The sequence below is a fragment of the Stenotrophomonas sp. PFBMAA-4 genome (assembly GCF_030053215.1).
Classification (GTDB): domain Bacteria; phylum Pseudomonadota; class Gammaproteobacteria; order Xanthomonadales; family Xanthomonadaceae; genus Stenotrophomonas.
In genome coordinates, this window is the sequence record NZ_JASGBW010000023.1 from 1 (window position 1) to 56,667 (window position 56,667).

The window sequence follows — 56,667 nt, forward strand, 5'->3', positions numbered from 1 at the left end:
TATCGATATCTGACGGATTTCATCCACGCATGGCGTGGATCTACTGGAACGGCGTTCTGCTTGGGTGGGTGCCGACCGTTGGTCGGCACGGGGGCGGATCCAATTTTGAATATCGATATCTGACGGATTTCATCCACGCATGGCGTGGATCTACTGGAACGGCGTTCTGCTTGGGTGGGTGCCGACCGTTGGTCGGCACGGGGGCGGATCCAATTTTGATTATCGATATCTGACGGATTTCATCCACGCATGGCGTGGATCTACTGGAACGGCGTTCTGCTTGGGTGGGGGCCGACGGTTGGTCGGCATGGGGGCGGATCCAATTTTGAATATCGATATCTGACGGATTTCATCCACGCATGGCGTGGATCTACTGGAACGGCGTTCTGCTTTGGTGGGTGCCGACCGTTGATCGGCACGGGGTCGGATCCCGTTGCTGCGCAACGGGCTCTGACCCCAATCTGGAATTCGATATCTGACAGATGTGCCGACCAACGGTCGGCACCCACCAACAGCCGCCGGCCAACTGTCGAAGGCGGGGCACTGTGGGTTTGCGGGGTGTGAGCCGCATGGATGCGGCGACCAACGGCGTCCCCGCTAACCCACAGTGCCCCGCCATCCCACGGAATGCCGCTCTTGATCTTGCTTCGGCTTCTGCAGGTGCAGGGCGCAGCCCTGCCGAAAAAAACTACTCCGCGACCGACTCGACCTGCCGCGGTTCCGGCCGGGTATCCGGCAACTGCCAGAAAATCATCGTCGAAGTCAGCGTGATCGCCCCCACGCAGATGAACGTCGCATGCAGTGCCGCCGTCGCGCCATGGCCCTCCAGGTGCGTGCCGAACGCGGCCAGCAGGCTGCCGGCCGCCGCCGCACCAAAACCGGCGGCCAGCATCATCACCATCGACAGCAGGCTGTTGCCGGAACTGGCGAATTCGCGGTCCAGGTCACGCAGCGTCACGGTGTTCATCACCGTGAACTGCAGCGAATTGACCGCACCGAAGAACGCCAGCTGCACCAGGCGCCAGGCCAGGTGCTGGCCCGGGGTCATCAGGATGAAGCTGGCCATCGCCAGGCCCACCAGCACCGTGTTGATCATCAGCACGCGGCGGTAACCGTACTGCTCCACCAGCCTCACCGCCAGCTTTTTCGACACCATGCCCGCCGCCGCCACCGGCACCATCATCAGGCCTGCATGCATCGGCCCCAGGCCGAGGCCGACCTGCAGCAGCAGCGGGATCAGCATCGGCATGGCACTGCTGCCGATGCGCGAGAACAGGTTGCCGAGGATGCCGATGCGGTAGCTGGGCACGCGGAACAGCGCCAGCGAGAACAACGGTGCGGTGGAATTGGCTGCGTGCAGCCAGTAGCCGACCAGCGCGGCCAGGCCGCCCACGGTCATCAGCATGATCAGCGCATGCGGCGTGCCCAGGCCGGAAATGCCGTCCAGCGCCAGTGACAGCACCACCATCGCGAAGGCCAGCATGATGTAGCCGCGCAGGTCGAAGCGGGTGCGGTGGCTGGCGTAGTGGTCGGGCATGATCTTCATCGCGGCGATGAACCCGATCACGCCGATCGGCAGGTTGATCAGGAACACCCAGTGCCACGAGGCGATCTCCACCAGCCAGCCGCCCAGCGTCGGGCCGATCAGCGGGCCGATCAGTGCGGGAATGGCGATGAAGCTCATCGCACGCAGGAAGTCCTCGCGCGGTACCGAGCGCATCACGGCCAGGCGGCCGACCGGCAGCAGCATCGCGCCGCCGATGCCCTGCAGTACGCGGGCGCCGACCAGCTGGTGCAGGTGCTGCGCCAGCGCACAGGCCAGCGAGCCGAGGGTGAACAGGATGATCGCGACCAGGAAGGTACGGCGGGTGCCGTAGCGGTCAGCGATCCAACCGGAGGCCGGGATGAAGGTGGCCACCGCCAGGGCGTAACTGAACACCACCGACTGCATCTGCAGCGGGCTTTCGCCCAGGCTCCTGGCCATCGCCGGCAGTGCCGTGTTGACGATGGTCGAATCGAGCATCTGCATGAAGATGGCCAGCGAAACCAGCCACAGCAGGGGGCGGAAACGGGCGTACTCGGCGGGCGATGCGGAGGTGTCGGGTGCGGGCGCGCCTGCGGGCGACGGTTCGGACATGGCGTGGGGGCCGGTGCAGCGTGGGGCCGCCATGATCGCGCAATGCAGGTCACGGCGCGATCAATGCCGCGCCGTGGCCTGTGCCGGGGTTCAGCGCTGGCTGTGCGCGTGCACCGCGTCGACCAGCACCTGCACGTGCGCCGGGTCCATGTCCGGCGACATGCCGTGGCCCAGGTTGAACACGTGGCCCTCGCGCGAACCACCGTTGCCGGCGGCATAGGTATCCAGCACGCGCGCGGCGGCGGCGGCGATGGCGTCGGGCGAGGCATACAGCGTGGTCGGGTCGAGGTTGCCCTGCAGGGCAACACGGCCACCGGTGCGGCGCAGCGCCTCGTCCAGGTCCAGCGTCCAGTCCAGGCCCAGCGCATCGGCGCCGGTCTGCGACAGCGCTTCCAGGTGCAGGCCGGTGCCCTTGCCGAACAGGATCAGCGGCGTGCGCTCGCTGCCTTCGCCGCGCTCCAGGCCTTCGGCAATGCGCTGCAGGTAACGCAGCGAGAACTCGCGGTACATCGCCGGCGACAGCACGCCGCCCCAGGTGTCGAACACCTGCAGGGCCTGCGCGCCGGCGGCACGCTGTGCGCCGAGGTAGGCGATGACCGCCTCGGTGGTGACGTCCAGCAGGCGGTGCAGGGCCTGCGGGTGGTTCAGCGCCATTGCCTTGATGCGCGCGAAATCCTTGCTGCCACCGCCTTCCACCATGTAGCAGGCCAGCGTCCACGGGCTGCCGGAGAAGCCGATCAGCGGCACCTGGCCATCCAGTTCGCGGCGGATCAGGCGCACCGCGTCCATCACATAGCCCAGGTCCTGTTCCATGTCCGGCACCGCCAGCCTGGCGATCGCGGCTTCATCGCGCACCGGGTGGCGGAACTTCGGGCCTTCGCCTTCGACGAAGTACAGCTCCAGGCCCATCGCATCGGGAATGGTGAGGATGTCCGAGAACAGGATGGCCGCATCCAGCGGGAAGCGGCGCAGCGGCTGCAGGGTGACTTCGCAGGCGATCTCGGGGTTCTTGGCCATGGCCAGGAAGCTGCCGGCCTTGGCCCGGGTCGCGCGGTATTCCGGCAGGTAGCGGCCGGCCTGGCGCATCAGCCAGACGGGGGTGCAGTCCACCGGTTCGCGGCGCAGGGCGCGCAGCAGGCGATCGTTGCGGAGAGGGCTGGTCACGATGGGCATTCCTTGGGCGAAAGTTGGCAGCGGCGTCAGTCGCCGTGCGAAAGAATCTGGAAGCCCCGATGCAGTTCGGCATCACGGGCCTTCTCGAAGGCATGGCGGGCTTCGTCGGCCTGCAGGAACAGCTCGCGCCGCAGCTGCGAGCGGGCACCGACGCGGCCGCTCTCGCGCAGCAGCTCCCAACCGCCGAACAGGTCCGGCTGCAGGCTCAGGCGCAGGAAGCGCGGTGCCTGCGCACCGGCATCGGGATGTTGCAGGTAGACGTGCATGGGCCCGATTGTATCGCCCCGGGGGCGACACGGGCCTGTAGCGCCGAGCCCATGCTCGGCTGCGCTTCATGCCGCGAAGGACCGGTAGCGCCGGGCCATGCCCGGCGGACGTGCGCGGTGTCAGGCCGCGCCGAGCACCTTCAGCACCGCCGCTTCATCCACGTCCGGCACCACTTCAGCCCGGCCCATGCCACGCCACAACACCAGGCGCAGGCGGCCGGCGACGTTCTTCTTGTCCAGCCGCATCCGCCCCAGCAGGGCCTGAGGGTCCAGCCCGGCGGGGATCGCCACCGGCAGCTGCAGCCGTTCCAGCAGGGCCTGCAGGCGCACGCGGTCGGCATCGTCGGCCAGGCCCAGCGCGGTGGACAGCCTGGCGGCCAGCACCATGCCAACCGCCACGGCCTCGCCATGGTTCAGTGCATCGCGGCCCGGGGCCGAATAGCCCTGCTCGGTCTCGATGGCGTGGCCGAAGGTGTGGCCCAGGTTGAGCAGGGCGCGCTCGCCCTTCTCGAACGGGTCGCGCTCGACGATGGCGGCCTTGTGCCGGCAGCTGCGCGCGATGGCCTCGGCCAGTGCGGCATCCTCACCGGCCAGCAGCGCATCAGCGTGCTGCTGCAGCCATTCGAAGAACACCGCATCGCCCAGCGCGCCGTACTTCACCACTTCAGCCAGGCCGGCACGCAGTTCGCGCGGCGGCAGGGTGGCCAGCACGCGGGTATCGGCGATGACCGCGCGCGGCGGATGGAAGGCGCCGACCAGGTTCTTGCCGGCCGGGATGTCCACGGCGGTCTTGCCGCCGACCGAGGAGTCGACCATCGCCAGCAGGGTGGTCGGCAGCTGCACGCAGTCCACGCCGCGCATCCAGCAGGCCGCCGCGAAACCGGCCAGATCGCCGACCACGCCGCCGCCGAGGGCGAACACGCAGGCATCGCGGGTGGCACCCAGCGCGGCCAATGCCTCGATGGCGCGGCCGAACTCGGCCAGGGTCTTGGAGGCTTCGCCGGCCTGCAGGACGTGTTCGCCAACGATCAGGTCCGGGCGCGCGGCCAGCAGCGTCTGCCTGACGGCTGCCAGATAAAGCGGGGCGACCTCGCTGTCGCTCAGCAGCAGCACGTGGCGGCCACGCACGTGCGAGGCCAGCGCGGCGCCGTCGGCCTGGGCGCCGGCGCCGATGGTGATGGAGTAGGGGCGGTCGCCGCCAACGGCGACCTGCAGCTGAGCGGGGGAAGTCATGCGTTCAGGTCCTGGCGCTGCCATTGCATGGCCAGCTTGACGACAAGCTGGGCGGTGGCATCGGCAGCGGTAAACGGGTCGGTATCGAGGGTGAGGTCGGCCAGCTCGCGGTACAGCGGGTCACGCAGCGCGGCCAGATCGTGCAGCACCTGCTCGCGGTCGGGGCGCTGCAGCAGCGGCCGGCCCTTGTCGCGCGCCAGGCGCTCCAGCTGCGCGGCCACGCTTACCCGCAGGTAGACCACGAAGCCGCGCTGGGCGATGAGCGTACGGTTGCCAGCTTCCAGCACGGCGCCGCCGCCGGTCGAGACCAGCTGGCCCCGGCCTTCCAGCACGCGGGCGAGGGCCTCGCGTTCATGGCTGCGGAAGCCGGCTTCGCCGGAATGTTCGAAGATCGTGGGAATGCTGGCCCCGGCCGCATCGACGATGGCCTGGTCGACATCGACGAAGTCCAGCGTGAAGCGCTCGGCCAGGCGGCGGCCGATGCAGGTTTTGCCGGCGCCCATCGGGCCGATCAGGATCAGGTTCGGAGCAGGATTCATGCCCTCTGATCCTACCACTTCCGCACCCCTGGCCTGGCACGATGGTTGCTGTTGGAAGCATCCGCCGCGGCGCAGCGGTGGGGGTCAGCGCACCGCCTGCACCTGCCGCTGGCCATCCAGCACCACCACGTGGTCGGCGTGGTCGGGCAGGGCGCGCAGGGCCTGCCGGCTGACCCGCTCGTAGTACTGCACGAAGCGCTCCAGCTGGGGGCGGCTCATGCCGTGGCGTCCCGGCTGGGCAGCCTGCAGGTTCTGTTCCTGCTGCCAGCGCCAGCGCGGCACCACCGAGAAATCCGGCGGCTGCAGGAACCACAGGCGGTCACAGCGCTGCCACAGTGCCGGATAGTCGCGGGCCAGCGCCTGGTTGCACCAGCGCCGCCAGCGGCCATCGGCATCGGCCTCGCGTTCCAGCGCGTTCAAGGGGCTGTCCAGCTCGGCATCGTCCTGTGCGGGCGTGCCGAGGAACCAGCCTTCGAACACCAGCAGATCCAGCGGCGCTTCCAGCGCCACCCACTGTGCTTCGGGCAGCCGCTCATCGGCCAGCTTGTCGAAGCGCGGCAGTGCCAGTGGCCGGCGTGCGGCCACGGCGTCGAGCACGGCATGGGCCAGGGGCAGGTCGTGGGTGCCGGGCGGGCCGCGGGTGATCAGCAGCGGGTGGACCTGGCGGGCGAGGCGCTGCCGCTGCGCGCGGGTCAGGTAGACATCATCGATGGACAGTGCCGCCGCGTTCAGTCCGCGCGCCCGTGCACGGGCGACCACCTGTGCGGCCAGCGTCGATTTGCCGCTGCCCTGCACGCCGCTGATGGCCAATACTGGCACCGTGGCGCCGCTGGCCAGTGCATCGTCCAGCGCCTGCTCGGCGAGCGCTTCGGGGAATCCTTTCACCTGGGGCATGTACGCAGCAGCAACCATGCCGCCACAATAGCCCAATCCGTGCACGAAGAAGCGAACCATGACCGACCTTTACGCCGAAGCCCTGTCCACCTTTGCCGCCCTGTTCGACGAGGCGAAGCAGAGCCGCGAGGTCGAGCCCAACGCGATGACCGTGGCCACCGCCGATACGCAGGGCCGCCCGTCGGCGCGTACCGTGCTGCTGAAGGCGTTCGATGAGCGCGGCTTCGTGTTCTACACCCACCTGGACAGCCACAAGGGCCGCGAACTGCAGGCCAATCCGCAGGCAGCGCTGCTGTTCCTGTGGCGCAGCCTGCGCGAGGCCGGCATCCAGGTGCGCATCGAAGGGCGCGTGGAGCAGGTGGCCGATGCCGAGGCTGATGCGTACTTCGCCAGCCGTCCGCGGATGAGCCAGATCGGTGCCTGGGCATCGCTGCAGTCGAAGACGCTGGCGACGCGCGAGGAATTCGATGAACGCGTGGCCGAGGTCGAGGCCCGTTTCGAAGGCAAGGACGTGCCGCGCCCGGATGGCTGGAGCGGCCTGCGCGTGGTGCCCGACCGCATCGAGTTCTGGTACGGCGCACAGTTCCGCCTGCACGAACGCTGGTGCTACGAAGCCGGTGCCGAAGGGCGCTGGAGCAAGCGGTTGCTGTACCCGTGAGGCCGCAGGAAACATACAGGCAGCGGCGGTAGGCGTGCTTTTGTTGCAGCCATGCCCCTGCTCGGCCGTGTGGAGCAGGGGGGGGGCTGTCAGGCATCGGGGCTGCGATCCATGATGGATGCTGCCGAAAACCAGTCATCCATGCGATCGGCAACGGGGTTGTAGCTGTCGACGAAATCACCGCTCACTGTGGCCATCCAGGCATTGATGGCATCACAGGCGCCACGCGCGGTCGCAGTGGCGTGCTCCAGATCGAGCTGATGGGCGCTGTTGCGCGACTTGCCCTTGCGCAGGTGCAGGCTGAGCTCGTAGGGGCATGCGGCTGCCGGAGCATAGTGCACATGCAGCGATGCCTGCACGCGCTCACCGTGGCGCAAGGCGAAATCTCCATTGGCGTAGAACACCATGCCGCTGAAGTAAAGGTCGCGCAGCAGGAAGGCGACATCCGGGTCTGCCACGTCCTCGAGTACCGCCGGTGTTGCATCCAGCAGATTGTTTTTGGCAAAACACCAGCCCCACGGCGCCAGGAAGTACGGCAAGGGGTGCTGCTGCCGCAGCCGTCGGTCCTGCTGGATGAACGTGTCGATGTGGCGTCTCCTGTGCCGGGGTGGGGCGGCGGGTGCATGCACTATCTGGCCAACGCCCTGTTCCGGGCAACCTGCGGTTCCCTGGGAGAGCGAAGAGATCGGCCCGTCGCGGCGAACGCGTGTCGCATCCAGGCCTGTCCGCTTCATGCGCGAGCAGGGGGCTGGCGGGCACACTGCCTTGAATTCCCTCGATTTCCGGAGTCGCCATGCTCTTCTGGCGTTGCCTGTTTGCCGTACCGCCGCCGCGCCGCGGCGTGGAAGCACTCCTGCTGCTGCTCGCCCGCATCGTGGCCGGGGTGATGTTCTGCGTATCGGGCTGGAACAAGGTGTTCACCGCGGCCGGCCGCGAGCGCATGGTGCATACGCTGGTCGAGGCGGGCATCCCGTTCCCGGTGTTCAGTGCACCGGTGCTGGGCGCGATTGAATGGATTGCCGGTGGGCTGCTGGTGCTGGGCCTGCTCAGCCGGCCCTCGGCCCTGCTGCTGGCGGGCATCTGCGCGGTGGCCGCATTGACCGATGGCATCGCGCGCATTCCGGCAGGGTTGAGCGTGCCGGACTGGCTGAGCTGGTTCTTCTACCTGAGCGAAGTGCCGCTGGGGGTGTTGCTGCTGTGGATAGCGGCGGTGGGCAGCGGCCGGTTCGCCGTTGAGGCGCGCTGGGCGCGCTGACGGCACGCATCCTGTAGAGCCGAGCCCATGCTCGGCTGATGTTCCCGCAGAAGCAGCCGAGCATGGGCTCGGCTCTACAAACCCTCCGCGCGCAACCAGCGCCACAGCGTGGTGCGTGACACGCCCAGCGCCTGCGCCATGCCCTCGCGGTCATTGCGGTGCTCCTGCAGCAGCGCTTCCAGCTGCACGCGTGGCGGGCGCCTGCCGTTGCTTTCCAGTGGCAGTGCCGTCGTGCCTTCGTTCACCAGCTCAGGCGCCAGCTGCAGCAGGCGCGCGGCATCAATGAGCCCTTCGCCTGGCTGCCAGTGGATGCGCAGGCGATCCACCAGGTTGCGCAGTTCGCGCACGTTGCCGGGCCATTCGGCAGCGGCCAGCACCGCCAGTGCCTCGTCATCCAGCGGCGCGTCGATGCCGCGCAGCTGACGGAAGAAATGCTGGGCCAGCAGCGCGATGTCGCTGCGTCGCGCGCGCAGCGGCGGCAGTGCGATGCGCAGCGCCGCCAGCCGGTAATACAGGTCGCGACGGAAGCTGCCCGCTGCCGCGCGCTGGTCCAGTGATTGCAGCGTGGCGGCGACCACGCGCAGGTCGACCGGGGTCGGTTCGGTGGCACCCACGCGCAGCACTTCGCGTTCCTCCAGCACCCGCAGCAGCCGGGTCTGCAGCGGCAGCGGCAGTTCGCCGATCTCATCCAGGAACAGGGTGCCACCGTCGGCCGCTTCGACCAGGCCAACGCGGCCACCCCGTCGTGCACCGGTAAAGGCACCATCGCTGTAGCCGAACAGCTCGGCTTCCAGCAGCGATTCGCTGATTGCGCCGCAGTTCAGCGCCACGAAGCGGCCACGACGGCCGCTGGCCGCGTGCAGCTGGCGCGCCACCAGCTCCTTGCCGGTGCCGGTTTCGCCGGTGACCAGCACAGTGCTGTCATGTGGTGCATAGAGCGCGATCTGTGCGCGTACCTGCGCCATCGCATCGCTGTCGCCGAGCAGGGCATGTGCATCATTGCGTGGGGCGGCACGCCGGCGCGCGGCCGGCCGGCTGCCACCGGAGCGGGCCAGCGCCTGGGTCAGTTCCAGTGCGTGTTCGAAGGCATGGCGCACCGAATCGGCCGAATACAGCAGCACGCCAGGCAGGCCCATCTGTTCGGCATGGTCGATGGCCATGCCGGTGCCGACGATCACCTCGATGCCGTTGGCGCGCAGGTCGGCGATGCAGTCACGGGCATCTTCGCGGGTGACGAAGCGGCGGTGCTCGATGTCCAGGCCGAAACTCTGCTGGAAGTTGCTGAACACCGGTACGTCGCTGGCGTGGGTAACCAGGCCGATGCGCGGGGCGATGCGGCGCGCGCGAGCCAGGGCTTCCATCAGGTCGAAGCCATTGGCCTGGATCGGCACCAGTGGCAGCTCAAGCCGGCCGCGCAGCCACGCGGCATTGGAGCCGCCGGCGATCACCACGTCGCAGTGCTCGCGGCGCAGGCGCTGGCCGATTACGTCCACCGCCTCCTCGAAGCCCAGGTTGATCTGCTCGATGCGTGCGCGGCGGTCGAACTCGGGGATGACATCGCCGAGCAGGCCGGTCAGGCGCGAGACGCTGACGGTCCAGATGACCGGGCGTCCGGGGTCGGCATCGGCATGGCGCAGGGGCGAGCGGGGCAGGTACATGGCAGCAGCAACGGGTAGCGATGTTTCATGATACATCCGTTTCACTGTTTCATTTGTTTCATCGTTGCAATGCGGTCATGCCTTTGAAATCAACCGCTTGCAGCTTGGCATGGTGCTTGCGCCTTCTCTCCCGTTCCCAACCTGGATTGCCGCATGACCGCTTCCACTCCTTCTTCCGCCGGTGCCCGCTTCCGTGAGGCGCTGGCTGCCGAATCGCCGCTGCAGGTGATCGGCGCGATCAACGCCAACCACGCCCTGCTGGCCAAGCGCGCCGGCTTCCGCGCCATCTACCTGTCCGGCGGCGGTGTCGCTGCAGGTTCGCTGGGCCTGCCGGACCTGGGCATCAACACCCTGGAAGACGTGCTGATCGACGTGCGCCGCATCACCGATGTCTGCGACCTGCCGCTGATGGTCGACATCGATACCGGCTTCGGCCCGAGCGCGTTCAACATCGCCCGTACCGTGAAGTCGCTGATCAAGGCCGGCGCGGCCGCCTGCCACATCGAGGACCAGGTCGGCGCCAAGCGCTGCGGTCACCGCCCGGGAAAGGAGATCGTCTCGCAGGGTGAAATGGTCGACCGCGTGAAGGCTGCCGCCGATGCCAAGACCGATCCGGACTTCTTCCTGATCGCCCGCACCGACGCCATCCAGGTGGACGGCGTGGACAAGGCCATCGAGCGCGCCATCGCCTGCGTCGAGGCCGGTGCCGACGGCATCTTCGCCGAGGCCGCCTACGACCTGGACACCTACCGCCGCTTCGTCGATGCGGTGAAGGTACCGGTGCTGGCCAACATCACTGAATTCGGTGCCACCCCGCTGTTCAGCCGCGACGAACTGGCTTCGGCCGGCGTGGCGATCCAGCTGTTCCCGCTGTCGGCCTTCCGCGCTGCCAACAAGGCGGCCGAGAACGTCTACCAGTCGGTGCGCCGCGACGGCCACCAGCGCAACGTGGTCGACGCCATGCAGACGCGTGAAGAACTGTATGACCGCATCGGCTACCACGCCTTCGAACAGCAGCTTGACGCCCTGTTCGCCGCCAAGAAATAAGCAGTACCCTGCACCATCAGTTTTCGGAGGGAAAACATGAACGATACGACCGCAACCCCGACCTTCAAGCCGAAGAAATCCGTCGCCCTGTCCGGCACCGCTGCCGGCAACACCGCGCTGTGCAGCGTCGGCCGCAGTGGCAACGACCTGCATTACCGCGGCTACGACATCCTGGACCTGGCCAACACCAGCGAGTTCGAGGAAATCGCCTACCTGCTGGTGCACGGCAAGCTGCCGACCCGCGCCGAGCTGGTTTCGTACAAGGCCAAGCTGAAGTCGCTGCGTGGCATTCCGGCTGCGGTGAAGGCTGCCCTGGAAGAACTGCCGCCGTCGGCACACCCGATGGACGTGATGCGCACCGGCGTCTCCGTGCTCGGTTGCGTCGCCCCGGAAAAGGACGACCACAACCATCCCGGCGCGCGTGACATCGCCGACAAGCTGATGGCCTGCCTCGGCTCGATGCTGCTGTACTGGTACCACTGGAGCCACAACGGCCGCGCCATCGACGTGGAAACCGATGACGATTCCATCGGCGGCCACTTCCTGCACCTGCTGCACGGCGACAAGCCGCAGGATTCGTGGGTGAAGGCGATGCACACCTCGCTGATCCTGTACGCCGAGCACGAGTTCAACGCCTCGACCTTCGCCTGCCGCGTCATCGCCGGCACCGGCAGCGACATGTACAGCGCGATCTGTGGTGGCATCGGTGCGCTGCGCGGGCCCAAGCACGGCGGCGCCAACGAAGTGGCGTTCGAAGTGCAGAAGCGCTACGACAATCCCGATGAGGCCGAGGAAGACATCAAGGCCCGCGTCGAGCGCAAGGAAGTGGTGATCGGCTTCGGCCACCCGGTCTACACCGTGTCCGACCCGCGCAACAAGGTGATCAAGGACGTGGCCCGCGAGCTGTCCGAAGAACAGTCCAGCATGAAGATGTACGACATCGCCGAGCGCCTGGAAACGGTGATGTGGGACATCAAGAAGATGTTCCCGAACCTCGACTGGTTCAGCGCCGTCAGCTACCACATGATGGGCGTGCCGACCGCGATGTTCACGCCGCTGTTCGTGATCGCCCGTACCGCCGGCTGGAGCGCGCACATCGTCGAGCAGCGCATCGATGGCAAGATCATCCGCCCGAGCGCCAACTACATCGGCCCGGAAGATCGCGAGTTCGTCGCCATCGACAAGCGCGCCTGATCCACCTGCTGTACCCATCCGGCCGGCCGCGCGCCGGCCGGATGCCTTCGTTGCCGCTTCGACGGCACCCGGCCCGCCCCAAGTACTCCGCCAGCCCATGAATACCGATTACCGCAAGAACCTCCCCGGCAGCACGCTGGATTATTTCGATGCGCGTGCCGCCGTCGATGCGATCCAGCCGGGCGCCTACGCCACCCTGCCGTACACCTCGCGCGTGCTGGCCGAGAACCTGGTGCGCCGCTGCGACCCGGCCACGCTCAGCGATTCGCTGGCGCAGCTGATCGAGCGCCGTCGTGACCTCGATTTCCCGTGGTTCCCGGCACGCGTGGTGTGCCATGACATCCTCGGCCAGACCGCGCTGGTGGATCTTGCCGGCCTGCGTGATGCGATCGCCGACAAGGGCGGCGACCCGGCCAAGGTCAACCCGGTGGTGCCGGTGCAGCTGATCGTCGATCACTCGCTGGCGGTGGAGTGCGGTGGTTTCGACCCGCAGGCGTTCGAGAAGAACCGCGCCATCGAGGATCGCCGCAACGAAGACCGTTTCCACTTCATCGACTGGACCAAACTGGCGTTCGAGAACGTCGACGTGATCCCGCCGGGCAACGGCATCATGCACCAGATCAACCTGGAGAAGATGTCGCCGGTGGTCTACGTGCAGGACGGCGTGGCCTTCCCCGATACCTGCGTGGGCACCGACAGCCACACCCCGCATGTGGATGCGCTGGGCGTGATCGCCATTGGTGTTGGCGGCCTGGAAGCGGAGAACGTGATGCTGGGCCGCGCGTCGTGGATGCGCCTGCCCGACACCGTGGGTGTCGAACTGAGCGGCCGCCCGCAGCCGGGCATCACCGCCACCGACGTGGTGCTGGCGCTGACCGAGTTCCTGCGCAAGGAACGCGTGGTCGGCGCCTGGCTTGAATTCTTCGGCGAGGGTGCAGCGGCGCTGACCATCGGTGACCGCGCCACCATCTCCAACATGTGCCCTGAGTACGGCGCGACCGCCGCGATGTTCTACATCGACGGGCAGACCATCGATTACCTGCGCCTGACCGGCCGCGAGGAATCGCAGGTGGCGCTGGTGGAGAACTACGCGCGCACCACCGGCCTGTGGGCCGATGACCTCGCCACCGCGCAGTACGAGCGCGTGCTGCGCTTCGACCTGTCCAGCGTGGTACGCAACATGGCCGGCCCGTCCAACCCGCACAAGCGCGTGGCCACCGCCGAGCTGGCCGAGCGCGGCATCGCCGACGAAGCCAAGCTGGAAGCGGGCAAGGCCGAGCAGGCGCAGGGCCTGATGCCCGATGGCGCGGTGATCATCGCCGCCATCACCAGCTGCACCAACACCTCCAACCCGCGCAACGTGATCGCCGCCGCACTGCTGGCGCGCAACGCCAACGCGCGTGGCCTGCAGCGCAAGCCGTGGGTGAAGTCCTCGCTGGCGCCGGGCTCCAAGGCCGTGCAGCTGTATCTGGAAGAATCCGGCCTGCTGCCGGACCTGGAGCAGCTCGGCTTCGGCATCGTCGCCTTCGCCTGCACCACCTGCAACGGCATGAGCGGTGTGCTGGACCCGAAGATCCAGCAGGAAATCATCGACCGTGACCTGTACGCCACGGCCGTGCTGTCGGGCAACCGCAACTTCGATGGCCGCATCCATCCGTATGCCAAGCAGGCCTTCCTGGCGTCGCCGCCGCTGGTGATCGCCTACGCCATCGCCGGCACCGTCCGCTTCGATATCGAGAAGGACGTGCTGGGCGTGGACGCCGACGGCAACGAGGTGCGCCTGAAGGACATCTGGCCGAGCGACGCCGAGATCGATGCGGTGGTGAAGGCCTCGGTGAAGCCCGAGCAGTTCCGCAAGGTCTACAACCCGATGTTCAACGTGCGCGTGGAGCATGGCGCCGCGGTCAGCCCGCTGTACGACTGGCGCCCGCAGAGCACCTACATCCGCCGCCCGCCGTACTGGGAGGGTGCACTGGCCGGTGAGCGCACGCTGGCCGGCATGCGCGCGCTGGCGGTGCTGCCGGACAACATCACCACCGACCACCTGTCGCCGTCCAACGCGATCATGGCCTCCAGCGCCGCCGGCGAATACCTGGCGAAGATGGGCCTGCCGGAAGAAGACTTCAATTCCTACGCCACCCACCGCGGCGACCACCTGACCGCGCAGCGCGCCACGTTCGCCAACCCGAAGCTGTTCAACGAGATGGTGCGCAACGACGACGGCAGCGTGAAGCAGGGCTCGCTGGCGCGCGTGGAGCCGGAAGGCAAGGTGATGCGCATGTGGGAAGCGATCGAAACCTACATGGACCGCAAGCAGCCGCTGATCATCATCGCCGGCGCCGATTACGGCCAGGGCAGCTCGCGCGACTGGGCCGCCAAGGGCGTGCGCCTGGCCGGCGTGGAAGCGATCGTGGCCGAAGGCTTTGAACGCATCCACCGCACCAACCTGATCGGCATGGGCGTGCTGCCGCTGGAGTTCAAGCCGGGCACCACCCGCCTGACCCTGGGCATCGACGGCACCGAGACCTTCGACGTGGTCGGCGAGCGCACCCCGCGCGCCGAGCTGACCCTGGTCATCCACCGCCGCGACGGCCAGGACGTGATCGTGCCAGTCACCTGCCGCCTGGACAGCGACGAGGAAGTGGCCATCTACGAGGCCGGCGGCGTGCTGCAGCGCTTCGCCCAGGACTTCCTGGAAGGGGCCAAGGTGGCGTAAGGCAGCAGGTAGCTGCCTTGTGTCGAGTTGCCGCCATGCTGGCTCCGGCCCGCATGGCGGTAGTCACGGAGGAGAGGGGCGTAGCCCCATCTGCATGGGAACGGCGTTCTACAACATCGCAGGCACGGTCAACACCGCTTTCATCCTGCTGAGCCTGTTGGGTGTGGGCGCGCAGCTGCGGCTGGTGCGCCGCCGCCGGGAACGTGCGGGCGCGTCTGACAGCGCCACTGCGGTGCTTTCGCTGAACCAGTTCACGGTCAGCTTCCTGGCCTACCTGTCCTTCTTCGTCTATGGCTACAGCATCACGCCGTTCAATCACTTCATTGTCTGGCCGCGCTTGCTCGCGTCGGTGCTGGTCATGGCCATCCTGGTGGAAATATGGCGCGATCGCCGGAGCCGCTCCGCTACGACCAGCGTGCTGACAGCCGCCCTGCTGTTGCTCTGCGCACTGGCCGGGCTGGCCTGGGGTGACCGGCATGTGGATGAGGGCAGAGTAGTTGCCAGCGCGATGATCGTGGTCATCACCGCCTTGCTGGCGCAGGGCTACGCGCACCAGATCCTGCTGATCCTGCGCAATGGCCACACCGGTGCCGTGTCGCTGCGGATGAGTCAACTGATCCTGCTGATGGACCTGTCCACGATCGTATTTGCCTTCGCCATGGGCATCCGGATGGGATGGCCGTTGCTGTTGCTGGCCGTGGTGAGTGGAAGTACCAAACTGGCCATCCTGTATCTGTTCCATTGGCAGCAAGGGACGTCAGCGCGGGTGCGGCGAAGTCATGCTGAGGCGCCTGCGTGATGGCGAAGACTTCATTTATGCAAAGGCTGGCGCTTTCTGCCCTTGTCGTTGCCTTTGGTGCCTCGCAGACTATCGCGTGACAGTTCTGCTGCAGAGATCTATATGGTCAATATCAGGGTAGTGCTGACTGATGAGCTCAAACAGTTCGTGGATGAGGACATTCGTGAAGGCGGCTACGCCAGTGCTTCCGAGTATGTTCGCGACCTTGTCCGTCAGCGAAGGCGTATCAAGGCTGAAGACCTGCTACGCCAGTTGACCTCGGAGGGCCTCGATTCGGGGCACTTCCAGGAACTGCTTGAGCGCGCACCGAATCGAAAATAAAGCCAGTACATCCGGCCCACCCCAGGGCGGTGCATGGCTCCCCAGGAATTGTCTCACTGCACACAGGAACCCGATCCATGACCTTCCTCCCGCAACTCCGTATTCCCGCCACCTACATGCGCGGCGGCACCAGCAAGGGCGTGTTCTTCCGCCTGCAGGACCTGCCCGAAGCCGCGCAGGTGCCCGGCCCCGCGCGCGATGCACTGCTGATGCGCGTGATCGGTTCGCCCGATCCGTATGGCAAGCACACCGACGGCATGGGCGGCGCCACCTCCAGCACCAGCAAGTGCGTGATCATTTCCACCGCCTCGGTGCCCGACCACGATGTGGATTATCTGTACGGCCAGGTGTCGATCGATACCGCCTTCGTCGACTGGAGCGGCAACTGCGGCAACCTCAGCACCGCCGTCGGCCCGTTCGCGATTGCCAACGGCCTGGTGGATCCGGCCCGGGTGCCGCGCGATGGCCTGTGCACCGTGCGTATCTGGCAGGCCAACATCGGCAAGACCATCATCGCCCACGTGCCGATGCGCGACGGCGAAGTGCAGGAGACCGGTGATTTCGAGCTGGACGGCGTGACCTTCCCGGCCGCCGAGATCCAGCTGGAGTTCATCGATCCGTCCGACGACGGCGATGCCGGTGCGATGTTCCCCACCGGCAACCTGGTCGACACGCTGGACGTGCCGGGCGTGGGCAGCTTCGAAGTGACCATGATCACCGCAGGCATCCCGACCATCTTCCTCAACGCCGCCGATCTGGGCTACACCGGCACCGAGCTGCAGCCGGCCATCAACGAGGACAAGGCGGCGCTGCAGAAGTTCGAGACCATCCGCGCCCACGGCGCGCTGCGCATGGGGCTGATCTCGAAGCTGGAGGATGCGGCTACCCGCCAGCACACGCCGAAGGTGGCGTTCGTTGCGCCGGCGCAGGATTACGTGTCGTCCAGTGGCAAGGCCATTCCGGCGTCGGCCATCGACCTGCACGCACGGGCGCTGTCGATGGGCAAGCTGCACCACGCAATGATGGGTACCGCAGCCGTCGCGATCGGTACCGCCGCAGCCATTCCGGGCACGCTGGTCAATCGCGCGGCCGGCGGTGGCGAACGCGAGGCGGTGACCTTCGGCCATCCATCCGGCACGCTGCGCGTGGGTGCGCAGGCCGGGCAGGTTGACGGCCAGTGGACGGTGACCAAGGCCATCATGAGCCGCAGTGCCCGCGTGTTGATGGAAGGCAAGGTGCGGGTGCCCGCCGACACCTTGTAACGTGGGGCCATCGCGGTAGCGCCGGGCCATGCCCGGCGAGCGCAGCAGGGCCCGCCCATGAACCGCCGGGCGTGGCCCGGCGCTACCGGAGTCCAGATGATGTCCAGCAGCCACACCCCCTCCAACGAGCGTGCAGCGTGGGATGCGCTGCTGGTGGACATCGTCGATTACGTACGCGACGCCCGCATCGACTCGCCCGTCGCGTTCCAGACCGCGCACCACTGCCTGCTCGATACCCTGGGCTGTGGCCTGGAAGCGCTGTCCTTCCCGGCCTGCAGCAAGTTGCTGGGCCCCCTGGTGCCAGGCATCCATGTGGTGAATGGCGCGCGGGTGCCGGGCACCCACTACGAGCTCGACCCGGTGCAGGCGGCCTTCAACATCGGCGCGATGGTGCGCTGGCTCGATTTCAACGACACCTGGCTGGCAGCCGAATGGGGCCATCCTTCGGACAACCTCGGCGGCATCCTCGCCGTCTGCGACTGGCTGGGGCGCAACGCGCTGGCCCTGCGGCGGCCACCGCCGACCGTGCATGTCGTGCTGCAGGCGATGATCAAGGCGCACGAGATCCAGGGCGTGCTGGCGCTGCAGAATTCCTTCAACCGGGTCGGGCTGGACCATGTGGTGCTGGTCAAGGTGGCCACCACGGCGGTGGTCGCGCACCTGCTCGGGCTGGACCGTGAGCGCATGCTCAATGCGCTGTCGCTGGCCTGGGTGGATGGCCAGGCGCTGCGCACCTACCGGCATGCGCCCAACACCGGCTCGCGCAAAAGCTGGGCGGCCGGCGATGCCACCAGCCGTGGCGTGCGCCTGGCGCTGATGGCAGCCAGCGGCGAAATGGGCTACCCCAGCGCGCTCAGCGCACCGGTCTGGGGTTTTGAGGCGGTATCCATGCACGGCCAGGCACTGACGCTGGGGCGACCGCTGGGCAGCTATGTGATGGAGAATGTGCTGTTCAAGATCAGCTACCCGGCCGAGTTCCACGGCCAGACGGCCGTGGAGGCGGCGATCACGCTGCACCAGCAGCTGCGTGCAGCGGGGCGGCGGGTCGAGGACATCGCGCACATCGACATCCGCACCCAGGAAGCCTGCATCCGCATCATCGACAAGCAGGGGCCGCTGCATAACCCGGCCGACCGCGATCACTGCGTGCAGTACATGGTGGCCATCGCGCTGCTGCACGGGCGGCTGGTGGCCGAGGATTACGAGGACGACATGGCCGCCGACCCGCGCATCGACGCGCTGCGGGCGAAGATGGCCTGCCGGGAAGACCCGCAGCTCAGCGCGGACTATCTGGACCCCGGCAAGCGCAGCATCGCCAACGGGCTGAGCGTGCGCTTCACCGATGGTAACGAACTGCCGGAGGTACTGGTGGAGTACCCGCTCGGCCACGCGCGGCGCCGGCAGGAGGGCATCCCGCTGCTGATGGACAAGTTCCGCCGGCACCTCGCGCACCGCTTCCCGACCGCCCAGCAGCAGCGCATCCTGGCGGCCTCGCTGGACCCGGTGGCGCTGGCCGCGATGCCGGTGACGGACTACGTGGACCTGTACCTGCCGGGGTAGGCGACGCCGATCCCGCCGGGCATGGCCCGGCGCTACCCTTGGCCCCCGCTGTCCGACCGCCGGGGCGTCAACACCTTGACGCGGCGCGCCTATAATGTCCGCCTCGATCAAGGAGTGACGACATGAGCGGTCCGGCACGGCGGAAGCGGTGGGGTTGGGCGGCGGCTGTACTGGCAGGAGGCCTGTTGCTGGGTCTGGCCGGCTGTCGCAATGACAACGGGCAGCTGCCCAAGGCCAGCGGCGAAGCCATCGCCACCAAGGCCGAGCAGGTGAAGGACTTCACCCTGCTGCGCGCCTACCCGGACCAGAAGAGTGAGGGCCTGTCGCTGGCGCTGGAGTTCTCGCGCCCGCTGGTCGGCACCCAGGACTTCGACAAACTGGTGCGCTTCGAAGAGAAAGTCGGCAACGACGACAGCAGCTGGACCCTGTCCGACGACGGCCTGACCCTTCGCTACCCCTTCGTTGAAGCCGGCAAGGAATACAGCCTGGTCGTCTCCGAAGACCTGCTGGCCGCCGACGGCAGCCGCCTGGGCAAGGAACTGAAGCAGAAGGTGTTCAGCGGTGAGCTGAAGCCGGTGGTCGGTTTCGCTTCGCAGGGCAGCGTGCTGCCGGCCAAGGACAGCCGCGGCCTGCCGGTGGTGTCGGTGAACGTGCCGGAGGTCGACGTCGAGTTCCTGCGCGTGCGCGAGAAGGACCTGCCGACCTTCTTCAGCCAGTACCAGCGCGGCGGCCGCCGCGGCAGCTGGGAACTGAGCAGCGACTACGAGCGCAGCCCGATCAACCAGCTGGCCGAGCCGGTCTACGTCAACCGCTTCATCCTCGGTGGCAAGCAGAACGAGCGGGTGCTGACCTACCTGCCGACCCAGGACATCAAGGAGCTGCAGGAGCCGGGCCTGTACTTCGCCCTGCTCAAGCGCACCGGTGATTACGAAGGCGAGTTCGATACCGCGTTCTTCTCGGTCAGCGACATCGGCCTGCATACCCGCGCCTACAAGGACAAGCTGTTCGTCCACACCGCCGCACTGAAGGACGGTGCGGCGCTGAAGAACGTCGAGCTGCGCGTGCTCGACGCCAAGGGCGAGGTGGTGCTGAAGGGCAGCACCGACGGCAACGGCAATGCGCTGCTGAACTACACCCTGGATGCCACCCACGTGCTGGTCGCCAGCAGCGGCAAGGACACCAGCTTCCTGCCGTTCAACCAGCCGGCGCTGGACCTGAGCGAATTCGCCGTGGCCGGCCGTGACAACGCCTGGTTCGACGTCTACGCCTGGTCGGGCCGCGACCTGTACCGCCCGGGCGAAACCGTGCGCCTGTCGGCCCTGCTGCGTGACAACGACGGCAAGCCGGTCGGCGGGCCTGGTAAAAGCGTCCAACCGCTGTTCCTGCGCCTGAAGCAGCCCGACGGCAAGACCTTCCGCGAGACCCGCCTGCAGCCCGGTGACCAGGGCTACATCAACTTCGAGCAGACCATCCCCGCCGAGGCGCCGACCGGGCGCTGGCAGGTCGAGTTCCGCACCGATCCGGCCAGCAAGGAAGCGATCCAGGGCATGACCCTGCGCATCGAGGAGTTCCTGCCCGAGCGCATGAAGCTGGACCTGGACAGCGTGCAGAAGACGCTGAAGCCGGGCGAGGACCTGCGGCTGCAGGCCAACGGTGCGTACCTGTATGGCGCGCCGGCCGATGGCAACCGCTTCACCGCACGCATGGCGGTGGCCGCCGAGCAGAAGCCGGTGGAAGGCCTGCCGGGCTATTTCTTCGGTGACCCGACGCTGCAGCTGCCGCGCGAAGCCAAGGATGTGGTCGATACCACGCTGCCGGCCAATGGCCAGCTGCGCGAAGACGTGGCCCTGCCGGAAGAGGCGGCCAAGGCCAAGGCCCCGATTGCCGTGGTGCTGTCGGGCAGCCTGTATGAAACCGGTGGCCGCACCGTCACCCGCACCTTGAAGCGGGTGATGTGGCCGGCCAATGCACTGGTCGGCGTGCGCCCGTTGTTCAACCCGGACGACGGCGCCGATGCCAACGGCACTGCGCGCTTCGAGCTGATGCGCGTGGATGCCGCCGGCAAGCCGCAGCCGGCCAAGGGCCTGAAGGTGACCCTGGTGCGCGAGCTGCGCGACTACCACTGGACCTTCAACGACAACCGCTGGGACTACGATTTCACCCGCCGCTTCGAGAACAAGGACACGCGCACCGTCGATGCCGGCAGCAGTGCGGTCGCCTTCGATTTCCCGGTGGAGTGGGGCGAGTACCGGGTGGACGTGTTCGATCCGTCCACCGGCCTGACCAGCCGCTATCCGTTCCGCGCCGGCTGGAGCTGGGGCGATGACAACCGCGGCCTGGATGCACGCCCGGACAAGGTCAAGCTGGGCCTGGACAAGACCGGCTACAAGGCCGGCGATACCCTGCAGGTGACGGTGACCCCGCCGCACGCCGGCAAGGGCGTGCTGATGGTCGAGACCGACCGCATGCTGTACGTGCAGGAGATCGACGCCAAGCCGGGTGCCACCTACAAGATCCCGGTCACCGCCGACTGGGAGCGCCACGACGTCTACATCACCGCGCTGGTGTTCCGCGGTGGCAGTGCGCCCAGCAAGATCACCCCGGCCCGCGCCGTGGGCGTGGTGCACGTGCCGATGGACCGCAAGGCACGCACCGTGGCCGTGGGCCTGGTCGCACCGAAGCAGATGCGCCCGGAACAGGACCTGCCGGTGACGGTGAGCGCACCGCAGCTGGCCGGCAAGACTGCGCACGTCACCGTTTCGGCGGTGGACGTGGGCATCCTCAACATCACCCGCTTCCCGGTGCCCGATGCCGGCGCACACTTCTTCGCCCAGCGTCGCCTCGGCATCGATGCCTACGACATCTACAGCCGGGTGATCGAGAGCTTCGACGGCAGCAGCGGCAAGCTGAAGTTCGGCGGCGACATGGCCCTGCAGGCGCTGCCGCAGGCCAAGCGGCCAACCGCACGCGTGCAGACCGTGGACCTGTTCTCCGGCCCGGTGCAGCTTGATGCCAAGGGCAATGCGCGCATCCGCCTGAAGGTGCCGGACTTCAATGGCACGCTGCGCGTGTCGGCACTGGTCTACAGCGATGACCAGTACGGCAAGCGCGATGTGGAAACCATCGTGCGCGCGCCGATCCTGGCCGAGGCCAGCATGCCGCGCGTGCTCGCCCCGGGTGACCGCAGCACCGTCACCCTGGACGTGCAGAACTTCACCGGCAAGCCCGGCCAGTTCAACGTGCAGGTGGACACCGAAGGTCCGCTGAGCCTGGGCGAGGGCAGCCGCAACGTGCAGCTCAACGCAGATGCCAAGACCACGCTGAGCTTCCCGTTGTCGGCCCGCGAGGGCAACAGCGTGGCCAAGGTGCGGGTGCGCGTGGATGGCAACGGCTTCAAGGCCGACCGCCGATACGAGCTGCCGGTGCGTGCGGCGTGGCCGCAGGTGATCCGTTCGCAGGTGCGCACGCTCGATCCGCTGGCTGCGGTCAGCCTGGACGGCGGCCTGGCCGATGGCCTGATGGCCGAGTCGGTCAATGCCCGCCTGCTGGTCAGCCCGCTGCCGCCGATCCCGTTCGCCAGCGCCCTGCAGGGCGCGCTGAACTATCCCTACGGCTGTGCCGAGCAGACCACCAGCAAGGGCTACGCCGCGCTGATCCTGGACCAGGCCACTTCGTCGATGCTCGGCACCGACGGACTGGACGCCAAGACCCGGCGCGAGCGCATGGAAGGCGCGTTCGGTCGCCTGGCGTCGATGCAGGTGGCCAACGGCAACTTCTCCATGTGGGGCGACGATGGCTACGTGAACCCGTGGCTGACCCCGTACATCACCGAGTTCCTGCTCGATGCCAAGGACGGCGGTTTCGCCGTGCCGGACAACGTGCTGCAGAAGGCGCTCAACCGCCTCAGCGAGGACCTGCTGTCCGGTGGCAACCAGTTCTACGGGCAGGATGACCGCGAAAAGCTGAAGTTCGCCAACCAGGCGTATTCCGGCTACGTGCTGGCCCGCGTCAACCGTGCCCCGCTGGGTACGCTGCGCACGCTGTATGACAACGAGCGCAGCAAGGCGGTCGGCGGCCTGTCGCTGGTCCACCTGGGCGTGGCGCTGTCCCTGCAGGGCGACGCCAAGCGCGGCCAGGCGGCGATTGCTGCCGGCTTCGCCAAGTCCAGCAGCGAGCGCCCGTCGTACTTCGGCGATTACGGCAGTGCCATCCGTGACGACGCGCTGATGATCGCGCTGACCCACGAAAACAAGCTGGCCAAGCCGGCCTGGGATGCGCGTGCGGTCGATCTGGGCCGTGGCCTCGATGCCCGCCGCAATGCCGGCTGGATGTGGCTGAGCACCCAGGAGCAGGTGGCCATCGCCCGCCTCGGCAAGGCCCTGGCCGCCAACCAGAAGGCACTGGTGGCCGGTGAACTGGTGATCGGTGGCAACAGCGAGGCCATCGGCGAGCGCAAGCTGTTCGGTCGCAACTTCACCGGCAGCGAGCTGGCCAGTGGCGTGCGCTTCACCCCGCAGGGCGAGCCGCCAATGTTTGCCAGCATCGACGTCGCCGGCATCCCGCGCACCGCGCCGGCACCGGACAACAGCGTGCTGGGTGTCGAGCGCAGCTACTTCGGTACCGATGGCAAGCCGTGGACGCCGCGACCGCTGAAGGAAGGCGAAGCCCTGATCGTGCGCATCACCATCAGTGCCGATACGCAGATGCCCGATGCACTGCTGACCGACCTGCTGCCGGCCGGCCTGGAGATCGAGAACTTCAACCTGGGCGATGCCAAGCAGTGGGCCGACGTGGTGGTCGATGGCATCACCATCAGCGACCGCAGCTCGGCTGCCGACACCAAGCACGAGGAATTCCGCGACGACCGCTACGTGGCCGCGCTGAAACTGTCGCGCGGTGGCAAGGCGAACGTCTTCTACCTGGTGCGTGCGGTGACCCCGGGTACCTACTCGGTGCCGCCGCCGCTGGTGGAAGACATGTACCGCCCGCAGCTGCGCGGCGTGGGCCGCAGCAACCCGACCACGATCACGGTGGTCCAGCCGTGACCGCGCGGACGGGCCGCGACGGCGCGGCCCGTCCCACCGGCAAGCGCCCATCCGGCACGCTGCAATGAAGATCGAGTGGACGACCCGGCGGGCGGCCCTGCGCCGCCGGCTGCAACCACTGTGGCCCTGGCTGCGCTGGGGCACGGCAGGGCTGCTGGTACTGCTGCTGGTCCTGGATTTCGTTTTCCCGCCGCCGCTGCCCAGGCAGCGCGACACCAGCACCCTGGTGGTGGCCGCCGACGGCAGCCCGCTGCGCGCCTTTGCCGATGGCGATGGTGTGTGGCGCTACCCGGCCTCGGCCGACAGCGTTTCGCCGTTGTACCTGCAGGCACTGCTGACCTACGAAGACCGCTGGTTCTGGAAACACCCGGGCATCAACCCGCTGGCGATCCTGCGTGCCAGCGGCCAGCTGCTGCGTGGCGGCCGCATCGTGTCGGGCGGTTCAACGCTCACCATGCAGGTCGCGCGCATCCTCGATCCGCACTCGCGCACGCCGTGGGGCAAGCTCAAGCAGATGCTGCGCGCGGTGCAGCTGGAAGCACACCTGAGCAAGGCGCAGATCCTCGCGCTGTACCTGGAACGCGCGCCGTACGGCGGCACCATCGAGGGCGTGGAAGCGGCCAGCTGGGCGTACCTGGGCAAGCCGGCCACGCAACTGTCGCACGCCGAGGCCGCGCTGCTGACGGTACTGCCGCAGGCGCCCAGCCGGCTGCGCCCGGACCGCCACCCGGAAGCGGCGCAGAAGGCGCGCGACAAGGTGCTGGCGCGCATGGCCGAACTGGGCGTGTGGACGCCGGAAGAAGTAGACGATGCACGCATCGAGAATGTGGTCGCGCGGTCGCTGCGGCCGCCGATGCATGCGGCGCTGCTGGCGCAGCGGCTGCATTCGGCACACCCGGGCCAGGCGCGCATCCAGAGCAGCATCGACCTGGACCTGCAGCGCACGCTGGAAGAGCGCGTGGCCAGCTATTTCTCCACGCTGCCCGAGCGCACCTCGGCTGCGCTGCTGGTGGTCGACAACCAGACCCTGCAGGCCCGTGCGTATGTCGGCACGCTGGCCTTCGGTGACCGCCAGCGCCTGGGCCACGTCGACATGGTGCAGGCCTGGCGCTCGCCGGGCTCCACGCTCAAGCCCTTCCTGTACGCCATGGCGCTGGATGATGGCCTGATCCATTCGGAAAGCCTGCTGGTGGATGCGCCGCAGAGCTTCGGCAGCTATCGGCCGGGCAACTTCGACGAGGCATTCAACGGTCCCGTCAGTGCATCCAGCGCGCTGCGCCTGTCGCTCAACGTGCCCGCGGTGGACCTGCTGCAGCGGGTGGGCTCGGCGCGCTTCGCCGCGCGCCTCTCGCACGCGGGCATCCAGCTGCGCTTCCCGCCGGGCAGCTCGCCCAACCTGTCGCTCATCCTCGGCGGCACCGGTGCGCGGCTTGAGGATCTGGTTGGCGCCTTCGCCGCGCTCAACCGCAACGGCATTGCCGGGCGCGTGCGCTACAGCGATGACGATCCGATGATCGAGCGGCGCCTGTCCTCGCCCGGGGCCAGCTGGATCGTGCGCGAGATGCTCGAGTCCAACCCGCGCCCGGGTTATGGGGTGGGCACGTTCGATGTCGGTGGACGCCCGCGCGTGGCCTGGAAGACCGGCACCAGCTATGGCTACCGCGATGCCTGGGCGATCGGCAGCACCCGCCACTACACGGTGGGCGTGTGGGTGGGCCGGCCCGATGGCACGCCGCTGCCGGGCCAGTACGGCGCGGTGACGGCGTTGCCGCTGATGTTCGAGGTGGTCGACAGCCTGCCGCGCCAGCCCGGCGATGCCGCTGCTGCACCGATGCCGGCCAGCGTCAGCCGCGCCGACGTGTGCTGGCCCACCGGCGAGCTGGCCGGGTCATTGCCGGCCACGCTGTGCCAGCGGCGCATGACGGCCTGGCTGCTGGACGGTGGCGTGCCGCCGACCTTCCCCGAACGTGAGGCGCGGCGCTGGCAGCCGGGCCGACAGCGCTACATCGCCGATGCGCGGACGGGCCAGCGGCTGTCCGCCGACTGCAGTGCGCCGCACCAGGAAGTGGAACGCGAGATCGCGCGCTGGCCGGCGTTGTTGTCGCCGTGGTTGCCCAAGGCCACGCGCGATGCATCGCAGTTGCCGCCACTGGCCGCCGACTGCCGCGACGATGGCCGTGAAGCGAGCGTGGCCCTGCACGTGGATGGCCTCAACGATGGCGCCGCGCTGGCGCGCGCACCCAATGCCCAGCACGGCGTGCGCCTGCAGCTGCGCGCGCTGGGCAGTGAACAGGCGGTGGACTGGCTGCTGGATGGCCGCTGGATCGCCCGCACCCAGGGGGCGCAGCTGATGCAGCGCGAGTTCGCCGAGCCGGGCGCGCATACGCTGACCGCGCTGGCGACCGATGGCGCGTGGACGCAGGTGAGGTTCACCGTTCTCCGCTGATGTCTGCTTCGCTGCTGTAGAGCCGAGCCCATGCTCGGCTGCATCTGTGGCGGACGTGCAACCGTCAGCCGAGCATGGGCTCGGCTCTACAGAGTGCACGGTGCCGCTATTCCCCGATCCACCCGTCCAGCAGGTCGGCAAACTCGTCGGCGTGTTCCTCCTCCTGCGCCAGGATTTCCTCCAGGATGCGCTTGGTGGTGGTATCGCGGTCGCCGATGAAGTTGATCATCTCGCGGTAGCTGTCGATGGCGATGCGCTCGGCCACCAGGTTCTCGCGCACCATGTCGCGCAGGTCGCTGCCTTCCTTGTACTCGGCATGCGAGCGCGCGGTCAGGGTGTCAGGGTTGAAATCCGGCTCGCCGCCGAGCTGCACGATGCGCTCGGCCAGCTTGCCGGCATGGGCCTGTTCCTGCTGCGCGTGTTCGAGGAACTCGGCCTTGACCGCATCGGCCAGCATGCCCTTGGCCATGAAGTAGTGCCGGTAATAGCGCAGCACGCACACGTACTCGGTGGCGAGGGCATCGTTGAGCAGCTTGATCGCCACCTTGCGATCGGCGCTGTAGCTGTCGGTGATCGCACCGTCCTCGATGTTGCGCCGGGCGCGTTCGCGCAGGGTGTCACGATCGGTGATGCCATGGGGCGTTGCGGATTGCGGCTTGTTGGCTGGCTTTTTGGACATGGCTGGCCGGTTCCTCTTTTCTGTGGGGGCAAATGCGGGGTGTCAGGTGGGAAGGTGCTCCAGCACGTAGTCGGCCGAAGACACCTCGAACTGGCCGGGTTCCTCGATCCAGGCGGCGCGGACCACGCCGTCATCGACGTACAGGGCGTAGCGGCGCGAACGGATGCCCATGCCCGAGGCGCTGGCATCCAGCTCCAGGCCCAGCGCACGGGTCAGTTCGGCGTTGCCGTCGGAGAGCATCAACAGGCCCTCGGGCACGTGCTGATCTGCGGCCCACGCCTTCATCACGAACGGGTCGTTGACCGCCAGGCAGTACACATCGATACCACGCTGGCGGAACGCCGCGAACCTCTCGACGAAGCCGGGCAGGTGACGGGCCGAACAGGTGGGAGTGAAGGCCCCGGGCACGGCGAACAGGACGACCTTGCGTCCTTCGAACAGCGCCTGGGTGTCCAGCGTTTCGATGCCCTCGCGGATACGCTTGAGTGTCACTTCCGGGATGCGGTCGCCAACGTGGATCGTCATGGGAACTCCTTGCTGGTGGGCAGGCTAGTCGGGCGGGTGGGAGGAACGCGTCAAGACATTGGAAAACCGGTGTGCACGCCCCATCCTGGGGCCTGGGCGGCGGCAGGTGCATTGCGCCGGATCAAACGGCCTCACCGGCGCCGCACGGGCAGCGGCGTAGCATGCCGGCGCGTAGAATGAACCCGGGGCGGCGCCACCGGCGCGGCCGAAGCAGATCGAGGTAGCTGGATGGAATTCAAGGATTACTACGCCACCCTGGGGGTGGAACCGAGTGCGGGCGAGGCCGAGATCAAGACCGCCTACCGCCGGCTGGCGCGCAAGTACCACCCGGACGTGAGCAAGGAGGCCGGCGCCGAGGACAAGTTCAAGGCGGTCAACGAGGCCTACGAGGCGCTGCGCGATCCGGAAAAGCGCGCGGCCTATGACCAGCTGCGCGCGCAGGGCTATCGCCCGGGCGAGGAGTTCAACGTGCCGCCGAACTACGGCGGTGCGGGCGGCTTCAACTTCGAGGAAGTGTTCGGCGGCGGCGGTGCCGGCGGCGGCTTCAGCGATTTCTTCGAAAGCCTGTTCGCGCGCCAGCGCGGCGGGCAGGGTGCAGGCCCCGGCCCGGGCTTCAGCAGCCACGGCCAGGCGCCCAACCGCGATACCCGGGCCAAGCTGTCGGTGCCGCTGGAAGCGGCGTACAGCGGTGACAGCCTGCGCATCACCGTCAACGGCAAGCAGCTGGACGTGCGCGTGCCGAAGGGCATCCGCCCGGGCCAGGTGATCCGCCTGTCAGGGCAGGGCACCCACGGTGGCAACCTGCTGCTGGAAGTGGAATATGCCGCCCATCCGCAGTTCGAGGTGGATGGCCGCAACATTCTCTACACGTTGCCGGTGACGCCGTGGCAGGCAGCGCTGGGCACCAGCATCAGCGTGCCGACGCTGGGCGGCGCGGTGGAGTTGAAGATCCCGGCCGATTCCGATGCCGGCCGCAAACTGCGCCTGCGTGGCCGCGGCCTGCCGGGCAGCCCGGATGGCGACCAGATCGTTGAGCTGGAGATCGTGGCGCCGGCGGCGACCGACGACGCGCAGAAGAAGGCCTACCGGAACCTGGCAAAGGCCTTTGGCGAAACGATCTGAAGGTAGCGCCGGGCCATGCCCGGCGGTTTCAAACGCGTGCCAACCAACGGTTGGCACCTACCGGGAACGGTTCAGCCCTGGCCGGCGAACACCCGTTCCAGCACCTCGGACAGCTCGTCTTCCGAGAACGGCTTGGTGATGTAGGCCTTCGCGCCCTGGCGCATGCCCCACATGCGGTCGGTGTCCTGGTCCTTGGTGGTCACCAGGATTACCGGGATATGCCGGGTCGCCTCGTCGCGGGCCAGCGTGCGCGTGGCCTGGAACCCGTTGAGGTTCGGCATCACCACGTCCATCAATACCAGGTCGGGCAGTTCGGCCTTGGCCGTTTCCACCCCGGCCGCGCCATCGGTGGCGGTCAGGATCTGGTGCCCGAGTTTCTCGACGATGCGCTGTATCCCCAACAGCTGCGACGGTGAATCGTCGACGATCAGAATGCGTGCCATGTTGTTCCCCGTGTCATGCCCGCAGTGTAGTGCGGGCACATTGCTGGTGGGAGTAGGGTAGCTGCCGTCCGTCGCCTGCCTGCGACGTTCAGTCGATCCGCACCACCGTGCGGCCCAGCGAACCACCGGCCAGCATCCGCTCGAACACGCCCGGCAGGTCCGACAGGCCCACTTCCGCGGTGCAGATGCGCTCCAGGTGCTGCGGCTTCCATTCCCCGCCCAGGCGTGCCCACACCTGCTCGCGCAGGTCACGCGGCGCACTGGCCGAGGACACGCCGAGCAGCGAGACGCCACGCAGGATGCATGGCATGACCGTCATCTCCAGCGTCGCGCTCGCGGCCAGGCCGGCACTGACCACGCTGCCATAGGGCACCGTCTGCGCCAGCAGGCTGGCCAGCATCGATCCGCCGGCATTGTCCAGGCCGCCGCCGAAGCGGGCCGACTGCAGGGGCGCGGTATCGGCCAGCGCCTCGCGCGGCAGCACCTCGCTCGCGCCGATGTCGCGCAGGAAGGCGGCCTGCTCCGGCTTGCCACTGATCGCATGCACCTCGTAACCGGCGCGGCTGAAGATGTCGACGGCCAGCGCGCCGACGCCGCCGGTGGCGCCGGTCACGGCCAGCGGCCCGTGCCCCGGAGTCTGCCGGTTGTCCTGCAGGCGCAGCAGGGCCAGGGCTGCGGTGAAGCCGGCGGTGCCCAGCACCATCGCCTCGCGCGGGCTCAGCCCGGCCGGCTGGGCGATGACGGCGCGCGATTCCAGCCGTACGTACTGGCTGTAGCCTCCGTCACGGGTTTCGCTGAGGCCGCAGCCGGTCGCCAGCACCGCATCGCCCTCGCGCCAGGCCGGATCGCTGGAGGCGACCACCGTGCCGGCCACGTCGATGCCGCCCACCAGCGGGAAGCGGCGCAGGATCTTCCCTTTGCCAGTGCCGGCCAGGGCGTCCTTGTAGTTGACCGAGGACCAGTGGGCGCGGACCAGCACCTGGCCGGGGCTGAGGTCATCCACGCCCAGCTGGACCAGGCCGCTGCGGTAGCCGGCATCGTCGTTTTCGATCCGGAAGGCGGTGAACGGGGTGGTGGGGGCCATCGGCGCTGCCTGACTTCGAGGAAAACGCCACATTACCCGGTCAGGGCCCTTTCAAACCTGCCAGTCCGCCCCATCTTGTATGATCGGTGAAGATTCACGGCTGGCGCCGCGGGAAGGGCCCGCGCCGCAGCCCACATATTGATGGAGCGTGCATGGCCTGGAATACACCCGGCGGCAACAAGGGCGGACAAGGCCCCGAGGACAATCGACGCGGGCCGTTCGGGTCGCGCGGTGGTGGCAATGGTGGTGGCTGGGGCGGTCTGCCCGGGCCGCTGAAGGACCTGTTCGATGGCGGCATCCTGCGTTGGGTGGCGGCGGCGGTGGTGTTGCTGGTGCTGTTCTCCAGCTTCCAGCTGATCGGCGAACAGCAGCGTGGCGTGGTGCTGCGCTTCGGCCAGTTCTCGCGGATCCTGACCCCGGGCCCGAACTTCAAGCTGCCCTGGCCGATCGAATCGGTCACCAAGGTCAATGCCACCGAGATCAAGACCTTCTCGATCCAGGTGCCGGTGCTGACCCGCGACGAGAACATCGTCAACGTCTCGCTCAACGTGCAGTACCGCATCGATGACCCGCAGCAGTACCTGTTCGGTACCGTCGATGCCGACCAGGTGCTGGAACAGTCCGCGCAGAGCGCGGTGCGCGAGGAAGTCGGTCGTGCCGACCTCAATTCGGTGCTGAACAACCGTGGCCCGCTGGCCGTGGCCGCCGAGGAGCGCCTGCAGGCGCTGCTGGGTGCGTTCAAGACCGGCCTGACCGTGACCGGCCTGACCCTGCAGGACGCCCGTCCGCCGGAGGAGGTCAAGCCGGCCTTCGACGAGGTCAACGGTGCCCAGCAGGTCAAGGAACGCCTGATCAACGAAGCCCAGGCCTACGCCGCCAAGGTCGTGCCGGAAGCCCGAGGCCAGGCCTCGCGTGCCCGTACCACCGCCGAGGGCTACAAGCAGGCCGTGGTGTCCAAGGCCGAGGGTGACGCACAGCGCTTCAGCCTGCTGCAGGCCCAGTACAAGGACGCCCCGGACGTCACCCGCAAGCGCCTGTGGCTGGAAACCGTGCAGCAGGTGCTGAGCGAGAACCGCAAGGTGATCGGTGGCGATGGTCGCCAGCTGATCTACGTGCCGATGACCGGCGACACCCGTCCCAGCGCCTCGGCGCCGGCCGCGGTGCCGAACCCGGACGTGGTGATGCCGTCGCTGCCGGGTACCGCAACCGAAGTTTCCCGTGATCCGGGCCGGGCCGTGACCCGCCCGACCGGGCGTCCGAGCGGCCGTGAGGAGGGCAGCCGATGAGAAGTTCTATCTGGATTGCCGTCGCCGTGGCGGCCCTGCTGGCCCTGCTGGGTTCGGTCTACGTGGTCCGCGAGGACCAGACCGCCATGGTCCTGAACCTGGGCAAGGTGGTGCGTTCGGACATCAAGCCGGGCCTGCACTTCAAGGTGCCGGTGGTGGAAACCGTGCGCGTGTTCGACCGCCGCTTCCAGGTGCTGGACACGGCGCCGGCGCGTTACTTCACCGCCGAGCAGAAGGACGTCAGCGTCGACTTCTTCGCCGTCGGCTACATCTCCAACGTGGGCGACTACTTCCGTGCCACCGGTGGTGACCCGCGCGTGGCCAACGCGCGCCTGCAGCCGATCATCACCGATTCGCTGCGCAACCAGATCAACTCGCGCACCCTGCAGCAGCTGGTGTCGGGCGACCGCAGCGAGCTGATCGCCGCGCAGCTCAAGGACATCAACGAAGCGGTGTCCGGGCTGGGCATGCAGATGATCGACCTGCGCATCAAGCAGGTCGACCTGCCCACCGACAGCCAGGTGATCAACGACGTGTACGAGCGCATGCGCGCACAGCGCAAGCAGGAAGCCGCCAAGCTGCGCGCCGAGGGCGAGGAGCAGTCGCTGACCATCCGTGCCCAGGCCGACCGTGACAGCACCGTGCTGATCGCCGAAGCCGAGCGCGATGCCCAGCGCCTGCGCGGTGAAGGCGATGCCGACGCGGCCCGCATCTACGGCAAGGCCGGTTCGGCTGACCCGTCGTTCTACGCGTTCTACCGCAGCCTGGAGGCCTACCGCGGCTCCATGACCGACGGCAACGGCATTATCGTGCTGGACAAGAACGACCCGTTCCTGCAGTACCTCAAGAGCGACCGCTGAGTCGTTCGGCAAGATCCCACGGGGCCCGGCCAGATGCCGGGCCCCGTGTTTTTTCCGGAGTGCCCACATGAAAGATCTGTTCGCGGCCGTCTGCCTGGTGGCCGTGCTCGAAGGCCTGCTGCTGTTCGTGGCCCCGCTGGCCTGGAAGCGCATGGCCGAGCGCCTGCTGGACCTGCCCAGCCCGGCCCTGCGCAGCTTCGGCGGGCTGGTGCTGCTGGCCGGCCTGAGCCTGCTGTGGTGGGCGCGGCACTGAACCCCGTCCTGTGCCGTCCACGCCACGCAGCCGAGCATGGGCTCGGCTCTACCGGGGCGGTCGGGTGTAGCGCCCGAGCCTACGCTCGGGCGGCGCCGCGCAGCTGCGGGAAGGCAGCCGAGCGTGGGCTCGGCTCTACTGGGGCGGTCGGGTGTAGCGCCCGAGCCCATGCTCGGGCGGCGCCGCGCAGCGGCGGGAAGGCAGCCGAGCGTGGGCTCGGCTCTACTGGGGCGGTCGGGTGTAGCGCCCGAGCCCACGCTCGGGCGGCGCCGCGCAGCGGCGGGAAGGCAGCCGAGCGTGGCCTCGGCTCTACCGGGCGGTCGGGTGTAGCGTCCGAGCCCATGCTCGGGCGGCGCCGCGCAGCGGCGGACGGAGAGCCGGGCGCCTGACCGGCCGGTGAAGCCGTCCGTCGGAAAGGTGGCACCCGACCCCGGAAACCCGGATAATGCACAAAAGCCGGACGGGCCTCCCCGTTCGGCTTTTTCCGTGTCTGGGCCTTCCATCGCCGGCCGCTCCCCGTTTGGAGCCGCCTTCCAGGTGCTGGCCAGCCCCGCCACGGTTTACCCGTCCGCGGCCCCGATGGCCGCAACAAATCGAGGAGCCCGTCATGGGTCAGTCTGTCGTAGTGTTGGGTGCCCAGTGGGGCGATGAAGGCAAGGGCAAGATCGTCGATCTGCTCACCGAGGAAATCGGCGCCGTGGTGCGCTTCCAGGGCGGCCACAATGCCGGCCACACCCTGGTCATCAATGGCAAGAAGACCGTCCTGCACCTGATCCCGTCGGGCATCCTGCGTGACGATGCGCTGTGCCTGATCGGCAACGGCGTGGTGATCTCGCCGGCCGCGCTGCAGAAGGAAATCGCCGAGCTGGAAGCCTCCGGCGTCGAAGTGCGTTCGCGCCTGAAGATCTCCCCGGCCGCCCCGCTGATCATGCCGTACCACATCGCCCTGGACCAGGCGCGCGAACGCGCTGCCGGCGGCAAGGCGATCGGCACCACCGGCCGTGGCATCGGCCCGGCCTACGAAGACAAGGTGGCGCGCCGCGGCATCCGCATCGCAGACCTGCATTACCCCAAGCAGCTGGAAGAACTGCTGCGCACCGCGCTGGATTACCACAACTTCGTGCTGACCAAGTATCTGAACACCGATGCGGTCGATTTCCAGAAGACCTTCGACGAAGCACTGGCCTTCGGCGAATACGTGCAGCCGATGAAGTCCGACGTGGCCGGCATCCTGCACGACCTGCGCAAGCAGGGTAAGCGCGTGCTGTTCGAAGGTGCGCAGGGCGCCCTGCTGGACATCGACCACGGCACCTACCCGTACGTCACCAGCTCCAACACCACCGTCGGTGGTGCGCTGGCCGGTGCCGGCGTCGGCGCCGATGCGATCGACTACGTGCTGGGCATCGCCAAGGCCTACGCCACCCGCGTCGGCGGTGGCCCGTTCCCGACCGAACTGGACGATGAAATCGGCCAGGGCATTCGTGACCGCGGCGCCGAGTACGGTGCCTCGACCGGCCGCCCGCGTCGTTGCGGCTGGATGGACATCGTCGCGCTGAAGCGCGCCGTGGCCATCAACGGCATCAGCGGCCTGTGCATCACCAAGCTGGACGTGCTGGACGGCATGGAAAAGCTGAAGGTCTGCATCGCCTACGAATACAACGGCAAGCGCACCGAGTACGCGCCGCTGGACGCGCAGGGCTGGGAAGACTGCACCCCGGTCTACCTGGAGTTCCCGGGCTGGAGCGAGAACACCCACGGCATCACCAACTGGGACGAGCTGCCGCCGGCCGCACGTGCCTACCTGCGTTCGCTGGAAGAGCTGGCCGGTTGCCCGATCAGCATCGTCTCCACCGGCCCGGACCGCGACCACACCATGGTCCTGCAGGATCCGTTCGCCTGAGTGGGCGGTAGCGCCGGGCCATGCCCGGCGTGGTGGTAACGCTGTGCAACTGAAAAAGAGCGCCGCGACTCCCTGAGGGTCGCGGCGCTTCTTTTTTGGCCAGAGCAGTCTCCGTCGCATGGCCAGGTGCTGAATCGCTGCCAGCAAATTGCGACGACTCAACTCGACCCAATTCAACGAAATTTCCGGAAATTTACATCCCAGGCTGCACCGCTTCCATCATGGATCCAACCGAAATGGCATCCCATTTGGGAAACTCGATTGAATCAAACACTGCATGTTTCGCAATGGCCTTCAATTTGTCATCAAGATCGGAAACTTGAATCGCAATCTCTGGCTCTGCAACAAGCACGTATTTACTACCATTCCAGTCGTACACGTAAAGCCCGCGACAGGCCATGTCCAAAAAGTCGTCGGGCCGTGCAACACTCACGCGTAAATTGACATCTCCCGTTACCGGAAGATCCATCAGAAGAGTTTCGATATTGCGCAGATCAACGTTGGCTTGCATCAACAGCGCTGTTGGAATTTCACCTTCGCCGGAAGTAACAAAGGCCGCAACCGTTCCAAGTTGATCCATTCCCAACCATGTGCAGTCGATGCCATCGGGATATGCCTGTATTGTGATCATTTCGACAATTCATCTCTTTGGAATTTGGCTTCCTTTGGGAAAGCCCCCCTGCCGTACTCTGCCTCACAGCTTGCGCAGACAGGAACTTCCGCGCCCGTTCTCGGTCGGACCGCTTCAGTAAACCGGATGTCGGCCTTGTTGCCACCCAATGCCTTCGCGACATGCCCTTCGGCACATGTCCCTCCACCACAGGCGCGAGCTGCAACTTTACCCGTTTTTACATTGTAACCAGCAGTCACCGTTGCTGGCGCCCGGCCCTTGAGCGGTGCCAGCTCTCCCGCAAGGGCATCGCGCGCTGCACGCGCCTCTGCCAGCCCTTCAGCCCCTGCACGACGACCTGATGCTCCCGCTCCGGCTGCTCCACCAGACAGGACATCCATTGCAGTAGTCAGTGCGTTGGCAGCGCCTCTGCCGAGAGCGTAGTCAGCGTTCCCTTCGTTTCCGCCCAGTCCTCCAAATGGTTGTGGCGCCCAATCGATCTGTTGTTGTTGTGCAAGGCTCGGGGTCGCAAGAAAGTTGCTTGACATGCCGTCTACAAACCCGCGTGCAGCGTCCAAGGCATCACGCCCATCTGGATCCGTGAACCTGTATGGATTCCCGTTCGCATAGCGGTATCGATTGAACTGCCCCAAAGGGTGCTCATACGCCGTAACCGGGTCTACGGACAGAAACACTCCCAGCTGCGGATCCATGTAGCGCTGCTGCATGTAGCTTAGCCCTGTTGCCGAGTCGCTCACATGCCCGGTGTACCCCGGGCCATCGTCAATCTGACCGCCGACGAGCGACCCATAAGGCTCATAGTCATAGCGTTTGATCACATTGCCATTGGCATCGCTCTCGGCCACGACTGAGCCCAGAGCATCAGTATGGATGTACGTCACCGTGGTTTGGCCTACGGCGGATGGAGAAAGGCCAAGGCCAATCAGCAGCACACAGATCAACCATTGACCAAGTAGACCGAGCTTCCGGATCCGCTTTTCATGCCCTCGGAGGCGGAGTGTCACATGGTCCATACTCTGGTAAACGTCAGCCATCTCTCCAATCCCTGAAAGACCTTAAAGCAAGGCGCTGCATTCATAGCATGGAAATTGCGGACGTGCTGGGGAAGTTGCGGTAGCAGGGTCAGAGATGGCAGCTCGGCTCGGATTAAACTCATTTCGCCAAGTCTGAGAGAGGGTGAAAGGGGCGTTGGAGAAAGCCAAGAGGTTCCGTAATCCCGAAGCGCCAGACACGGGATGCTGGAGGTGATCGCCCCGCCTATGCCACCGGCCATAACACAGCGCTGCGAAGGAGAAGAAATGCTGGGCAGGCTGTTCTATTTCACAACCCGCTTCAGTGATAAGGAACATGTCGCGATCTGATTGAACGAAGCTGGGTTGCTTCTCACATGGACACTGCCACGGGCAAGTACAGTTCTGCGTTATCTTCTGGGAGGCTGATTTTTCTGCCGGTGGCCCGGTCGAGGCCGCAATAGTAGTGCCAGCCCATGGCTGGCAGAACCTAAGCCACCAGCATGTCGCTTCCGGCACTCTAAATCGGCCATCCACGTCAGATTCCCCAAGCCGCGCGCCACTCGCACTTCCCGCACGACCTCCGCATACAACTTCTGGTAAGCGATAAACGTCACGCGCCACTCTGGAGCGCGGGTTGTTTGCGTCACTGCGCGTCGCTTTGGGCCGCGCAACAGCAGAGCCGCGTCTATTCCTGTCGCATCCACCACTCCCCGTGCATGCAACACTTCCCACCGGACGTTCGATTCCCTCCGGACCTTTCGGATTTTTCTCATTGAATCGATCGTGCAGGCGTAGACACCATGGCGCGCCACCGAAAAAGGGTGGCCGGGCATGCAAACCCGTTGCACATGAAGTAAGCGCTTGCCAGCCGGCACCGTCCTGAAGCGGTGCCGGCTGGCAATCCGTCGGCCTTTATGGCGGGCGGTGCGTGGGGGTCTTCGGACCCGCCGGCCTAGCATGTGCACCGGTTTGCAACCCGCACCGTCCGCCACCCCGCTTCTGCGCGGTGGCGCTGTTACGTACAGCCACGGAAGCCGACGCCATGACCACTCGCAAGAACCCGCCACTCCATGTTGTTGATGCCGTCAACGACGAGGAAGACTCCACCTCCGATCTCAGCACCTTCCAGAGCTGCCTCACCCGCATCCGGGATGGCGAAGGCTCTGATGGCATGCTCTGGCCGGAGGAAAACCTGTCCGACGGAAGACGCCAGTCGCTGGCGCGGATCGACCGTGCGGCCGTGGCCATCCTCACGGCGGCGGAGATGCTGCACGCCGCCAACCGCTGCAAGACCATGGCCACGCCCCGCCGCCACCTCGATGAGGGCGTGGTGGAAGGCTTGTTCTTCGCCTGCCGCGAACTGGCCGAGCTGGTGTGCCGGGAAGTCAGGCCGGCCTGACCTCCTTTCCAGCTGTGCGATGCCCAGCCTCGCCATCTGGCGAGGTACCGGGTGGGTTCACGCGCTGCGTAACACCGGCACTATGGACACGTGCAGTTCTGCGCTACGTTGTGGCCAACGCCAGCACGGATGCAGCGCAATGACCGGGAGTTCGGCATGAAGGGCGAGACGGTCGCGCGGGTGGCCCTGTGGCTGCTGTGGAGCCTGTGGGCGCTGGCCTGCATCGTGCTGGTGCTGGGCGCGGCCGCCAACCACCTGGCCTCGCGCACGCAGACCCTGCCACTGGTGCTGCAGCCCGGCGCGACGGCGGAGGTCACGGTCTACCGTTTCATCGATGACCCCTTGCGGCTGCGTCTGCGCTACGCCGATGACGGCGCCGATGCGTCGATCGATCCGGAGCTGCGCCTGCGCGCGGACACCCCGACCGATCGCAACGAGTTCCGCGCGAAGACACGCTCGGGTGCGCCTGGACCGGATGTTTCCCGTGCGCTGGAGTCGGTCGGGCCCAGCAGGTTCGCCGCCTCGTACTTCGGCTATGGGCGGGGGGACGCACTGCCGCGCGGACGTTCCTGGCTGCGGCTGACCGTGCTGGAGGTGGACCCGGCGCTGGCCGGCCGTGCGGCCTCGGTGGACCTGCTGCCGCCGATGGACGTGCTGAAGCTGACCGACCTGGATTACCTCTGGCTGTGGCCTTTCTTCTTCTGGCAGCCGGTGGCGCTCCTTTTACTGATTGCCGGTGGCGGGCTGGCGGCCGCCAGCATCGCGCTGCGGCGCTGGCAGCGGCGTTCCCCGCCGCGGTAGCGCCGGGCCATGCACGGCGGGGAAACGCAGCACTTGCATGATGCCCAATATGGGCACAATAATGCCCAATATGGGTATCAATGCCGCCATCCCATCGTCCACAGGCCCCATCGGCCTGGCCGACGCGCTGTTCACCCAGACCCAGCAACGGGTGCTGGCCCTGCTGTTCGGGCAGGACCGCCGTGATTTCAGCATTTCCGAGCTGATCAGTGGCAGCGGTGCCGGCTCCGGCGCCGTGCAGCGCGAAGTGGCCAAACTGGTCGCCAGTGGACTGGTCGAGCAGCGCAAGGTCGGCAATCAGAAGCGCTATCGCGCATTTGCGGGCTCGCCGATCCATGCCGAACTGGTGGCGCTGGTGCACAAGACCATCGGCCTTGCACAGCCGCTGCGCGACGCACTGCAGCCGCTGCAGGACCAGATTGCGGCGGCCTTCGTCTTCGGCTCGGTGGCCAAGCGCACCGACAGCGCGCACAGCGACATCGACCTGATGCTGGTCTCCGATACGCTGGGCTATGCTGAGCTGATGGCCGTGCTCGATCCGCTGGAAGATCGCCTGGGACGGCCGGTGAACCCGACGCTGTACACGCACGACGAATTGAACGATCGCCTGCACAAGGGCAATGCCTTCCTGCAGCGTGTACTGGAACAACCCAAGCTGTGGGTGATTGGAGGAATGGATGACCTCGCCATTGCAGAACCTGGTCGGGCCGGGTAAACCGCTCAGCGCCGAGCCGCCGGATCCGCGCGAGATCGAAGGCCTGCAGCGCTCGGGCCTGGCGCGGTTGCGTGACGCACGCAATGCGACGCTTTCGCTGGAAAGCCGCTTCGACCTGGCCTACAACGCCGCCCACGCATTGAGCCTGGCAGCGCTTCGTGCGCAGGGGTTCCGGCCCAGCAACCGCTACATCGTGTTCCAGTCGCTCAAGCACACGCTGGGCGTCGGCCCGGAGGTATGGCGCGTGCTCGACAAGTGCCACCAGCAGCGCAACATCGCCGAGTACGAGGGCGAACTGGATGTCAGCGGGCGCCTGGTGGAAGATCTCATCGCCGCCTGTGAAGCGGTGCGGGTGGCCTGCGGTCTCTGAGTGCGCCGGTGGGTTGCCAGGATCCGCAGCCGTGCCGCATGCTTCTGCGTCGCGCCTCGCGGTCCGCGCGTGGCAGGACATCAATCAAGGAAGGAGCAACATCATGGGTGCATGGGGCAGCGGTACATTCGAGAACGATGACGCCTGCGATCTGGTCTGCGACCTGCGCGAAAGCACGGATCTTTCACTGCTGGAAGACGCGCTGCGCACGGCTGCCGAGACCGACGAAGACCTGGACGCCGGCGACGGCAGCAAGGCCCTGGCCGCAGCGGAAGTGATCCTGGCGCTGCTGGGCAATCCCTCGCCGGCGATCGCCGAAGAGGAAGACCTGCAGGCGTGGATGAAGGCCAATCCGCAGCGCCCGACCGCCGCGCTGCTGGCACTGGCCGAACGCGCCGTACAGCAGGTGACGGCCGAAGACAGTGAGCTGCGCGAGCTGTGGGACGAGGTCGATTCGCTGGACGAATGGATGGCCGAAGTGAACACGCTGCAGGCGGGCCTGCGCGCCGCACGCAGCGCAGTCGGCTGAAGCCTCAGCGGCCAGCCGCCTGCAGCAACGGGTAAGGGTTGATCGATTCGCCCTTCCACCATTGCTTCTCCGGGCCCAGCACGTGCACCTCGAAATGCAGGTGCGGGGCCTCGGCGCTGGCATTGCCGGTGCTGCCGACGTAGCCGATCACTTCACCACGCTTGATCACCTGCTTTTCCGCCAGGCCATCGGCGTAGCGCTGCAGGTGCGCGTAGTAGTAGCACCAGCGTCCGCTGGGCTCGAACTGGTAGATCGTCAGGCCACCGCGTTCGCTGTCGAACAGCTTTTCCACCGTGCCATCGGCCACCGCCAGCACCGGCGTCCCGGCGTCGGCCATGATGTCGATGGCATCGTGCACGCGCCCCTCGCTGCGTGCATCGGTGAAGGTGTCGCGCAGCTGCGATGCCTGGATGCCCTGCACGGGCAGCAGCAGGCCTGCGGGCGCATCCGCACCGGGAGAGGCCAGCGTGAGTGCTGGAGCCGCAGCATCCACGCGCGCGGGTGCAGCCGGCTTCACCGGCGCCGCCGTCACGGCTGCGGGTGGCGTTGCAGGCAGGGCAACCGCTACCGGCTCACCCGCATCGCGGCGCAGCCACCAGCCTGCACCCAGGCCCAGCAGCACGCCCAGTACGATCAGCTGCGAAAGACGCATCGGCTTACTCCTGCATCACCACGGGTACCGAGGTATCCAGCGCATCGGCCACGCGCACCGCATCCCAGTTGGTCATGCGCACGCACCCATGCGATTCGGTCTTGCCCACATGGCCGGGTTCGGGCGTGCCGTGCAGGCCGTAATGCGGCTTGGACAGGTCGATCCAGACGCGCCCGACCGGGTTGTTCGGGCCCGGCGGCAGCGTCGCCTTCTTCTCGCCCTTGCGCGCATCCCAGAACAGCTTCGGGTTGTAGTGGAACGGCGGGTCGCGGTACACGCCGAGGATCTTCCATTCACCGATCGGCAGCGGATCGTGCTGGCTGCCCGAGGACACCGGCACCTGCGCGATGACCTTGCCCGCCGCATCGAGCAGCTGCAGGGTGGAATCGGATTTGTCGACCACCACCTTGGCCGCCTTCGGCAACGGCGCCGGGGCGATGTTGGGCACCTGGATGCGGCTGCCGGCCTTGCCCAGGTCGACGCCGGGGTTGAGGGCCTTCAGCAGCTCGGGCGAGGCATGGAAGCGCTCGCCCAGCGACTCTTCCACGCTGCCGTAGCCCAGTGCTTTCAGCTTGGCCTGTGCGGCCGGCCCCTTCGGCACCGGCTGGAACGGACCGGCCACATCCTCGGCGGTCAGCGTGTAACTGGCCAGCGGCGCGTTGGCATCGGCCTGCAGTGCGTTCCAGGTCGCATCGTCCAGCTCGCCGGTGACGGTCAGCCCGTGTGCGGCCTGGAAGCCGGACACCGCGCGACGCTGGTTGCTGCCCACCTCGCCATCGATCTGGCCGGGCGAGAAATTGGCGCGGTCCAGCAGTACCTGTGCGTGCAGCGGCGAGCGTGCGGCGATGTCCGGTCCTGCACGCTCGGCAATGGGCGCAGGCAGGTTGGCCGGCGGGGCCTGCGCGAATGCAGGGGAAACCAGCAGCGACAGCGCAAGCACGGCAACACGGGGTGAACGCATGGGAAGCTCCTGCAGAACGTGCCCCCACCATGCCTGCACCCCGCGACCAGCCCGCGTGAAAACACGGGCGTGTTGCTGAGCGGCAGATGAGCGCTCAACGTGCGGGTGGATCCTGGATGCGCCAGCTCTGCAGCACGCCGAAGACGATCTCGGCGACGGTGAACAGCAGCAGGATCGCACTGGCACCGTGCAGCACCGCATACACCTGCCACAGCGCGAACAGCCCGCGTGCGGCGGCATCGAGCCGGCCCAGCAGCACGCTGGGGGCAAGCACGCGGGCCAGCGACCACACCACCACCACCGAGCCGAGCAGGTTGGCCAGCAGCATGTGCAGCGGGTCCAGCGCCGGTACCTGGCCCGGCAGCTGCCAGGCATCGGCCAGCGCAGCCATCGCCGCGTGCAGCGGGGCGAAGGTCCAGGGCAGGGCGAAGGGCAGGGTGACCAGCAGGTCGTAGAAAGCACTGGCGCGGACGATGCGGAGATAGCGGGAGGTGAGCATGGACGCCTTCAACAGGGAAAAGAGGGCGTACTGTCAGGGCTGAAGTAAACTTCAGGGTCAAGCGTTTTCTGGAGCCCCCATGCAGATTGGAGAACTGGCCCAGGCCTGCGGCCTCTCGCGCGAAGCGCTGCGTTTCTACGAGAAGCAGGGCCTGATCGGCGCACGGCGCCTGGCCAATGGCTACCGCGATTACCCGGATGAAACCGCGATGCTGGTGCACTACATCCGCACGGCCCAGCAGCTCGGTTTCACCCTGGCCGAGATCGGCCAGCGCCTGCCCAGGCTGTGGGAACAGGCCGATGCCGGCCCGCTGCTGGCGGCCGCACTGCAGGAAAAACTGGCCGACATCGACGCCCGCATCGCCGCGCTCAGCGCCCTGCGCCAGGACCTGGCCACCCGCCTGGCCAGCGCCTGTCCGCTGCAACCGCAACAGGCATCCGGCTGAACGGCCAACGTGAACGCCCACCGAAGCGTTCACGGTTGCACGGTCAAGGCGAGCGGGCGGCGCGCCGATAAGGGCACATCCCCCCCGTTTGGATACCCCCATGAACTACTTGAGGAACGTCAGGGTTGCCTGGCGCCTTGGCCTTGGCTTTGGCCTGTTGCTGCTGCTGGTGGCTGCCGTGGTCGCTACCGGCGCCACCGCCACCGCCGTGCAGAAGCGCGCGATGCAGCAGGTGGTCGACGTCAGCGTGGCCAAGGTGCGGCTGCTGTCGGAGATGCTCGATGCCAACAACCAGATGATGGTCGTGCGCCGCGAGATGCTGATCCGCCAGGGTGATGCTCGCGACGCCGACGAGAAGCGCATCGCCGACCTGGTCAAGCGCTACGAGGCCAGCTGGACCGCCTACCAGGCGCTGCCCGGCGATGCCGAGGGCAAGGCCATGGGCGAGGCCATCGCGGCCAAGCGTGCCATTGCGCGCCCGCTCAACAAGCAGACCAGCGAACTGATGGAACAGGGGGATTTCCCCGGCGCGGTCGCGCTGACCCTGGGCCCGGTGCAGGAAGCGGCCAACGGCTGGAACAAGGCGCTGGCTGATGGCGTGGCCTTCGAGGAAAAAGAGAGCCGCGAGGCGGCGGCCGAAGCGATCCGCCTCGGCGAGCGCAGCCTGCTGCAGCTGCTGGTGCTGGGCGGCGTGGCGCTGCTGGTCGGCATCGCCGCTTCGGTGATGATCGGGCGCAGCATGACCGGCCCGCTGGCGCGCGCGGTGCAGCTGGCGCAGCAGCTCTCGAAGGGCGAGCTGGACCAGTCCTTCCACCTGGGTGGCCGCGATGAACTGACGCAGCTGGGCGAGGCCATGGGCAGCGTGCGGCAGAGCGTGCAGGCCGCCATTGGCGCGCAGCTGCAGATGGCCGAACAGCACGAGGCCGGTGCCATCGGCTACCGCATGGATGCCCGCGCCTTCCCCGGCGATTTCGGCCGCATGGTGCAGGCCACCAACAGCCTGGTGGAATCGCACGTGCAGGTGGAACTGCTGATGGCTGAAGTCATGCAGCGCTACGCGATCGGCGATCTCAGCCGCGACCTGCCGCAGTACCCGGGTGAAAAGGGCGCGTTCACCCGCACCCTGGCCGCGGTGAAGCAGAGCCTGATGGCGATCAGCGCGCAGATCGACACGCTGGCCCGGGCCGCCGGCGCGGGCGATTTCAGCGTGCGCGGCGATGCCGAGGCGTTCCAGTTCCAGTACCGCGCGATGGTCGAACACCTCAACGCCATGATGGCCAGTTCGCAGGCCAGCATTGCCGACGTGTCCGATGTGCTGCGTGCGATCTCGCACGGCAACCTGACCGCGCGCATGGACGGTGAGTACGAAGGTGTCTTCGCCCGCATGCGCGACGATGCCAACACCACCACCACACAGCTGACCGGCATCGTCCGCGGCATCCAGGTGGCGGCCGACAGCATCAACAATGCGGCGCAGGAACTGGCTGCGGGCAACAGTGATCTCTCGCGCCGTACCGAACAGCAGGCGGCGAACCTGGAAGAGGCTGCTGCATCGATGGAGGAACTGACCTCCACCGTGCGCCAGAACGCCGAGCTGGCCCGCCAGGCGGACAGCGAAGCCCACGCGGCCGGTGCTGCCGTGCGCGAAACCGAACAGGCCATGGCGCAGATGGCAACGGTGATGGGCGAGATCGACCAGTCCTCGGCGCGTATCTCCGAGATCTCCACGGTGATCGACGGCATCGCATTCCAGACCAACATCCTGGCGCTGAACGCCGCCGTCGAAGCGGCACGTGCCGGTGAGCAGGGCCGTGGCTTCGCCGTGGTCGCCAGTGAAGTGCGCACCCTGGCGCAGCGCGCCGGCGTCGCCGCCAAGGAGATCAAGGAGCTGATCGAGGATGCCGCCGCCAAGGTGCAGAGCGGCCTGGCCGTAACCGTACAGTCCGAGGCGGCGATCGCCCGCCTGGCCCACGCCAGTTCGCGCACCAACCAGCTGATGAGCGACATCGCTGCGGCCAGCAAGGAACAGGCCGCGGGTATCGAACAGGTCAACCAGGTGGTGGTGCAGATGGACCAGGTGACCCAGCAGAACGCGGCGCTGGTGGAGGAAGCCACCGCGGCCAGCCGCGCGCTGGAAGAGCAGGCCAACGCACTGACCACCTCGGTGTCGGTGTTCCAGATCGAGCAGGGCGGTGCAGCCCGTGCCGTGGTGGCGCGCGCGGCCTGACCGCTGCGCCGGTAGAGTCGAGCAAGCTCGACTCTACCGCGCGGCCCCCTTTTTCGGCGATGCTCGCTGGGGTGCTCGCTTGGAGCCGAGGGAGGAGGCATGGACAGCAACGAAACCGAAGGCGCGCAGATCCCGCACCTGGCATTGCAGGTGCGGTTGGGGCTGCCTGGGTGATTATCAAGCTCTGGCGCGCGTTCGGGCAGCCTTTTTTGCTGCTGTCTTGCGTGCCGCCGTCTTCCGCGCACGGGTTGCCGCCGCCTTCTTGGCGGCGGCGCTGCGGGTTGCGGCGGTAGTTTTCTTCGCCGCGGCTTTCTTCGTCGCGGTTTTCTTTGCCGTCGTGGATGCGGGGGCTCTCTTTGCAGCCGACTTCTTCGCAGGCGCCTTACTCGCTGCTGACTTCTTTGTAGCAGTCTTCTTTGCAGCGGCTTTCTTCGCAGGCGCCTTCTTCGCCGCCTTGCGCCCGCTGCCGCTGCGCTTGCCACCGCCATCCTGCTTGTTGACGGTGGCCCACGCGATGCGTTCGGCCGTACTCTCACTGGCGCCGCGCGCGCGTTCGCTTTCCTCGATGTGCTCGGCTTGGCGCTTCTGCTTGTCGGTGTAGGCAGATTTCTCACCACGGGGCATGTCGCTTCTCCTGTAGGGAACGATCAGGCCAGCAGGCGCAGCTTGGGTTCGCGTGCCCACTGGCGGGTGGCCGCGGCAGCGAGGAAGCCCTTGGCGTCCTCGGCTTCCACGGTGCCGGCATCGTTGCCCACGCGGGCGGCCTTCAACAGCGCCTGGCCACCGGCATCGCTGGCAATGGCCTTCAGGTGTGCCCACGCATGGCTGACGAATTCGACGGCAGCGGCTTCCTTGGCCAGCGCCTTGGCCCCGTCCGCACTGAGCACCACGGCCACGGCATCGAACACCGCCGAGGGCGTGCCCGCCAGCTGGCCATCGGCAGCCTGACGCTTGCCGTCGCTGAGGGTGGCGCCACCCACTTTCGGCGCCACCAGTTTCACTTCGGCACCGGCCTTCTGCGCGGCCTTGCGCAGGCTGGCGATCAGCCCCGCATCAGAGCCCTCATCGAACAGGATGCCGATGCAGCGCCCCTGCAGCGTGTCTTTCGTGCGGCCGATGATGCGCACTTCCGGAACGGCGGGCATGTCCTGTGCGGGCGTTGCGGTCGGTGCAGCATCAGGCAGGTCGGCCAGGGCCAGGCCATCGGCCACGCGCTTGGCCAATGTCTCGTCGATGTTGCGCAGGTGGCTGACGGTACGCACGCGCACCTTCAGTGTTTCCACCTTGGACAGCTCGAACACCAGCGCAGACGCGAGGTGGGCCTGCTCTGGCTTTTCCAGGCTGCGGAAGAACGCGCGCGCCTGGCTGTAGTGGTCGGCGAAGCTCGCCGCACGCGTGCGGCCCTTGCGGCCATCATCGGCGGTTGCATGGCTGCGGAACCCGGCAGCGGTTTCGCGCGGGCTGTCGTCCTCCAGCGAGCTGGGGTCGTAGGCCACGCGGCCCTTCGGCACCTGCATCTGCATGTGCCCATCGCGCTGGTGGTTGGCAAAGGGGCATTTGGGGGCATTGACCGGAATCTGGTGGAAGTTCGGCCCACCCAGGCGGATCAGCTGCGTGTCCAGATAGGAGAACAGGCGGCCCTGCAGCAGCGGATCGTTGCTGAAATCGATGCCGGGCGGCACGTTGGCGGGGCAGAACGCCACCTGCTCGGTCTCTGCGAAGAAATTGTCCGGCCAGCGGTCCAGCACCATGCGCCCGATCACCTTCAGCGGCGCCAGCGATTCGGGAATGATCTTGGTCGGGTCGAGGTGGTCGAACGGGAACGCCTCAGCCTCTTCTTCGGTGAACAGCTGCACCGCCAGTTCCCATTCGGGGAAGTCGCCGCGCTGGATCGCCTCGAACAGGTCGCGGCGATGGAAATCGTTGTCGGCGGCCTGCAATTTCAGCGCTTCGTCCCACACGGTGGACTGGATGCCCAGCTTCGGCCGCCAGTGGAACTTGACGAACGTGGAGTCGCCGTTCTCGTTCAACAGGCGGAAGCTGTGCACGCCGAAGCCCTCGATCATGCGCAGCGAACGCGGGATGCCACGGTCGCTCATCGCCCACATGATCATGTGCATCGATTCGGGCATCAGCGAAATGAAATCCCAGAACGTGTCATGCGCGCTGGCGGCCTGCGGGAACGCACGGTCCGGCTCCATCTTCACCGCATGCACGAGGTCGGGAAACTTCATCGCATCCTGGATGAAGAACACCGGGATGTTGTTGCCGACCAGGTCCCAGTTGCCTTCCGGCGTGTAGAACTTGACCGCGAAGCCGCGCACGTCGCGCGGGGTGTCGACCGAGCCGGCGCCGCCGGCCACGGTGGAGAAGCGGGTGAACACCGGCGTCTTCGTGCCCACTTCGGTGAGCACGCGGGCGCGGGTGTACTTCGCCAGCGAACGGGTCAGTTCGAAATAGCCATGGGCGGCGCTGCCGCGCGCATGCACGATGCGTTCGGGAATGCGCTCGTGGTCGAAGTGGGTGATCTTCTCGCGGAGGATGAAGTCCTCCAGCAGGGTGGGGCCGCGCGGGCCTTCGCGCAGCGAGTTCTGGTTGTCGGCCACCGGAATGCCCTGTGCGGTGGTCATCGCCGGATGCGTGCCGCCGGCTTGCAGGTGCAGTTCGTCAGCGTCGCCGCGCTGCTGGGCCTGGGACGTCTGGGACGGGGCGGGTGCGCGCTTGCCGGTCGGCTTGCTGGCGGCCATCGGGGGGGTCTCCGGGATACGAGGGGTCAAGCCATGACAGTCGCCCCCGGGCCGTTAACCCACGGTCCGCCGCGGGTGAACGTACAGGCAAAAGCGGGCTCGGGTATGCTTGCTGCATGCGAGTCGAGCCCACCGACATCGAAGCCCTGTTCGACGCCATTCCGGACGTGCTGTTCTTCATGAAGGACCGCCAGGGCCGCTACACCCACGTCAACCAGACCATGCTGCGGCGGCTGGGCCTGCGTGCGCGCAAGGATGTCATCGGCCGCACCGCTGCCGAGATCTACCCGACCGGCCTGAGCGCGGATTACGTGGACCAGGACGCACGCGTGCTGTCCGGTGAAGTGATCGAGAACCTGATGGAGCTGCACCTGTTCGCCAACCGCGAACCGGGCTGGTGCCTGACCTGCAAGCGGCCGCTGCTGGTGGATGGCAGCATCGAGGGGCTGATCGGCATCTCCCGCGACCTGGGCCAGAAGGACAGCCTGGGCACCCAGTACGAGCAGCTGCGCCTGGCCCTGGCCCACCTCAACGCGCACTACGCCGAGAACGTGCGCATGCAGACCCTGCTGGACATCACCGGTTTCTCGCTGTCCAAGCTGGAGCGCAGCTTCCGCAAGGTGTTCCAGATGACCCCGCAGCAGGTGCTGACCCGGCTGCGCATCCAGATGGCCATGCACCTGCTGCACGGCGACGACAGCATCGCCTGCATCGGCCAGGCCTGCGGTTTCAGCGACCAGAGTGCGTTCACCCGCAAATTCAAGGCTGAAACCGGTTTCTCGCCGCGTGCCTATCGGGCCCGTATCGGGGGGAGTGTCGGCGAGGCCCTGCTGTCCTGAGCGGTCTGCTGCACTGTGCCTATCCCCGTGGGTGGGGGACAATGTAAGGTGACGCCCCTGTAGCCGCCGCCAGTCCCGCCGATGCCCGCCAGCCCCGTTACGCCTTCCCGCCTTGGCCATTCGCTCAAGCCGCGCCAGTTGATCATGATGGGCCTGGGCAGCGCGATCGGCGCCGGCCTGTTCCTCGGTTCCGGCGTGGGCGTGCAGGCGGCCGGCCCGGCCGTGCTGGTGTCCTACCTGGTGGCCGGCGCGCTGGTGATCATCGTGATGAATGCCCTGGGCGAAATGGCCGCGGCCAAGCCGACCAGTGGCGCGTTCTCGGTGTATGCGGCCGATGCCATGGGCGCCACCGCCGGTGCCACCGTGGGCTGGTTGTGGTGGGTGCAGCTGGTCATCGTCATCGCCGCCGAGGCGGTGGGTGCGGCCGGCCTGCTGGCCACGGTCTGGCCGGTGATACCGGTCCCGATGGCGGCGCTGGCCTTCATGCTGTTCTTCACTGCGATCAACCTGCTCGGGGTGAAGAACTTCGGCGAGTTCGAATTCTGGTTCGCCATCCTCAAGGTGGCCGCCATCCTGGCCTTCATCGCCATCGGCATCGCCCTGCTGATGGGCTGGCTGCCGCAGGTGGCCTCGCCGGGGCTGAGCAACTTCACCCAGCACGGCGGCTTCGCGCCGAAGGGCCTGGCCGGCATCGGCGCGGCCCTGCTGGTGGTGGTGTTCGCCTTCGGCGGCACCGAGATCGTGGCGGTGGCCGCCGCCGAAACCGAAGACCCCGAGCGCAGCATCGCCCGTGCCATCCGCACCGTGGCCTGGCGCATCCTGGTGTTCTACATCGGCTCGCTCAGCGTGATCATCGCCGTGGTGCCGTGGACCAGCGAGTCGCTGAAGTCGCCGTTTGCCGCCGTGCTCGCGGTCGCCAACATTCCGGGCGCGGCCACGGCCATCACCCTGATCGCGGTGATCGCGCTGCTGTCGGCGCTCAATGCCAACCTCTACGGTGCCTCGCGCATGATGTATTCGCTGGCGCAGCGCCGCGAAGCCCCCGCCGTGCTGGGCTGGACCGACCCGCGCCAGGTGCCGGTCATCGCCGTGCTGGCCAGCGTGCTGTTCGGCTTCGCCGCCACCATCATGGAGCTGCTGTTCCCGGACAAGGTGCTGCCGGTGCTGCTCAACATCGTCGGCTCCACCTGCCTGCTGGTGTGGACGCTGTCGCTGGTTTCGCAGCTGGTGCTGCGCCGTCGTGCCGATCGCCTGGGCGCCCGCCTGCCGTTCCGCATGGCCGGCTTCCCGTGGCTGACGGTGTGCGCGCTGGGCATCCTGGCGCTGATCTTCGGCCTGCTGCTGAGCGAGGCGCATACGCGCCTGCAGTTCCTGTCGATGGTGGCGCTGACCGCGGCCATCGCCGCCGGCAGTGCCATTGCGCGGCGCATGCGCGAGGCGTAATTCTGTAGAGCCGACCCGACGGTCGGCTGCTGTTCGCGCGGCCGCCAGCCGAGCATGGGCTCGGCTCTACAGAAGGCATACATCCGCCGTGCCATCCTGATCGCTTGGGCCGTCACCGGCCCGTCGAACAGGAGTACCGCATGCTGCGCAGTCGCCCGTTCCTGATGTTCACCGGCCAGGCCGAGGCCGCCATGGCCCTGTACGCCGACGCCTTCGCCGATTTCCGCCTGCTGGCCCTGCAACATCACCCCGAAGGTGCCGGCGCCGGCGTGCCCGGCCAGGTGCGCCAGGCCATCTTCCTGCTGGGTGGCACCCACTACCTGTGCTTCGACAGCCTGGACGTGCACGACTTTACGTTCAGTCCGTCGATCTCGCTGTTCGTCGAATGCGCCGGCAGCGAGCAGTTCGAGCGCGCGGCGCGGGTGCTGGGCGAGGGCGGGCACTGGCTGATGCCGGTGGGGGACTACGATTTCAGCAACCGCTACGGCTGGGTACAGGACCGCTACGGCGTGTCGTGGCAGTTGAGCCTGGGGCAGATGCCGGACCCGTGAGGCACAACGAAAACGGCCCGCTTGCGCGGGCCGTTCCGTTTACCGATCCATCGGGAATTTACGCCTCGACTTCGTCGTCCTTGTAGGCATCGACCGGGATGCAGGCGCACATCACGTTCTTGTCGCCGTACACGTTGTCGACGCGGGCCACCGGCGGCCAGTACTTCTGCAGCTTCAGGCTGGGCAGCGGGAAGGCCGCCAGCTCACGCGGGTAGGCGTGGGTCCACTCGCTGGCGGTCACCGCCGTCGCGGTATGCGGGGCGTTCTTCAGCGGGTTGTCCTCGCGGTCCAGGCGGCCGTCCTCGATCGCGCGGATTTCCTCGCGGATCTGGATCATCGCGTCGATGAAGCGGTCCAGCTCGTGCAGCGATTCGCTCTCGGTCGGCTCGACCATCAGCGTGCCGGCCACCGGGAAGCTCAGGGTCGGGGCATGGAAGCCGAAGTCGATCAGGCGCTTGGCCACGTCTTCGGCGCCGATGCCGCTGGTCTTCTCCAGCGGGCGCACGTCGAGGATGCACTCGTGCGCCACCAGGCCGTTGCGGCCGGTGTACAGGGTCTTGAAGTGCGGGGCCAGGCGCTTGGCGATGTAGTTGGCGTTGAGCTGGGCCACCTGGGTGGCCTTGCGCAGGCCTTCGCTGCCCATCATGGCGATGTACATCCAGCTGATCGGCAGGATCGAGGCGCTGCCGAAGCTGGCCGCGCTGACCATGCCGACCGGGCCGTTGTCACCCAGCTTGCCCGGCAGGAACGGGGCCAGGTGTTCCTTCACCGCGCACGGGCCGACGCCCGGGCCGCCGCCGCCGTGCGGGATGCAGAAGGTCTTGTGCAGGTTCAGGTGGGAAACGTCCGAACCCCACTTGCCCGGCTTGGCCACGCCGACCAGGGCGTTCATGTTGGCGCCGTCGGTGTACACCTGGCCGCCATGCTGGTGGATGATCTCGCAGATCTCGACCACTTCTTCCTCGAACACGCCGTGCGTGGAGGGGTAGGTGATCATGATCGCGGCCAGGCGGTCGCTGTACTTCTCGGCGTTGATGCGGATGTCTTCGACATCGACGTTGCCGTTGGCATCGGTCTTGGTCACCACGACCTTCATGCCGCACATCTGCGCCGAGGCCGGGTTGGTGCCGTGCGCCGAATCCGGAATCAGGCAGATGTCGCGATGATCTTCGCCGCGCGAGCGGTGGTAGGCGCGGATCGCCAGCAGGCCGGCGTACTCGCCCTGCGCGCCGGAGTTCGGCTGCAGGCTGACCGCGTCGTAGCCGGTGCACTCCACCAGCATCGCTTCCAGCGAGTCGATCAGCTCCTTGTAGCCCAGCGCCTGGTCGGCCGGCACCAGCGGATGGATCTGCGAGAACTCCGGCCAGGTCACCGGGATCATCTCGGCGGTGGCGTTGAGCTTCATGGTGCACGAGCCCAGCGGGATCATCGTGCGGTCCATCGCCAGGTCCTTGTCGGCCAGCGAACGCAGGTAGCGCAGCAGTTCGTGCTCGCTATGGTGGGTGTTGAACACCGGGTGGGTCAGGAATTCCGACTGGCGCAGCAGGGCCGCCGGCAGTGCGTCGGCGGTGCTGGCATCCAGTGCGTCAACGTCGGCCTGCGCACCGAACACGGCGGCCAGGGCGACGATGTCGGCGCGGGTCGCGGTCTCGTCCAGGCTGATGCCGACCGAGTCGCTGTCGATCGCGCGCAGGTTGTAACCGGCGGCGCGGGCCTTGGCGTGGATCTCATCGGCATGCACGCCGGTGATGTGCAGGGTGTCGAAGAAATCGCCACCCACCTGCACGCCGGCATTGCGCAGCGATGCGGCCAGGATCGAGGCCAGGCGGTGGGTACGACGGGCGATGCGGGCCAGGCCTTCCGGGCCGTGGTAGACGGCGTACATCGAGGCCATCACCGCCAGCAGCACCTGCGCGGTGCAGATGTTGGAGGTGGCCTTCTCGCGGCGGATGTGCTGCTCGCGGGTCTGCAGGGTCAGGCGGTAGGCCGGCTTGCCTTCGGCATCGATGGAGACACCGATCAGGCGGCCGGGCATCGAGCGCTTGTAGGCATCACGGCAGGCCATGAACGCGGCGTGCGGGCCGCCGAAACCAAACGGCACGCCGAAACGCTGGCTGTTGCCGACCACGATGTCCGCGCCCCATTCGCCGGGGGCGGCCAGCAGGGTCAGGGCCAGCAGGTCGGTGGCCACGGCCACCAGGCCGCCGCGCGCGTGCACGGCATCCACCAGCGCCTTGTAGTCGCCGACCTGGCCGAAGGTGTCCGGGTACTGCAGCAGCAGGCCGAAGGCCTCCGCTTCCAGCGCTTCGGCCGGGGTGCCCACGCGCAGCACGATGCCCATGGGCTCGGCGCGGGTGCGCAGCAGTTCCAGCGTCTGCGGGTGCACGGCGTCGTGCACGAAGAAGGTGTCCGACTTCGACTTGGCCGAACGCTTGGCCAGGGTCATCGCTTCAGCGGCGGCGGTGGCTTCGTCCAGCAGCGAGGCGTTGGCGATTTCCATGCCGGTCAGGTCGGCACACAGGGTCTGGAAGTTGATCAGCGCTTCCATGCGGCCCTGCGAGATTTCCGCCTGGTACGGGGTGTAGGCGGTGTACCAGGCCGGGTTTTCCAGGATGTTGCGCAGGATCACGTTCGGCGTGTGGGTACCGTAGTAGCCCTGGCCGATGAAGCTGCGCAGCACGGTGTTCTTGTCGGCAATGGCACGGATCTTGGCCAGCGCCTGCACTTCGGTCATCGATTCCGGCAGTGCCAGCGGCGCGGGCGACTTGATCCTGGCCGGCACGATGGCATCGGTCATCGCATCCAGCGTGGCGTGGCCGAGGACATCGAGCATCTGCGCGACCTCGGCATCGTTGGGGCCGATGTGGCGCTCGACGAACGCGGAATGATGCTCAAGCTCACGCAGGGAGGGGGTGTTCTGGGACATGGCGAAGGATCCGTCAGGAAAGGGCACACGCACGGGCACAAGCCGCCGGCTGGCGGTCTGCGGGGCGCCCCTCTGTCCTTTTGCCTGAGAGTTTAAAAGCGCGGCTGGCCGCAGCTTCGTGCCCCTTCGGCGCCGGATCGAACCGGTCTCTCCAGAGTTCTGTTACGGGTGGTATCGGGCCTGAGCGATTACGGGCGTTGCGCCTTCGGCAGCGGTGTTCCGCTTCTCCCACCATGTTGCCCGTCGATTATAGCGGGTTGCCGCCGCTGAACACGGGCCCGGAACCGGGGCAGGGCGCCTGCGCGCCTGAATGGCCGATGGCCCGGCCATGCGTTTCGTGCAGTGGTCGATGGCATCGGCCGCAATCCGGGCCTATCATGGCCGGACTCTCGTATTCATCTGGCGCCGTCCCTGCTGCAGGGGATCGGCGCCCGCCGTGCGTGCCGCGCATGGCCCTGCCGGACGCTTTGCCGATGACCCCCGCTGTTGCCCCCTCCACCCGACGCATGGCCCTGCTGCTTGCCGGCCTGGCCATGTTCGGCCCGTTCTCGATCGACACCATCTTCCCGGCCTTCCCGCAGCTGGCCCAGCGCCTGGCGGTGGATGAGGTGGCGGTGCAGCAGACCATCAGCGTCTACCTGCTGTTCTACGCGTTGATGAGCCTGGCGCACGGACCGCTGTCCGATGCCTGGGGCCGCAAGCGGGTGATCCTCGGCGGCCTGGTGGTGTTCATCGGCGCCTCGGTCGGCTGCGCGCTGTCCACCGACCTGAGCACCCTGCTGGTGTTCCGCGCGCTGCAGGGCCTGTCGGCCGGCGTGGGCATGATCGTCGGCCGCGCGGTCATCCGCGATCTGTACCACGGCCACGATGCGCAGCGGCTGATGAGCCAGGTATCGATGCTGTTCGGCATCGCCCCGGCCATCGCGCCCATCATCGGCGGCTGGATCCTGCTCAGTGGCGCCGGCTGGCCGCTGATCTTCTGGTTCCTGGTGGCGTTCTCGCTGCTGCTGCTGGTGTGCACCGCCCGCTTCATGCCGGAGACCCACCCGGTGGAGGCACGCGTGCCGTTGTCGCCGCGCGTGCTGATGCGCGACTACGTACGCATCGGCTTCAACCCGCGCTTCCTGCGCCTGGCCCTGGCTGGCAGCGTCGGTTTCGGTGGCATCTTCCTGTACATCGCCTCGGCGCCGGTGTTCGTCATGCAGCACCTGCACCTGGGCGAAGGTGGTTTCGCCTGGTTGTTCATCCCCACCATCGGCGGCATGACCACCGGTTCGTTCCTGTCCGGGCGCATGGCCGGGCGCACCACGCCCACCCGCCAGGTCGCCATCGGTTTCACCCTGTGCGCGGTGTCGGTGCTGCTCAACGTCGGCTACGTGTCCCTGGCACCGCAGTTCGTGCTGCCGTGGGCGGTGCTGCCGATCTTCCTGGGCGGCATGGGCATGGCGCTGATCTTCCCGATCCTGGCGCTGGCGGTGCTGGACATGTACCCGCACCAGCGCGGCCTGGCCTCCTCGCTGCAGGCGTTCATCCAGCTGATGATCAGCACCGTGGTGGCCGGCGTGGTGTCGCCGCTGCTGAGTGGCAGCCCGCTGCACCTGGCCCTGGGACAGGCCGCCTTCTTCGCGGGCGGCTTCGTGTTCTGGTACTGGGAACACCGCCGTGAGCGCGCAGTGCAGGCAGTGGCCACCGGCCTTTGAGCACCGCGCAGGGGCAGGGCGGCGCAAGCGTCCCCCGGCCCCTTGCGGCGCTGCAGCGGCGGGCTAGGCTGGGTGTTCCAGCCAGCCACTGCACGGGTGCATGACGGCCAGCCGATCCGAAGCCGTCGCGAGGTACCCCCATGGCTGCGCAGCAGACCTACCGCCTGTTCGAGGTGGCGCTGAAGGAGCGCCGCGTCCTTTCCCCCTCCCTGCACCGCCTGGTGTTCACCGGCGCCGACGTGGCGCGGATGAAGACCGAGGGCCCGGACCAGCGGATCAAGGTGTTTTTTCCCTTGCCCGGCCAGGACGCCCCGGACGTGCCCAGCGGCGAGGACTGGTACGCCCGCTACCGCGCCCTGGCCGACGACCAGCGGCCGCCGATGCGCACCTACACCCTTCGCCAGCTGCGCGCCGCGCAGGGCGAGGTCGACGTCGATTTTGTCCTGCACGGTGAAACCGGGCCGGCCTCGCGCTGGGCCACGCATGCCCGGCCCGGTGACCGCGTGGTGCTGCTGGCTCCGGATGCCGATTGCGCCGAGAGCAGCGACGGTTGGGAATGGAAGCCGCCGGCCGGGGTCGGCCAGATGCTGCTGGTGGCTGACGAGACCGCGCTGCCGGCGGTGGCTGGCATCCTCGAGGAACTGGCCGCGCAGGTAGATCCGCCGCGCGTGCTGGCCCTGCTGGAAGTGGCGGGCGAGGGCGGTGCCATCGCCTTGAAGGCGCCGCCCACTGCCGAACTGATGTGGCTGCCGCGCGGCCAGGCCGCTTACGGCCAGGCGCTTGTGGAGGCCGTGCAGGCACGGTTGGCCGCCTCGTCGGCGGTTACCGGGGAAGCGCTGGACGAGATCGACGTGGACGCACAGATCCTGTGGGAGCAGTCCGACGCGGGCGTGGCCGGGCCGTTCTACGCCTGGGTGGCCGGCGAGGCCGGGGCCGTGATGGCGATCCGCCGCCACCTGGTCCGCGACTGCGGGCTGGACCGCCGTGCGCTGACGTTCATGGGCTACTGGCGGCAGGGCCGGGTGCTGGACTGAGCAGGCGGGGCCGGCGCCCGTGAAGCGGCGTCATGGCCGGGGTGCGTTATCCTTGCGCCCCCTCGTCGCGGTACCGCCCCATGTCCACCACCTCCAAGACCCGTCGCGACCAGCGCCGCCGCCAGGAAGAAAAGGCTGCCAACAAGGCCGCTGCCCAGGCCTCGCCGGTGGGCTCGCCTGTCGAGCCGCATGCCGAACTGCGCGATGCGCAGCGCACGCTGCTGGCTGGCGTCGTGCGCCGCGATGGCGAATGGGTGCTGGGCATGGATGGCCGCATCGCCGGCCACAGCGAGAGTGCCGCGCAGGTGCTCGCGCTGATCATGCAGGCCGGTGAACTGCACGAGCGCAAGGGCACGCCGGTACGCCTGGTCTATTCCGATGCGCTGCGCGATGCCGCGCAGGCCGAGGCCAAGGAGAAGGGCCAGACCTTCGAGGAATACAAGGCCGAGCTGGCCGCCGCAATGGCGGCGAAAAAGAACAACTGACCTGCAGTTGCGGTAGTGCCGGCCGCTGGCCGGCAACCCATTGCCGGCCAGCGGCCGGCACTACCAGAAAGGGGCGGATCCTTGCGGACCCGCCCCTTCTTTCATTTCGCCGCCGGTGCCGCGCTGGCCTGCCAGCCGCACATCTGGCCCTGGTTCTGCTGCTTCAGCCAGTCGTTGACCGGGCTGAAGTACTCGATCATCGGGCCGGCATCGAGCTTGTCGCTGCCGGTCAGCTCCTTCAGCGTGGCCTGCCACGGCTGGCTGGCGCCCTTGCTCAGCATCGCCCAGTACTTCTGCCCGGCTTCCTTGTTGCCGTAGAAGGTGCACTCATGCAGCGGGCCCTTG

Annotated in this window: 50 protein-coding genes and 1 riboswitch (1 of these 51 only partly in view); of the genes, 29 read left to right on the forward strand and 21 right to left on the reverse strand. The window is 67.4% G+C overall.

Annotated elements, in window-relative coordinates; translation table 11 throughout:
- Positions 1-688: 688 nt before the first annotated feature.
- The 6 genes from mdtD to QMZ26_RS14585 form a co-directional block, all read right to left on the reverse strand.
- Positions 689-2,137, reverse strand: a complete 1,449-nt coding sequence (gene mdtD / locus QMZ26_RS14560) for a multidrug transporter subunit MdtD (protein ID WP_200732667.1) — start codon at positions 2,135-2,137, stop codon at positions 689-691.
- A gap of 90 nt (positions 2,138-2,227) precedes the next feature.
- Positions 2,228-3,310: a uroporphyrinogen decarboxylase gene (hemE, locus tag QMZ26_RS14565; RefSeq protein ID WP_079222811.1), complete on the reverse strand. Its 1,083-nt coding sequence runs from the start codon at positions 3,308-3,310 to the stop codon at positions 2,228-2,230.
- Between the two features lie 26 nt (positions 3,311-3,336).
- On the reverse strand, positions 3,337-3,576 hold the full coding sequence (locus QMZ26_RS14570) for a WGR domain-containing protein (protein ID WP_019336384.1): 240 nt from the start codon (positions 3,574-3,576) through the stop codon (positions 3,337-3,339).
- A 120-nt stretch (positions 3,577-3,696) separates the two neighbouring features.
- Entirely contained in the window at positions 3,697-4,809 is a 1,113-nt protein-coding gene (aroB, locus tag QMZ26_RS14575; protein ID WP_283221874.1) for a 3-dehydroquinate synthase, read from the reverse strand.
- Positions 4,806-5,348 carry a shikimate kinase gene (locus QMZ26_RS14580; RefSeq protein ID WP_079222809.1) on the reverse strand — a complete coding sequence of 181 codons (543 nt, stop codon included), beginning with the start codon at positions 5,346-5,348 and terminating at the stop codon, positions 4,806-4,808. The genes aroB and QMZ26_RS14580 overlap by 4 nt, the downstream gene beginning before the upstream one ends.
- 84 nt (positions 5,349-5,432) lie before the next feature.
- On the reverse strand, positions 5,433-6,260 hold the full coding sequence (locus QMZ26_RS14585; protein WP_079222808.1) for a kinase: 828 nt from the start codon (positions 6,258-6,260) through the stop codon (positions 5,433-5,435).
- Positions 6,261-6,300: 40 nt separating this feature from the next.
- Between QMZ26_RS14585 and pdxH the strand changes: the two genes are divergently transcribed.
- Positions 6,301-6,900: a pyridoxamine 5'-phosphate oxidase gene (gene pdxH / locus QMZ26_RS14590; RefSeq protein WP_283221875.1), complete on the forward strand. Its 600-nt coding sequence runs from the start codon at positions 6,301-6,303 to the stop codon at positions 6,898-6,900.
- 89 nt (positions 6,901-6,989) lie between these two features.
- Here the strand turns inward: pdxH and QMZ26_RS14595 are convergent, their stop codons facing one another.
- The gene (locus tag QMZ26_RS14595) at positions 6,990-7,439 is read right to left on the reverse strand and encodes a hypothetical protein (RefSeq protein ID WP_283221876.1); all 450 of its coding nucleotides are present in this window, start codon (positions 7,437-7,439) and stop codon (positions 6,990-6,992) included.
- A 254-nt stretch (positions 7,440-7,693) separates the two neighbouring features.
- Between QMZ26_RS14595 and QMZ26_RS14600 the strand changes: the two genes are divergently transcribed.
- A complete protein-coding gene (locus QMZ26_RS14600; protein ID WP_200732663.1) occupies positions 7,694-8,155 on the forward strand; it encodes a DoxX family protein in 462 nt (153 codons plus the stop codon).
- 74 nt (positions 8,156-8,229) lie between these two features.
- Here the strand turns inward: QMZ26_RS14600 and prpR are convergent, their stop codons facing one another.
- Entirely contained in the window at positions 8,230-9,813 is a 1,584-nt protein-coding gene (prpR, locus tag QMZ26_RS14605) for a propionate catabolism operon regulatory protein PrpR (protein WP_283221877.1), read from the reverse strand.
- 153 nt (positions 9,814-9,966) lie between these two features.
- On the opposite strand from prpR, the gene prpB reads away from it, so the two are divergent.
- From prpB to pbpC, 9 genes are all read left to right on the forward strand, one after another.
- Positions 9,967-10,860, forward strand: coding sequence for a methylisocitrate lyase (prpB, locus tag QMZ26_RS14610; protein ID WP_200732661.1), 894 nt, complete (start codon positions 9,967-9,969; stop codon positions 10,858-10,860).
- Positions 10,861-10,896: 36 nt separating this feature from the next.
- The gene (prpC, locus tag QMZ26_RS14615; RefSeq protein WP_283221878.1) at positions 10,897-12,054 is read left to right on the forward strand and encodes a 2-methylcitrate synthase; all 1,158 of its coding nucleotides are present in this window, start codon (positions 10,897-10,899) and stop codon (positions 12,052-12,054) included.
- A gap of 97 nt (positions 12,055-12,151) precedes the next feature.
- Complete coding sequence (gene acnD, locus QMZ26_RS14620; protein WP_283221879.1) at positions 12,152-14,770, forward strand: Fe/S-dependent 2-methylisocitrate dehydratase AcnD; 2,619 nt, start codon at positions 12,152-12,154, stop codon at positions 14,768-14,770.
- A gap of 94 nt (positions 14,771-14,864) precedes the next feature.
- Positions 14,865-15,569, forward strand: coding sequence for a hypothetical protein (locus QMZ26_RS14625; RefSeq protein ID WP_283221880.1), 705 nt, complete (start codon positions 14,865-14,867; stop codon positions 15,567-15,569).
- Between the two features lie 102 nt (positions 15,570-15,671).
- Positions 15,672-15,890: a type II toxin-antitoxin system ParD family antitoxin gene (locus QMZ26_RS14630; protein ID WP_283221881.1), complete on the forward strand. Its 219-nt coding sequence runs from the start codon at positions 15,672-15,674 to the stop codon at positions 15,888-15,890.
- A 77-nt stretch (positions 15,891-15,967) separates the two neighbouring features.
- Entirely contained in the window at positions 15,968-17,152 is a 1,185-nt protein-coding gene (gene prpF / locus QMZ26_RS14635; protein ID WP_283221882.1) for a 2-methylaconitate cis-trans isomerase PrpF, read from the forward strand.
- Between the two features lie 99 nt (positions 17,153-17,251).
- On the forward strand, positions 17,252-18,712 hold the full coding sequence (locus QMZ26_RS14640; RefSeq protein WP_283221883.1) for a bifunctional 2-methylcitrate dehydratase/aconitate hydratase: 1,461 nt from the start codon (positions 17,252-17,254) through the stop codon (positions 18,710-18,712).
- 122 nt (positions 18,713-18,834) lie between these two features.
- Positions 18,835-23,757 (forward strand): alpha-2-macroglobulin, encoded by a 4,923-nt coding sequence (locus tag QMZ26_RS14645; RefSeq protein WP_283221884.1) that lies wholly within the window; start codon positions 18,835-18,837, stop codon positions 23,755-23,757.
- 64 nt (positions 23,758-23,821) lie between these two features.
- Positions 23,822-26,203 carry a penicillin-binding protein 1C gene (pbpC, locus tag QMZ26_RS14650; RefSeq protein ID WP_283221885.1) on the forward strand — a complete coding sequence of 794 codons (2,382 nt, stop codon included), beginning with the start codon at positions 23,822-23,824 and terminating at the stop codon, positions 26,201-26,203.
- 106 nt (positions 26,204-26,309) lie between these two features.
- Here pbpC and QMZ26_RS14655 read toward each other — a convergent pair whose 3' ends face one another.
- Together QMZ26_RS14655 and QMZ26_RS14660 are read right to left on the reverse strand one after the other, a co-directional pair.
- Positions 26,310-26,882 carry a ferritin-like domain-containing protein gene (locus tag QMZ26_RS14655; RefSeq protein ID WP_283221886.1) on the reverse strand — a complete coding sequence of 191 codons (573 nt, stop codon included), beginning with the start codon at positions 26,880-26,882 and terminating at the stop codon, positions 26,310-26,312.
- 42 nt (positions 26,883-26,924) lie between these two features.
- Entirely contained in the window at positions 26,925-27,407 is a 483-nt protein-coding gene (locus QMZ26_RS14660) for a peroxiredoxin (protein WP_079222793.1), read from the reverse strand.
- 228 nt (positions 27,408-27,635) lie between these two features.
- On the opposite strand from QMZ26_RS14660, the gene QMZ26_RS14665 reads away from it, so the two are divergent.
- Positions 27,636-28,529, forward strand: a complete 894-nt coding sequence (locus QMZ26_RS14665; RefSeq protein WP_108758018.1) for a DnaJ C-terminal domain-containing protein — start codon at positions 27,636-27,638, stop codon at positions 28,527-28,529.
- A 71-nt stretch (positions 28,530-28,600) separates the two neighbouring features.
- Here the strand turns inward: QMZ26_RS14665 and pilH are convergent, their stop codons facing one another.
- Together pilH and QMZ26_RS14675 are read right to left on the reverse strand one after the other, a co-directional pair.
- Entirely contained in the window at positions 28,601-28,972 is a 372-nt protein-coding gene (gene pilH / locus QMZ26_RS14670) for a twitching motility response regulator PilH (RefSeq protein ID WP_005410644.1), read from the reverse strand.
- Positions 28,973-29,060: 88 nt separating this feature from the next.
- Positions 29,061-30,056 (reverse strand): YhdH/YhfP family quinone oxidoreductase, encoded by a 996-nt coding sequence (locus QMZ26_RS14675; RefSeq protein ID WP_200732653.1) that lies wholly within the window; start codon positions 30,054-30,056, stop codon positions 29,061-29,063.
- A gap of 152 nt (positions 30,057-30,208) precedes the next feature.
- Between QMZ26_RS14675 and hflK the strand changes: the two genes are divergently transcribed.
- From hflK to QMZ26_RS14695, 4 genes are all read left to right on the forward strand, one after another.
- Positions 30,209-31,342 (forward strand): FtsH protease activity modulator HflK, encoded by a 1,134-nt coding sequence (gene hflK / locus QMZ26_RS14680; protein ID WP_079222790.1) that lies wholly within the window; start codon positions 30,209-30,211, stop codon positions 31,340-31,342.
- Positions 31,339-32,202, forward strand: a complete 864-nt coding sequence (locus QMZ26_RS14685; RefSeq protein WP_079222789.1) for a protease modulator HflC — start codon at positions 31,339-31,341, stop codon at positions 32,200-32,202. Before hflK ends, QMZ26_RS14685 begins: the two co-directional genes overlap by 4 nt.
- 67 nt (positions 32,203-32,269) lie before the next feature.
- Complete coding sequence (locus QMZ26_RS14690; protein WP_079222788.1) at positions 32,270-32,455, forward strand: DUF2065 family protein; 186 nt, start codon at positions 32,270-32,272, stop codon at positions 32,453-32,455.
- 607 nt (positions 32,456-33,062) lie between these two features.
- The gene (locus QMZ26_RS14695; protein WP_079222787.1) at positions 33,063-34,355 is read left to right on the forward strand and encodes an adenylosuccinate synthase; all 1,293 of its coding nucleotides are present in this window, start codon (positions 33,063-33,065) and stop codon (positions 34,353-34,355) included.
- Positions 34,356-34,548: 193 nt separating this feature from the next.
- On the opposite strand, the gene QMZ26_RS14700 is transcribed toward QMZ26_RS14695, so the two are convergent.
- Positions 34,549-34,986: a hypothetical protein gene (locus QMZ26_RS14700; RefSeq protein WP_283221887.1), complete on the reverse strand. Its 438-nt coding sequence runs from the start codon at positions 34,984-34,986 to the stop codon at positions 34,549-34,551.
- Complete coding sequence (locus tag QMZ26_RS14705) at positions 34,983-36,020, reverse strand: RHS repeat-associated core domain-containing protein (protein ID WP_283221888.1); 1,038 nt, start codon at positions 36,018-36,020, stop codon at positions 34,983-34,985. Before QMZ26_RS14705 ends, QMZ26_RS14700 begins: the two co-directional genes overlap by 4 nt.
- 1,021 nt (positions 36,021-37,041) lie before the next feature.
- Between QMZ26_RS14705 and QMZ26_RS14710 the strand changes: the two genes are divergently transcribed.
- The 5 genes from QMZ26_RS14710 (at position 37,042) to QMZ26_RS14730 (ending at position 39,813) form a co-directional block, all read left to right on the forward strand.
- Complete coding sequence (locus QMZ26_RS14710) at positions 37,042-37,398, forward strand: hypothetical protein (RefSeq protein WP_283221889.1); 357 nt, start codon at positions 37,042-37,044, stop codon at positions 37,396-37,398.
- A 156-nt stretch (positions 37,399-37,554) separates the two neighbouring features.
- Positions 37,555-38,199, forward strand: coding sequence for a hypothetical protein (locus tag QMZ26_RS14715; RefSeq protein WP_283221890.1), 645 nt, complete (start codon positions 37,555-37,557; stop codon positions 38,197-38,199).
- 70 nt (positions 38,200-38,269) lie between these two features.
- Positions 38,270-38,914 (forward strand): transcriptional regulator, encoded by a 645-nt coding sequence (locus QMZ26_RS14720; RefSeq protein ID WP_283221891.1) that lies wholly within the window; start codon positions 38,270-38,272, stop codon positions 38,912-38,914.
- Entirely contained in the window at positions 38,877-39,284 is a 408-nt protein-coding gene (locus tag QMZ26_RS14725) for a hypothetical protein (RefSeq protein ID WP_079222784.1), read from the forward strand. The genes QMZ26_RS14720 and QMZ26_RS14725 overlap by 38 nt, the downstream gene beginning before the upstream one ends.
- Positions 39,285-39,387: 103 nt before the next feature.
- Entirely contained in the window at positions 39,388-39,813 is a 426-nt protein-coding gene (locus tag QMZ26_RS14730; protein ID WP_188115487.1) for a DUF4259 domain-containing protein, read from the forward strand.
- Positions 39,814-39,817: 4 nt separating this feature from the next.
- On the opposite strand, the gene QMZ26_RS14735 is transcribed toward QMZ26_RS14730, so the two are convergent.
- From QMZ26_RS14735 to QMZ26_RS14745, 3 genes are all read right to left on the reverse strand, one after another.
- Positions 39,818-40,465: a M23 family metallopeptidase gene (locus tag QMZ26_RS14735; RefSeq protein WP_283221892.1), complete on the reverse strand. Its 648-nt coding sequence runs from the start codon at positions 40,463-40,465 to the stop codon at positions 39,818-39,820.
- Between the two features lie 4 nt (positions 40,466-40,469).
- Positions 40,470-41,426, reverse strand: a complete 957-nt coding sequence (locus QMZ26_RS14740; RefSeq protein ID WP_283221893.1) for a L,D-transpeptidase — start codon at positions 41,424-41,426, stop codon at positions 40,470-40,472.
- Between the two features lie 94 nt (positions 41,427-41,520).
- Positions 41,521-41,925, reverse strand: a complete 405-nt coding sequence (locus tag QMZ26_RS14745; RefSeq protein ID WP_283221894.1) for a hypothetical protein — start codon at positions 41,923-41,925, stop codon at positions 41,521-41,523.
- A gap of 79 nt (positions 41,926-42,004) precedes the next feature.
- Between QMZ26_RS14745 and QMZ26_RS14750 the strand changes: the two genes are divergently transcribed.
- Together QMZ26_RS14750 and QMZ26_RS14755 are read left to right on the forward strand one after the other, a co-directional pair.
- Positions 42,005-42,370, forward strand: coding sequence for a MerR family transcriptional regulator (locus QMZ26_RS14750; RefSeq protein ID WP_108758029.1), 366 nt, complete (start codon positions 42,005-42,007; stop codon positions 42,368-42,370).
- Between the two features lie 100 nt (positions 42,371-42,470).
- Positions 42,471-44,597, forward strand: coding sequence for a methyl-accepting chemotaxis protein (locus QMZ26_RS14755; protein WP_200732646.1), 2,127 nt, complete (start codon positions 42,471-42,473; stop codon positions 44,595-44,597).
- Positions 44,598-44,774: 177 nt separating this feature from the next.
- On the opposite strand, the gene QMZ26_RS14760 is transcribed toward QMZ26_RS14755, so the two are convergent.
- Together QMZ26_RS14760 and QMZ26_RS14765 are read right to left on the reverse strand one after the other, a co-directional pair.
- Positions 44,775-45,221, reverse strand: a complete 447-nt coding sequence (locus QMZ26_RS14760; RefSeq protein ID WP_283221895.1) for a hypothetical protein — start codon at positions 45,219-45,221, stop codon at positions 44,775-44,777.
- Positions 45,222-45,244: 23 nt separating this feature from the next.
- On the reverse strand, positions 45,245-47,227 hold the full coding sequence (locus QMZ26_RS14765) for a catalase (protein ID WP_283221908.1): 1,983 nt from the start codon (positions 47,225-47,227) through the stop codon (positions 45,245-45,247).
- 233 nt (positions 47,228-47,460) lie between these two features.
- Here QMZ26_RS14765 and QMZ26_RS14770 point away from each other — a divergent pair, with 233 nt between their 5' ends.
- The 3 genes from QMZ26_RS14770 to QMZ26_RS14780 all read left to right on the forward strand — a co-directional run bounded on the left by QMZ26_RS14770 (position 47,461) and on the right by QMZ26_RS14780 (position 50,177).
- Complete coding sequence (locus tag QMZ26_RS14770) at positions 47,461-48,183, forward strand: AraC family transcriptional regulator (RefSeq protein ID WP_200732643.1); 723 nt, start codon at positions 47,461-47,463, stop codon at positions 48,181-48,183.
- A gap of 81 nt (positions 48,184-48,264) precedes the next feature.
- Positions 48,265-49,626: an amino acid permease gene (locus tag QMZ26_RS14775; RefSeq protein WP_283221896.1), complete on the forward strand. Its 1,362-nt coding sequence runs from the start codon at positions 48,265-48,267 to the stop codon at positions 49,624-49,626.
- 140 nt (positions 49,627-49,766) lie between these two features.
- Positions 49,767-50,177 (forward strand): VOC family protein, encoded by a 411-nt coding sequence (locus QMZ26_RS14780; protein WP_079222771.1) that lies wholly within the window; start codon positions 49,767-49,769, stop codon positions 50,175-50,177.
- Between the two features lie 58 nt (positions 50,178-50,235).
- Here the strand turns inward: QMZ26_RS14780 and gcvP are convergent, their stop codons facing one another.
- On the reverse strand, positions 50,236-53,103 hold the full coding sequence (gcvP, locus tag QMZ26_RS14785) for an aminomethyl-transferring glycine dehydrogenase (protein WP_079222770.1): 2,868 nt from the start codon (positions 53,101-53,103) through the stop codon (positions 50,236-50,238).
- Between the two features lie 62 nt (positions 53,104-53,165).
- A riboswitch (glycine riboswitch) is annotated at positions 53,166-53,268 on the reverse strand.
- Between the two features lie 308 nt (positions 53,269-53,576).
- Here gcvP and QMZ26_RS14790 point away from each other — a divergent pair.
- The 3 genes from QMZ26_RS14790 (at position 53,577) to QMZ26_RS14800 (ending at position 56,322) form a co-directional block, all read left to right on the forward strand.
- Positions 53,577-54,803 carry a multidrug effflux MFS transporter gene (locus QMZ26_RS14790; protein WP_200732641.1) on the forward strand — a complete coding sequence of 409 codons (1,227 nt, stop codon included), beginning with the start codon at positions 53,577-53,579 and terminating at the stop codon, positions 54,801-54,803.
- Positions 54,804-54,943: 140 nt separating this feature from the next.
- On the forward strand, positions 54,944-55,837 hold the full coding sequence (locus QMZ26_RS14795; RefSeq protein WP_283221897.1) for a siderophore-interacting protein: 894 nt from the start codon (positions 54,944-54,946) through the stop codon (positions 55,835-55,837).
- Positions 55,838-55,917: 80 nt separating this feature from the next.
- Positions 55,918-56,322, forward strand: coding sequence for a hypothetical protein (locus QMZ26_RS14800; RefSeq protein ID WP_200732639.1), 405 nt, complete (start codon positions 55,918-55,920; stop codon positions 56,320-56,322).
- Positions 56,323-56,423: 101 nt separating this feature from the next.
- Here QMZ26_RS14800 and QMZ26_RS14805 read toward each other — a convergent pair whose 3' ends face one another.
- Positions 56,424-56,667: the final stretch of a M2 family metallopeptidase gene (locus tag QMZ26_RS14805; protein ID WP_283221898.1), read on the reverse strand. 1,721 nt of this gene lie beyond the right edge of the window; 244 of the gene's 1,965 nt are visible here — the last part of the coding sequence; its start codon lies off the right edge, out of view — the gene reads right to left on this strand; its stop codon occupies positions 56,424-56,426.

Coding starts and splice junctions, on each gene's coding strand:
- mdtD (WP_200732667.1), bottom strand. CDS start 2,137: ATGTCCGAACCGTCGCCCGCAGGCGCGCCCGCACCCGACACCTCCGCA.
- hemE (WP_079222811.1), bottom strand. CDS start 3,310: ATGCCCATCGTGACCAGCCCTCTCCGCAACGATCGCCTGCTGCGCGCC.
- QMZ26_RS14570 (WP_019336384.1), bottom strand. CDS start 3,576: ATGCACGTCTACCTGCAACATCCCGATGCCGGTGCGCAGGCACCGCGC.
- aroB (WP_283221874.1), bottom strand. CDS start 4,809: ATGACTTCCCCCGCTCAGCTGCAGGTCGCCGTTGGCGGCGACCGCCCC.
- QMZ26_RS14580 (WP_079222809.1), bottom strand. CDS start 5,348: ATGAATCCTGCTCCGAACCTGATCCTGATCGGCCCGATGGGCGCCGGC.
- QMZ26_RS14585 (WP_079222808.1), bottom strand. CDS start 6,260: ATGGTTGCTGCTGCGTACATGCCCCAGGTGAAAGGATTCCCCGAAGCG.
- pdxH (WP_283221875.1), top strand. CDS start 6,301: ATGACCGACCTTTACGCCGAAGCCCTGTCCACCTTTGCCGCCCTGTTC.
- QMZ26_RS14600 (WP_200732663.1), top strand. CDS start 7,694: ATGCTCTTCTGGCGTTGCCTGTTTGCCGTACCGCCGCCGCGCCGCGGC.
- prpR (WP_283221877.1), bottom strand. CDS start 9,813: ATGTACCTGCCCCGCTCGCCCCTGCGCCATGCCGATGCCGACCCCGGA.
- prpB (WP_200732661.1), top strand. CDS start 9,967: ATGACCGCTTCCACTCCTTCTTCCGCCGGTGCCCGCTTCCGTGAGGCG.
- prpC (WP_283221878.1), top strand. CDS start 10,897: ATGAACGATACGACCGCAACCCCGACCTTCAAGCCGAAGAAATCCGTC.
- acnD (WP_283221879.1), top strand. CDS start 12,152: ATGAATACCGATTACCGCAAGAACCTCCCCGGCAGCACGCTGGATTAT.
- QMZ26_RS14625 (WP_283221880.1), top strand. CDS start 14,865: ATGGGAACGGCGTTCTACAACATCGCAGGCACGGTCAACACCGCTTTC.
- QMZ26_RS14630 (WP_283221881.1), top strand. CDS start 15,672: ATGGTCAATATCAGGGTAGTGCTGACTGATGAGCTCAAACAGTTCGTG.
- prpF (WP_283221882.1), top strand. CDS start 15,968: ATGACCTTCCTCCCGCAACTCCGTATTCCCGCCACCTACATGCGCGGC.
- QMZ26_RS14640 (WP_283221883.1), top strand. CDS start 17,252: ATGTCCAGCAGCCACACCCCCTCCAACGAGCGTGCAGCGTGGGATGCG.
- QMZ26_RS14645 (WP_283221884.1), top strand. CDS start 18,835: ATGAGCGGTCCGGCACGGCGGAAGCGGTGGGGTTGGGCGGCGGCTGTA.
- pbpC (WP_283221885.1), top strand. CDS start 23,822: ATGAAGATCGAGTGGACGACCCGGCGGGCGGCCCTGCGCCGCCGGCTG.
- QMZ26_RS14655 (WP_283221886.1), bottom strand. CDS start 26,882: ATGTCCAAAAAGCCAGCCAACAAGCCGCAATCCGCAACGCCCCATGGC.
- QMZ26_RS14660 (WP_079222793.1), bottom strand. CDS start 27,407: ATGACGATCCACGTTGGCGACCGCATCCCGGAAGTGACACTCAAGCGT.
- QMZ26_RS14665 (WP_108758018.1), top strand. CDS start 27,636: ATGGAATTCAAGGATTACTACGCCACCCTGGGGGTGGAACCGAGTGCG.
- pilH (WP_005410644.1), bottom strand. CDS start 28,972: ATGGCACGCATTCTGATCGTCGACGATTCACCGTCGCAGCTGTTGGGG.
- QMZ26_RS14675 (WP_200732653.1), bottom strand. CDS start 30,056: ATGGCCCCCACCACCCCGTTCACCGCCTTCCGGATCGAAAACGACGAT.
- hflK (WP_079222790.1), top strand. CDS start 30,209: ATGGCCTGGAATACACCCGGCGGCAACAAGGGCGGACAAGGCCCCGAG.
- QMZ26_RS14685 (WP_079222789.1), top strand. CDS start 31,339: ATGAGAAGTTCTATCTGGATTGCCGTCGCCGTGGCGGCCCTGCTGGCC.
- QMZ26_RS14690 (WP_079222788.1), top strand. CDS start 32,270: ATGAAAGATCTGTTCGCGGCCGTCTGCCTGGTGGCCGTGCTCGAAGGC.
- QMZ26_RS14695 (WP_079222787.1), top strand. CDS start 33,063: ATGGGTCAGTCTGTCGTAGTGTTGGGTGCCCAGTGGGGCGATGAAGGC.
- QMZ26_RS14700 (WP_283221887.1), bottom strand. CDS start 34,986: ATGATCACAATACAGGCATATCCCGATGGCATCGACTGCACATGGTTG.
- QMZ26_RS14705 (WP_283221888.1), bottom strand. CDS start 36,020: ATGGCTGACGTTTACCAGAGTATGGACCATGTGACACTCCGCCTCCGA.
- QMZ26_RS14710 (WP_283221889.1), top strand. CDS start 37,042: ATGACCACTCGCAAGAACCCGCCACTCCATGTTGTTGATGCCGTCAAC.
- QMZ26_RS14715 (WP_283221890.1), top strand. CDS start 37,555: ATGAAGGGCGAGACGGTCGCGCGGGTGGCCCTGTGGCTGCTGTGGAGC.
- QMZ26_RS14720 (WP_283221891.1), top strand. CDS start 38,270: ATGGGTATCAATGCCGCCATCCCATCGTCCACAGGCCCCATCGGCCTG.
- QMZ26_RS14725 (WP_079222784.1), top strand. CDS start 38,877: ATGACCTCGCCATTGCAGAACCTGGTCGGGCCGGGTAAACCGCTCAGC.
- QMZ26_RS14730 (WP_188115487.1), top strand. CDS start 39,388: ATGGGTGCATGGGGCAGCGGTACATTCGAGAACGATGACGCCTGCGAT.
- QMZ26_RS14735 (WP_283221892.1), bottom strand. CDS start 40,465: ATGCGTCTTTCGCAGCTGATCGTACTGGGCGTGCTGCTGGGCCTGGGT.
- QMZ26_RS14740 (WP_283221893.1), bottom strand. CDS start 41,426: ATGCGTTCACCCCGTGTTGCCGTGCTTGCGCTGTCGCTGCTGGTTTCC.
- QMZ26_RS14745 (WP_283221894.1), bottom strand. CDS start 41,925: ATGCTCACCTCCCGCTATCTCCGCATCGTCCGCGCCAGTGCTTTCTAC.
- QMZ26_RS14750 (WP_108758029.1), top strand. CDS start 42,005: ATGCAGATTGGAGAACTGGCCCAGGCCTGCGGCCTCTCGCGCGAAGCG.
- QMZ26_RS14755 (WP_200732646.1), top strand. CDS start 42,471: ATGAACTACTTGAGGAACGTCAGGGTTGCCTGGCGCCTTGGCCTTGGC.
- QMZ26_RS14760 (WP_283221895.1), bottom strand. CDS start 45,221: ATGCCCCGTGGTGAGAAATCTGCCTACACCGACAAGCAGAAGCGCCAA.
- QMZ26_RS14765 (WP_283221908.1), bottom strand. CDS start 47,227: ATGACCACCGCACAGGGCATTCCGGTGGCCGACAACCAGAACTCGCTG.
- QMZ26_RS14770 (WP_200732643.1), top strand. CDS start 47,461: ATGCGAGTCGAGCCCACCGACATCGAAGCCCTGTTCGACGCCATTCCG.
- QMZ26_RS14775 (WP_283221896.1), top strand. CDS start 48,265: ATGCCCGCCAGCCCCGTTACGCCTTCCCGCCTTGGCCATTCGCTCAAG.
- QMZ26_RS14780 (WP_079222771.1), top strand. CDS start 49,767: ATGCTGCGCAGTCGCCCGTTCCTGATGTTCACCGGCCAGGCCGAGGCC.
- gcvP (WP_079222770.1), bottom strand. CDS start 53,103: ATGTCCCAGAACACCCCCTCCCTGCGTGAGCTTGAGCATCATTCCGCG.
- QMZ26_RS14790 (WP_200732641.1), top strand. CDS start 53,577: ATGACCCCCGCTGTTGCCCCCTCCACCCGACGCATGGCCCTGCTGCTT.
- QMZ26_RS14795 (WP_283221897.1), top strand. CDS start 54,944: ATGGCTGCGCAGCAGACCTACCGCCTGTTCGAGGTGGCGCTGAAGGAG.
- QMZ26_RS14800 (WP_200732639.1), top strand. CDS start 55,918: ATGTCCACCACCTCCAAGACCCGTCGCGACCAGCGCCGCCGCCAGGAA.